Annotated in this window: 51 protein-coding genes (1 of these 51 running past the window's edge); 20 read left to right on the forward strand and 31 right to left on the reverse strand. The window is 67.3% G+C overall.

What is annotated here, in order from left to right; translation table 11 throughout:
• Positions 1-766: 766 nt before the first annotated feature.
• Both WFK98_RS25670 and catB read left to right on the forward strand, forming a co-directional pair.
• The gene (locus tag WFK98_RS25670; protein WP_336802304.1) at positions 767-2,839 is read left to right on the forward strand and encodes a M23 family metallopeptidase; all 2,073 of its coding nucleotides are present in this window, start codon (positions 767-769) and stop codon (positions 2,837-2,839) included.
• Between the two features lie 224 nt (positions 2,840-3,063).
• On the forward strand, positions 3,064-3,693 hold the full coding sequence (gene catB, locus WFK98_RS25675) for a type B chloramphenicol O-acetyltransferase (RefSeq protein WP_336802305.1): 630 nt from the start codon (positions 3,064-3,066) through the stop codon (positions 3,691-3,693).
• Positions 3,694-3,810: 117 nt separating this feature from the next.
• Here the strand turns inward: catB and clpB are convergent, their stop codons facing one another.
• The 6 genes from clpB to WFK98_RS25705 all read right to left on the reverse strand — a co-directional run bounded on the left by clpB (position 3,811) and on the right by WFK98_RS25705 (position 13,982).
• Positions 3,811-6,411, reverse strand: coding sequence for an ATP-dependent chaperone ClpB (gene clpB, locus WFK98_RS25680; protein WP_336802306.1), 2,601 nt, complete (start codon positions 6,409-6,411; stop codon positions 3,811-3,813).
• A gap of 326 nt (positions 6,412-6,737) precedes the next feature.
• Positions 6,738-7,907: a DUF4167 domain-containing protein gene (locus WFK98_RS25685; protein ID WP_336802307.1), complete on the reverse strand. Its 1,170-nt coding sequence runs from the start codon at positions 7,905-7,907 to the stop codon at positions 6,738-6,740.
• Between the two features lie 412 nt (positions 7,908-8,319).
• Positions 8,320-9,225 carry a peptide chain release factor N(5)-glutamine methyltransferase gene (prmC, locus tag WFK98_RS25690; protein WP_336802308.1) on the reverse strand — a complete coding sequence of 302 codons (906 nt, stop codon included), beginning with the start codon at positions 9,223-9,225 and terminating at the stop codon, positions 8,320-8,322.
• Positions 9,222-10,292 (reverse strand): peptide chain release factor 1, encoded by a 1,071-nt coding sequence (gene prfA / locus WFK98_RS25695; RefSeq protein ID WP_266340547.1) that lies wholly within the window; start codon positions 10,290-10,292, stop codon positions 9,222-9,224. Before prfA ends, prmC begins: the two co-directional genes overlap by 4 nt.
• A 5-nt stretch (positions 10,293-10,297) precedes the next feature.
• Positions 10,298-12,565: a phosphoenolpyruvate--protein phosphotransferase gene (gene ptsP, locus WFK98_RS25700; protein ID WP_266340546.1), complete on the reverse strand. Its 2,268-nt coding sequence runs from the start codon at positions 12,563-12,565 to the stop codon at positions 10,298-10,300.
• A gap of 163 nt (positions 12,566-12,728) precedes the next feature.
• The gene (locus tag WFK98_RS25705; protein ID WP_266340562.1) at positions 12,729-13,982 is read right to left on the reverse strand and encodes an aspartate kinase; all 1,254 of its coding nucleotides are present in this window, start codon (positions 13,980-13,982) and stop codon (positions 12,729-12,731) included.
• Positions 13,983-14,223: 241 nt separating this feature from the next.
• Between WFK98_RS25705 and ubiG the strand changes: the two genes are divergently transcribed.
• The gene (ubiG, locus tag WFK98_RS25710; RefSeq protein WP_336802309.1) at positions 14,224-14,988 is read left to right on the forward strand and encodes a bifunctional 2-polyprenyl-6-hydroxyphenol methylase/3-demethylubiquinol 3-O-methyltransferase UbiG; all 765 of its coding nucleotides are present in this window, start codon (positions 14,224-14,226) and stop codon (positions 14,986-14,988) included.
• Between the two features lie 93 nt (positions 14,989-15,081).
• Here the strand turns inward: ubiG and WFK98_RS25715 are convergent, their stop codons facing one another.
• The 4 genes from WFK98_RS25715 to WFK98_RS25730 are packed head-to-tail and all read right to left on the reverse strand — an operon-like array spanning position 15,082 to position 17,480.
• On the reverse strand, positions 15,082-15,528 hold the full coding sequence (locus tag WFK98_RS25715) for a DUF1178 family protein (protein WP_266340544.1): 447 nt from the start codon (positions 15,526-15,528) through the stop codon (positions 15,082-15,084).
• A 16-nt stretch (positions 15,529-15,544) separates the two neighbouring features.
• Positions 15,545-16,396, reverse strand: coding sequence for a carbon-nitrogen hydrolase family protein (locus WFK98_RS25720; RefSeq protein WP_266340543.1), 852 nt, complete (start codon positions 16,394-16,396; stop codon positions 15,545-15,547).
• Positions 16,397-16,435: 39 nt separating this feature from the next.
• The gene (gene grxC / locus WFK98_RS25725; protein WP_266340542.1) at positions 16,436-16,693 is read right to left on the reverse strand and encodes a glutaredoxin 3; all 258 of its coding nucleotides are present in this window, start codon (positions 16,691-16,693) and stop codon (positions 16,436-16,438) included.
• Positions 16,694-16,730: 37 nt separating this feature from the next.
• Positions 16,731-17,480: a ComF family protein gene (locus tag WFK98_RS25730; protein ID WP_336802310.1), complete on the reverse strand. Its 750-nt coding sequence runs from the start codon at positions 17,478-17,480 to the stop codon at positions 16,731-16,733.
• Between the two features lie 122 nt (positions 17,481-17,602).
• Between WFK98_RS25730 and WFK98_RS25735 the strand changes: the two genes are divergently transcribed.
• Complete coding sequence (locus WFK98_RS25735; RefSeq protein ID WP_336802311.1) at positions 17,603-18,466, forward strand: methyltransferase domain-containing protein; 864 nt, start codon at positions 17,603-17,605, stop codon at positions 18,464-18,466.
• 7 nt (positions 18,467-18,473) lie between these two features.
• On the opposite strand, the gene WFK98_RS25740 is transcribed toward WFK98_RS25735, so the two are convergent.
• The 5 genes from WFK98_RS25740 to WFK98_RS25760 all read right to left on the reverse strand — a co-directional run bounded on the left by WFK98_RS25740 (position 18,474) and on the right by WFK98_RS25760 (position 22,242).
• Positions 18,474-18,653, reverse strand: a complete 180-nt coding sequence (locus WFK98_RS25740) for a Flp family type IVb pilin (RefSeq protein WP_266340539.1) — start codon at positions 18,651-18,653, stop codon at positions 18,474-18,476.
• A 94-nt stretch (positions 18,654-18,747) separates the two neighbouring features.
• Positions 18,748-19,152: an 8-oxo-dGTP diphosphatase MutT gene (gene mutT, locus WFK98_RS25745; RefSeq protein ID WP_266340538.1), complete on the reverse strand. Its 405-nt coding sequence runs from the start codon at positions 19,150-19,152 to the stop codon at positions 18,748-18,750.
• A gap of 17 nt (positions 19,153-19,169) precedes the next feature.
• On the reverse strand, positions 19,170-19,922 hold the full coding sequence (locus WFK98_RS25750) for a GNAT family N-acetyltransferase (protein WP_336802312.1): 753 nt from the start codon (positions 19,920-19,922) through the stop codon (positions 19,170-19,172).
• Position 19,923: 1 nt separating this feature from the next.
• Positions 19,924-21,156 (reverse strand): bifunctional glutamate N-acetyltransferase/amino-acid acetyltransferase ArgJ, encoded by a 1,233-nt coding sequence (gene argJ, locus WFK98_RS25755; protein WP_336802313.1) that lies wholly within the window; start codon positions 21,154-21,156, stop codon positions 19,924-19,926.
• Positions 21,157-21,324: 168 nt separating this feature from the next.
• Complete coding sequence (locus WFK98_RS25760) at positions 21,325-22,242, reverse strand: peptidylprolyl isomerase (RefSeq protein WP_266340535.1); 918 nt, start codon at positions 22,240-22,242, stop codon at positions 21,325-21,327.
• Positions 22,243-22,538: 296 nt separating this feature from the next.
• Here WFK98_RS25760 and secA point away from each other — a divergent pair, with 296 nt between their 5' ends.
• Positions 22,539-25,265 carry a preprotein translocase subunit SecA gene (gene secA, locus WFK98_RS25765; protein WP_266340534.1) on the forward strand — a complete coding sequence of 909 codons (2,727 nt, stop codon included), beginning with the start codon at positions 22,539-22,541 and terminating at the stop codon, positions 25,263-25,265.
• Between the two features lie 410 nt (positions 25,266-25,675).
• Here secA and WFK98_RS25770 read toward each other — a convergent pair whose 3' ends face one another.
• The 3 genes from WFK98_RS25770 to WFK98_RS25780 form a co-directional block, all read right to left on the reverse strand.
• Complete coding sequence (locus WFK98_RS25770) at positions 25,676-26,398, reverse strand: Crp/Fnr family transcriptional regulator (protein ID WP_336802314.1); 723 nt, start codon at positions 26,396-26,398, stop codon at positions 25,676-25,678.
• Positions 26,399-26,515: 117 nt separating this feature from the next.
• Positions 26,516-27,640 carry a 3-dehydroquinate synthase gene (aroB, locus tag WFK98_RS25775; RefSeq protein ID WP_336802366.1) on the reverse strand — a complete coding sequence of 375 codons (1,125 nt, stop codon included), beginning with the start codon at positions 27,638-27,640 and terminating at the stop codon, positions 26,516-26,518.
• A 10-nt stretch (positions 27,641-27,650) separates the two neighbouring features.
• Entirely contained in the window at positions 27,651-28,256 is a 606-nt protein-coding gene (locus WFK98_RS25780) for a shikimate kinase (RefSeq protein WP_266340531.1), read from the reverse strand.
• Positions 28,257-28,488: 232 nt separating this feature from the next.
• Here WFK98_RS25780 and WFK98_RS25785 point away from each other — a divergent pair, with 232 nt between their 5' ends.
• The 4 genes from WFK98_RS25785 (at position 28,489) to WFK98_RS25800 (ending at position 31,974) form a co-directional block, all read left to right on the forward strand.
• Complete coding sequence (locus tag WFK98_RS25785) at positions 28,489-28,638, forward strand: hypothetical protein (protein WP_266340530.1); 150 nt, start codon at positions 28,489-28,491, stop codon at positions 28,636-28,638.
• Positions 28,638-29,597 (forward strand): site-specific tyrosine recombinase XerD, encoded by a 960-nt coding sequence (gene xerD, locus WFK98_RS25790; RefSeq protein ID WP_266340529.1) that lies wholly within the window; start codon positions 28,638-28,640, stop codon positions 29,595-29,597. Before WFK98_RS25785 ends, xerD begins: the two co-directional genes overlap by 1 nt.
• 124 nt (positions 29,598-29,721) lie before the next feature.
• A complete protein-coding gene (locus WFK98_RS25795) occupies positions 29,722-30,675 on the forward strand; it encodes an acetyl-CoA carboxylase carboxyltransferase subunit alpha (RefSeq protein ID WP_266340528.1) in 954 nt (317 codons plus the stop codon).
• Positions 30,676-30,822: 147 nt separating this feature from the next.
• Positions 30,823-31,974 (forward strand): murein L,D-transpeptidase family protein, encoded by a 1,152-nt coding sequence (locus tag WFK98_RS25800; RefSeq protein ID WP_336802315.1) that lies wholly within the window; start codon positions 30,823-30,825, stop codon positions 31,972-31,974.
• Between the two features lie 735 nt (positions 31,975-32,709).
• Here the strand turns inward: WFK98_RS25800 and WFK98_RS25805 are convergent.
• Complete coding sequence (locus WFK98_RS25805; RefSeq protein WP_266340526.1) at positions 32,710-32,973, reverse strand: BolA family protein; 264 nt, start codon at positions 32,971-32,973, stop codon at positions 32,710-32,712.
• A gap of 69 nt (positions 32,974-33,042) precedes the next feature.
• Here WFK98_RS25805 and WFK98_RS25810 point away from each other — a divergent pair, with 69 nt between their 5' ends.
• From WFK98_RS25810 to WFK98_RS25830, 5 genes are all read left to right on the forward strand, one after another.
• Positions 33,043-33,666, forward strand: a complete 624-nt coding sequence (locus tag WFK98_RS25810) for a J domain-containing protein (protein WP_266340525.1) — start codon at positions 33,043-33,045, stop codon at positions 33,664-33,666.
• Positions 33,667-33,765: 99 nt separating this feature from the next.
• Positions 33,766-34,752 (forward strand): cobaltochelatase subunit CobS, encoded by a 987-nt coding sequence (cobS, locus tag WFK98_RS25815; protein ID WP_266340524.1) that lies wholly within the window; start codon positions 33,766-33,768, stop codon positions 34,750-34,752.
• Positions 34,753-34,953: 201 nt separating this feature from the next.
• The gene (cobT, locus tag WFK98_RS25820; RefSeq protein WP_266340523.1) at positions 34,954-36,858 is read left to right on the forward strand and encodes a cobaltochelatase subunit CobT; all 1,905 of its coding nucleotides are present in this window, start codon (positions 34,954-34,956) and stop codon (positions 36,856-36,858) included.
• Positions 36,855-37,889 carry an esterase-like activity of phytase family protein gene (locus WFK98_RS25825; RefSeq protein ID WP_336802316.1) on the forward strand — a complete coding sequence of 345 codons (1,035 nt, stop codon included), beginning with the start codon at positions 36,855-36,857 and terminating at the stop codon, positions 37,887-37,889. The genes cobT and WFK98_RS25825 overlap by 4 nt, the downstream gene beginning before the upstream one ends.
• Before the next feature lie 204 nt (positions 37,890-38,093).
• On the forward strand, positions 38,094-38,807 hold the full coding sequence (locus tag WFK98_RS25830; RefSeq protein WP_336802317.1) for a DNA helicase: 714 nt from the start codon (positions 38,094-38,096) through the stop codon (positions 38,805-38,807).
• 63 nt (positions 38,808-38,870) lie between these two features.
• On the opposite strand, the gene WFK98_RS25835 is transcribed toward WFK98_RS25830, so the two are convergent.
• Together WFK98_RS25835 and rpmB are read right to left on the reverse strand one after the other, a co-directional pair.
• Positions 38,871-39,512, reverse strand: coding sequence for a queuosine precursor transporter (locus WFK98_RS25835; RefSeq protein ID WP_420909660.1), 642 nt, complete (start codon positions 39,510-39,512; stop codon positions 38,871-38,873).
• A gap of 4 nt (positions 39,513-39,516) precedes the next feature.
• Positions 39,517-39,819: a 50S ribosomal protein L28 gene (rpmB, locus tag WFK98_RS25840; protein ID WP_266340519.1), complete on the reverse strand. Its 303-nt coding sequence runs from the start codon at positions 39,817-39,819 to the stop codon at positions 39,517-39,519.
• A 255-nt stretch (positions 39,820-40,074) separates the two neighbouring features.
• Here rpmB and WFK98_RS25845 point away from each other — a divergent pair, with 255 nt between their 5' ends.
• From WFK98_RS25845 to WFK98_RS25870, 6 genes are all read left to right on the forward strand, one after another.
• Complete coding sequence (locus WFK98_RS25845; RefSeq protein WP_336802318.1) at positions 40,075-40,932, forward strand: DUF3108 domain-containing protein; 858 nt, start codon at positions 40,075-40,077, stop codon at positions 40,930-40,932.
• An 836-nt stretch (positions 40,933-41,768) separates the two neighbouring features.
• On the forward strand, positions 41,769-44,945 hold the full coding sequence (locus WFK98_RS25850) for a helicase-related protein (RefSeq protein ID WP_442907480.1): 3,177 nt from the start codon (positions 41,769-41,771) through the stop codon (positions 44,943-44,945).
• Between the two features lie 18 nt (positions 44,946-44,963).
• A complete protein-coding gene (locus tag WFK98_RS25855; RefSeq protein WP_336802320.1) occupies positions 44,964-45,368 on the forward strand; it encodes an RNA-binding S4 domain-containing protein in 405 nt (134 codons plus the stop codon).
• 119 nt (positions 45,369-45,487) lie between these two features.
• Positions 45,488-45,826: a ferredoxin FdxA gene (gene fdxA, locus WFK98_RS25860; protein ID WP_266340514.1), complete on the forward strand. Its 339-nt coding sequence runs from the start codon at positions 45,488-45,490 to the stop codon at positions 45,824-45,826.
• 465 nt (positions 45,827-46,291) lie between these two features.
• Positions 46,292-46,885: a CarD family transcriptional regulator gene (locus WFK98_RS25865; protein ID WP_266340513.1), complete on the forward strand. Its 594-nt coding sequence runs from the start codon at positions 46,292-46,294 to the stop codon at positions 46,883-46,885.
• A 233-nt stretch (positions 46,886-47,118) separates the two neighbouring features.
• Positions 47,119-47,985, forward strand: a complete 867-nt coding sequence (locus tag WFK98_RS25870) for an RNA polymerase factor sigma-32 (RefSeq protein ID WP_266340512.1) — start codon at positions 47,119-47,121, stop codon at positions 47,983-47,985.
• A 380-nt stretch (positions 47,986-48,365) separates the two neighbouring features.
• Here the strand turns inward: WFK98_RS25870 and WFK98_RS25875 are convergent, their stop codons facing one another.
• From WFK98_RS25875 to WFK98_RS25920, 10 genes are all read right to left on the reverse strand, one after another.
• Positions 48,366-48,872 (reverse strand): heme-degrading domain-containing protein, encoded by a 507-nt coding sequence (locus tag WFK98_RS25875; protein WP_266340511.1) that lies wholly within the window; start codon positions 48,870-48,872, stop codon positions 48,366-48,368.
• A 24-nt stretch (positions 48,873-48,896) separates the two neighbouring features.
• Positions 48,897-49,613 (reverse strand): ABC transporter ATP-binding protein, encoded by a 717-nt coding sequence (locus tag WFK98_RS25880; RefSeq protein WP_266340510.1) that lies wholly within the window; start codon positions 49,611-49,613, stop codon positions 48,897-48,899.
• Positions 49,610-50,452 (reverse strand): ABC transporter ATP-binding protein, encoded by an 843-nt coding sequence (locus WFK98_RS25885; protein ID WP_336802321.1) that lies wholly within the window; start codon positions 50,450-50,452, stop codon positions 49,610-49,612. Before WFK98_RS25885 ends, WFK98_RS25880 begins: the two co-directional genes overlap by 4 nt.
• Entirely contained in the window at positions 50,445-51,311 is an 867-nt protein-coding gene (locus WFK98_RS25890) for an ABC transporter permease (protein ID WP_336802322.1), read from the reverse strand. Before WFK98_RS25890 ends, WFK98_RS25885 begins: the two co-directional genes overlap by 8 nt.
• On the reverse strand, positions 51,308-52,387 hold the full coding sequence (locus tag WFK98_RS25895) for an ABC transporter permease (protein ID WP_336802323.1): 1,080 nt from the start codon (positions 52,385-52,387) through the stop codon (positions 51,308-51,310). The genes WFK98_RS25890 and WFK98_RS25895 overlap by 4 nt, the downstream gene beginning before the upstream one ends.
• A complete protein-coding gene (locus tag WFK98_RS25900; protein ID WP_266340506.1) occupies positions 52,388-53,986 on the reverse strand; it encodes an ABC transporter substrate-binding protein in 1,599 nt (532 codons plus the stop codon).
• 147 nt (positions 53,987-54,133) lie between these two features.
• Positions 54,134-54,640 (reverse strand): nucleoside deaminase, encoded by a 507-nt coding sequence (locus WFK98_RS25905; protein ID WP_266340505.1) that lies wholly within the window; start codon positions 54,638-54,640, stop codon positions 54,134-54,136.
• Between the two features lie 62 nt (positions 54,641-54,702).
• Positions 54,703-55,116 (reverse strand): OsmC family protein, encoded by a 414-nt coding sequence (locus tag WFK98_RS25910; RefSeq protein ID WP_266340504.1) that lies wholly within the window; start codon positions 55,114-55,116, stop codon positions 54,703-54,705.
• Between the two features lie 48 nt (positions 55,117-55,164).
• Positions 55,165-55,344: a hypothetical protein gene (locus WFK98_RS25915; protein ID WP_336802324.1), complete on the reverse strand. Its 180-nt coding sequence runs from the start codon at positions 55,342-55,344 to the stop codon at positions 55,165-55,167.
• A gap of 596 nt (positions 55,345-55,940) precedes the next feature.
• A protein-coding gene (locus WFK98_RS25920) for an SIS domain-containing protein (RefSeq protein ID WP_336802325.1) crosses the window boundary here: on the reverse strand, positions 55,941-56,678 show its 3' portion. The gene runs 48 nt beyond the window's last position; the window shows 738 of its 786 coding nt (coding positions 49-786); its start codon lies off the right edge, out of view; the stop codon is at positions 55,941-55,943.

Consider the following 56,678-nt stretch of genomic DNA (forward strand, 5'->3'; position numbering starts at 1 on the left):
AACCGGAGGCAGCTATCTAGTCGCCTTCCGACAACCAGTCAACTACCAAATTAACAAAACTCGAAGACGAGTTTTCCGTTCGCCGGCAGCGGTGCCGCCCGCGTTCTTGAGGTGATGTATAGGGAGACGGCCGGCCGGCGTCAACGATTATTTCGAACAATTTTGGCCGGGATCGCTGCCCTGGATCCCGTCATGTGGATAAGCCGGCTTCCACCGGACCGGAAACCGCAGGATCCCGCCGCATTAGCCAAACCATTGAAAATTCTTAATATTCGTTAGCCGTCGCCCGTGCCACCGCCGTCCGCATCCCTGCCTCTTTCAGCGCCAGTGCCCCGCCCGGAAACTGAGCCGGCGTCCCCCGGTCAGCTCTGAACGATGAGCTGCCCCCTCCTCAGCCTCCCTCCCCCACGCCTCAGCCATATTGATGACATGAAGAGGGTCGATTTCAGGTCACCGCTCCTGGATGCGCCGCTTCGGTTCAAGCCGGCTTCTATCACGCACGGGCGCGCGAGTGTTTGGCGGCTGCCGCGGAAACAACGGCCCTGCGGCCTGCGATCCCTAGGGATGTCGGACCACTTCGTTGACTTGAGACAGAGCGGACGGCAAATTCCTCCGTCACGCGAGGCAGGCTCCAGGATCATATGACAGGCAGTCGCAAAGCTGCCGACGACGGGGAGAAGACGAAACCGTGAAGGCATCGACGCGCGGCGGCGCGCCAGCAAGAGGGACGAACGGCGCGCGGATCGACCTAGGCCGCGAGCCGCCTTTGACGGTTGGCGACACGCGCGAGGGCGTCCCGCAGCGCCGGAGCGTCAGCATCCGCTGGCTGACCGGCACGGTCCTCACCGGCTTTACCTCGACCATCCTGATGGGCGGCGCATTGATGGCCGCCCTGGACGGCCGCCACCAACTCGCCTTCCCGCCGGAGGCCGGCCGCACCCTGCGCGCCTCGGAAGCGGGCGGCGACGTGCCGCTCACCAATGGCGCCAAGGGCGACCGAATGCGGACCGCGCGCGAGCCCGCCACCGATCGCCAAATCGTGCAGGTCTCGACCGTCACCAAGCAGGGCGATCGCGATCTCATCAAGCTCAAGCCCTTCGCGCGTATCGCGACGCCGATCGCCACCGCCATCACCGCGCTCAGCGACGGCGTACCGGCTTATGATCCGGTCAAGATCGTCGCCGGCGCGGCCGGCGCCCGCGACAAGGGCAGCGACAAGAACGACACCCCGCCGCCGGCGGCGACCGAGAAGCTCGGCGTCATCGACGACGAAGGCGCTTCGGGTGACGGCGGTGACGACGGCATCATCATAGACGGCGCCGCCAGCGACGCGGCCGACGACACCAGCAATGGCACCGGCGCTGACGTGGTGGCCGTGGGCGCCGAGCAGGAGCAGATCTACGGCGCCAATGTCGAGGGCGAGGTCTCGATCAAGGTCAGCGACTTCCCGGTCAACGAGGCGCCGCAGGCCGAGGAGCCGAGCTTCAGCCCGGAAGAGGCCGAGCAGGTCGCCCGCGCGTCAACCCAGACCACCGTGTCGAACGGCGTCCAGATCGCTGCCATGCCCTATGTCGATCCGGACCGCTTCTCCTTCGACGAAAGCGGAACGGATCCCTTCTCGGCCCTTGGCGTGCGGATCGTTCCGGAGAACGTCTCCTTCGTCTCCAAGTCCGGTCCGGCCATCCCTTCCGACGAACGCGTCGCGGTGGTGGAGAAGAAGGAAACCGTCGGCGACATCCTCGCCGAGAACGGCATCGCAGAGGACGAGTCGAAGAACATCGTCTCCGCCATGTCCAACCTGATGGACCTTTCGGACCTGCAGGCGGGCCAGAAGGTCCGGATTCTCTTCTCCTCGGAAGGTGAGTCGCCGAAGCCGATGCGCGTCTCCATCTATGACGAGGGCTCGCACCAGGCGACGGTGGCGCGGCGCGACGACGATACCTTCGTACGCGCCGACGAGCCCGAGAGCTCGACCGACGAATTCGAGATGGCCGAGCCGGCGCCCGCCGATGACGGCCCGATGCCGCGTCTCTACCAGGCCGTCTACGAGACGGCGCTGGAGCAGAAGATCCCGGGCCCGCTGATCACCGAACTCATTCACATCTTCTCCTATGACGTCGACTTCCAGTCGCGCGTTTCGCCGGGCGACTCGCTCGAGGTGTTCCATTCGCTGCCCGACGCCGGCAGCGACGACGAGGAGATCCTCTACGCGGCGATCACGCTGGACGGCGCGACGAAGCGCTACTACCGCTACCGCTCGCCGGATGACGGCGTCGTCGACTATTTCGACGAGGAAGGTCGCAGCGCCAAGAAGTTCCTCGTCCGCAAGCCGATGAATGGCGGCGTGCTGCGCTCCAATTTCGGCTACCGCAAGCACCCGATCCTCGGTTACACGCGTCTGCATCCGGGCGTCGACTGGGCAGCGCCGCGCGGCACGCCGATCCTCGCGGCCGGCAACGGCGTCGTCGAGAAGGCCGGCTGGAGCTCGGGCTATGGCAACTTCACGCTGATCCGGCACACCAACGGCTATGAATCGGCCTATGGCCACCAGTCGGCGATCGCCAAGGGCATCCGGCCGGGCGCCAAGGTTCGGCAGGGCCAGGTCATCGGCTATGTCGGCTCGACAGGGCTCTCGACCGGCCCGCACCTGCACTATGAAGTGCGCATCAACAACAAGCCGGTCGATCCCCTGCGCGTGCGCCTGCCTCGCGGGCGCGTGCTGCAGGGCGACATGCTGGTCGCCTTCAAGCAGGAAAAGGCGCGCATCGACACGCTGATCGGGATGCCGGCCAGTTCAAAGGTCGCCGCCATCAACACCGACGAGGACGCCACCAACTAGGCCCTTTCCAAAGGGGAAAGCGGTCCTGGCACAATCTAGAACGGGAGGCCTTCGCGGAAGGCTCGATGTTACCGGAAAGCGACAGAAAGACAGCTGCGGCAAGGCCGCCGCGCCAGGCGGCGCGGCGGCCGGCCTTTGCTTTCATCCGCCTCGTCTGAGGCGATCCTCGCTTCCGGGGTGCCCGCCGCGACACGGTTCGCGCACGCACCGGCATGGACAAGACCATGAACTATTTCGAGAGCCCGTTCCTGGGCAAGCCGCTGACCGAACAGGTCACCAATCCCAACATCGTCGTCGGCCGCTACAGCTACTATTCCGGCTACTATCACGGCCACTCCTTTGACGACTGCGCCCGCTACCTGATGCCCGATCGCAGCGATGTCGACCGCCTCGTCATCGGCAGCTTCTGCTCGATCGGCTCCGGCGCCTCCTTCATGATGGCCGGCAACCAGGGCCACCGGAACGACTGGGTGACGACGTTTCCGTTCTTCTTCGTGCCCGAGGAGCCTGCCTTCGCCGGCGCGATCAACGCCTACGAGCCGGCCGGCGATACGGTGATCGGCCATGACGTCTGGATCGGCGCCGAGGCGATGATCATGCCCGGCATCCGCATCGGCCATGGCGCGGTGATCGGCAGCCGGTCGCTGGTGACGAGGGATGTCGAGCCCTACACCATCGTCGGCGGCAACCCGGCCCGGCCGATCCGCAAGCGTTTTGCGGACGAGGCGATCGCGATGCTGATGGAAATGGCCTGGTGGGACTGGGAGATCGAGCGGATCCGGGACGCCATGCCCCTGCTCTGCTCGGGCGACGTCGCGGCGCTCCATCGCCACTGGCTGGATCGCGCGGGCTGAGCCGGCGGGACCGCCAAAGGCGTCATCAAGAAAGCAAAAAGCCGCGCTGCATCGCTGCAGCGCGGCCTTTTGGATGGGAGGGCATGCCGCTTGCGGCATGCCCGACATCACGGCGGCTCAGGCAGCCTGCGAAGCGGTCTCGCCGCGCGGCAGGAACAGCAGCCTGTCGGTGCCGGCCGTGATCTTGATCAGCGAGCCGTCGGCGATCTCCCCGGCCAGGACCTTGTCGGCGAGCGGATCCTGCACATAGCGCTGGATCACCCGCTTCAGCGGACGCGCACCATAGGCCGGGTCGTAGCCCTTCTCGGCCAGCCAGCTCCGCGCCGTATCGTCCAGCTCCAGCGTCACCTTGCGCTCCTCGAGCAGCTTGGCAAGGCGGCCGAGCTGGATTTCGACGATCCGGCCCATCTCTGCCTTCTTCAGGCGATGGAACAGGATGATGTCGTCGAGACGATTCAGGAACTCGGGCCGGAAATGCCCGCGCACCACCGCCATGACCTGCTCGCGCACGCCATCGACATCCTCGTCGTCGCGCAGATACGCGAGATAGTCGGAACCGAGGTTCGAGGTCATGATGATGATCGTGTTCTTGAAATCGACCGTGCGACCCTGACCATCGGTCAGGCGGCCATCATCAAGAACCTGCAGCAGCACGTTGAAGACGTCGGGATGCGCCTTCTCGACCTCGTCGAACAGCACGACCTGGTAAGGCCGACGCCGCACCGCCTCGGTCAGCGCACCACCCTCCTCATAGCCGACATAGCCGGGAGGCGCGCCGATCAGCCGGGCCACGGAGTGCTTCTCCATGAATTCCGACATGTCGATGCGGACCATCGCCGTCTCGTCGTCGAACAGGAACGAGGCGACCGCCTTGGTCAGCTCCGTCTTGCCGACGCCGGTCGGGCCGAGGAAGAGGAACGAGCCGATCGGGCGGTTCGGATCCTGCAAGCCGGCGCGCGCCCGACGAACCGCCGTCGCGACCGAATGCACCGCCTCCGCCTGGCCGACGACGCGACGCGCCAGTTCGTCTTCCATGCGGAGCAGCTTCTCGCGCTCGCCCTGCAGCATCTTGTCGACCGGAATGCCGGTCCAGCGCGATACGATCTGCGCGATGTGGTCAGGCGTCACCGCCTCCTCCATCATCGTGCTCGTCTGCGCCTTCTCGGCCTCGACCAACTGACGCTCCAGCGTCGGGATCGTGCCATAGGCCAGCTCGCCCGCCTTGGCGAGATCGCCGGTGCGCTGCGCCTTGTCGAGGTCGCTGCGCGCCTGATCCAGCTGTTCCTTCAGCTTCTGCGCCGCGTTCAGCTTCTGCTTCTCGGCCTGCCAGCGCTGGGTGAAGGCGGACGATTCCTCCTCGAGGTCCGTCAGTTCCTTCTCCAGCCGCTCGAGCCGGTCCTTCGAAGCCTGGTCGGTCTCCTTCTTCAGCGCCTCGCGCTCAATCTTGAGCTGGATGATGCGGCGATCGAGTTCGTCGAGCGCCTCCGGCTTGGAATCAACCTGCATGCGCAGCCGCGCCGACGCCTCGTCGACCAGGTCGATCGCCTTGTCGGGCAGGAAGCGGTCGGTGATGTAGCGGTTCGACAGCGTCGCGGCGGCTACCAGGGCGGAGTCGGTGATCCGCACGCCATGGTGCAGCTCATACTTCTCCTTGATGCCGCGCAGGATCGAGACCGTGTCCTCGACCGTCGGCTCGCCGACGAAGATCGGCTGGAACCGCCGGGCGAGCGCCGGGTCCTTCTCGACATGCTTGCGGTATTCGTCGAGCGTGGTGGCGCCGACGCAATGCAGTTCGCCACGCGCCAGCGCCGGCTTCAGCAGGTTGGACGCGTCCATCGCGCCGTCCGCCTTGCCCGCACCGACGAGCGTGTGCATCTCGTCGATGAACAGGATGATGCCGCCATTGGCCGCCGTGACCTCGGAGAGCACGGCCTTCAGCCGCTCCTCGAACTCACCGCGATATTTGGCGCCGGCGATCAGCGCGCCCATGTCGAGCGCCAAAAGGCGCTTGTCCTTCAGGCTCTCCGGCACGTCGCCATTGACAATCCGGAGCGCCAGCCCTTCCGCGATCGCGGTCTTGCCGACGCCCGGTTCGCCGATCAGCACCGGGTTGTTCTTGGTACGGCGCGACAGAACCTGGATGGCGCGGCGGATCTCATCGTCCCGGCCGATGACCGGATCGAGCTTGCCGTCGCGCGCAACCTGGGTGAGATCGCGGGCATATTTCTTCAGCGCGTCATACTGGCCCTCGGCGCCGGCGGTGTCGGCGGTTCGGCCCTGGCGCAGCGCCTCGATGGCGCGGTTCAGGCCAACCGGCGTCACGCCGGCATCCTTGAGGATGCCAGAGGTCTTCGCGTCCTTCTCCAGCGCCAGGGCAAGGAGAAGACGCTCGACGGTAACGAAGCTGTCGCCCGCCTTCTTGGCGAGGTCGGATGCCTGCTGGAATACCTTGGCAAGCGGCGGGGCCAGATAAAGCTGGCCGGCTCCACCGCCGGAAACCTTCGGCATGGCCTCCAGCGCGCGTTCGGTCGCCGCCAGCGCCTGGCGGGAATTGCCGCCGGAGCTGTCGATGAGACCGCCGGCGAGGCCTTCCTCGTCGTCGAGCAGAACTTTCAGAAGATGTTCGGGCGTGAACTGCTGATTGCCACGCGTCATAGCGAGCGTCTGCGCCGACTGGATGAAGCCCTGCGCGCGCTCGGAATAATTGTCAAAATTCATAACTATGCCTCCTGACCCGGTCCCAACGCCTCGAAAGCACGAATGGGCCGCTCTGAAATATGGACCTCAGTCCAGCGACAGCCAAGCTTGGGCCTGCCGCCTGATCCGAATATGGTGTGGCCATCCTGCAACAGGAAGGGGCAGCGCCCACAATTTTGGCGCGCACGTCGCAGATCCAGCGGGCGCGCAGAAATATCGGGAAAAACCCATTCCAAATAGCGGGTTAGGCGCAGCCGGGCCAAGTCATGCGGCGTCCGGCCCGCCAACAAAAAACGCCCGGGCGCTGGCGCCCGGGCGTTTCAGGATCTCGTGAGAGGGGGCGTCGCTTACTCGTCGCTACCCGGCTCTCCGGCCAGCGCCGGCTCGGAGCCGGCCTCGCCCTCGGACGCGCGGGCTCGGGTGCGGGTGGTGCGACGGCGGCGCGGACGGAACTCTTCCTCGTCGGCCGAGGCGGAAGCCTCGGTACCGAGATCGAGGGTCGGCGCCGCCTCGGCGGCGGCAGCACGCTCGGCCTTGGCCGCGCTGCTGCGAGAGGCCCGCGCGCGCGGCGCGGCAACCGCTTCGGCCGGAGTCGCGGCGACCGGCTCGGCCTTCACTGCCTCGACGGGCGCGACCTCAACCGCGACCGGTTCCGGCTTGGGTGTCTCGGCCTTGGGAGCCTCGACCGGAGCCGCTGCGGCGACTTCAACGACCGGCTGGGCGCGCGGCACGTCGACGACCGGCTGGGGCGCCGGTTCGCCTGTCACGAAGCGGGGAAGCTGCGAACGCTCGTTGCGGTCACCGCGATCCGGACGGTCGCCGCGATCCCGACGCTCGCCGCGCGGCTGGCGATCGCCGCGATCCGGGCGGTCGGCGCGGATCTCGTTGCGGTCGGAACGATCGCCGCGGTCGCCGCGATCCTGCCGGTCCGAACGAGAACGCTCGAAGCGCTCCTGGCGATCACCGCGTTCCTGGCGGTCTCCACGCTCCTGACGGTCGCCGCGCTCCTGGCGCTCGGAACCTTCACGCGGCTCGCCGCCATTCGATCCGGAACCGTTGACGTAGGGCTGCGGGTCGTTCAGGCCAACATTGCCGTCCTGGTCGCGCTGCTGGGGCTGCTGGCGCTCATGATGATGAGCCTGGCCAAACCGCTCGCTGAAGCGGTCGTCTTCCTCGTCGAGACCCTCGTCGTCCGCGTCGGCGCGATAGGCCGGCTGCGGCTGCTGGGAATTCTGCGGGTTCTGGGCCTGCGCGGCGGCGATGACGCGGAAATAGTGCTCCGCGTGCTGCAGATAGCTCTCCGCCATCACGCGATCGCCCGACGACTGCGCGTCGCGCGCCAGCGTCACGTATTTTTCCGCTATGTGAAGGGCAGTGCCGCGGATCTTCACGTCCGGGCCGTTGCTCTCATACGAGCGGGTCAGCGGGTTGGGGCCCTTACGGTTATTGTTGTTGCCGTTGTTGTTACGCCCGCGCATCCGCTTGTTGTTATTGTTGTTCTGCTGTCCTTGTCTCATGAATTTTCTCTTCCGTGACCAACAAGGTCAAACAATCTCATCGACCGAATCCAAACGCCGGCCGGACAAAATCCGTCGATCGGCCGCCTCGGGCTGAAGCCCGAAACGCCGGGACCGGCGAAAGCGATCGTCACTCTTCCGCGGATCAAGGCAGCCGAGGGACCCTTGGGGCCCTTGGGCAACCTGGCCACCGCCGAGGCGGGGCGTCCTGGGAAATCGTGTCGTACCGAACAGAGATGACGCTCGAGGCACCGGAGCCCGGTCGATCTCCCCCGATCCGACCCCTACGGCCATCTGGTGGCCCTTGCCGCGCCGCTCCCGCGCGACGCTTGCGCTTCGACGTTCGGGAGACGCATCAATCTATCTGCGGCGGCTCGAAAACTAGCCGTTCCGCGCCCACTTTCCAAGCGGATTATTCAAATCCGCCCGGCTTGCTTCCCGTCGGCAACCAATTGGAACGGTGGATTTCCACCACGCGATCATGCCCCGCGAGATCGGCATGTACCACCGCCGCGAAGCCGGCCTGCTCCGCGAGCGCCGACAGCGACTGTGCCTGGTCGAATCCGATTTCGAAGAAAGTCGCACCGCCCGGCCGCATCATCCGGTCCAGATCCGCGACGATCGCTCTGTAAGCATCGAGGCCGTCATCACCTCCATCCAGCGCCAGCAACGGATCGTGGTCCCTGACCTCGCGATCCAGCGTCTGGATGACTTCGCTCCTGATATAGGGCGGATTTGAGACGATTACATCGGCCGGCGCGGAACTTTCGCCCCAGGAGCCGCGAATGAACAGGCTTCGATCGCCGACGCCGAGCCGCTCCGCATTGGCGCGCGCGGTCCGCGCCGCGGCTTCGGAAAGATCGACGCCAAGGCCGATCGCCTGTGGCAATTCGCTCAGAAGCGCGATCAGGATGGCGCCGGTGCCGGTGCCGATATCGACGATGCGAAACGGCCTGTCGCGACCCTGTGTCCGGTCGATCCAGGCCAGCGCCGCCTCGACCAGTGTCTCCGTGTCGGGACGCGGCACCAGGGTCGCGTCGGCGAGCTGAAAGGTGAGGCCCCAGAATTCCTTTTCGCCGAGGATGCGGGCGACCGGCTCGCCGGCGAGCCGGCGTTCGATCGCTGCCTCGATGGCGTCGATCTCTGCGTCGGAGAGCGCGCGATCGTCCATCAGGACGAGCCGATCCGGCGCCACGCCGAGGGCTCCCGCGACCAGAAGCCGGGCGTCGAGCGCCGGCGTCGCGTCCATTCCGAGTTCCGCCAGCCGCCTCGCCGCGGCGCGGCGCACGGCGCCGAGCGTGGCGGCCGGCCCAGTCATGTGTCGAGCGCGGCCAGCAAGCCTGCCTGATGCTCGGTGATCAGCGGCTCGATGATTTCGTCGAGCGCCTCGCCGGTCATCACCGCCTCGAGCTTGTAGAGGGTGAGGTTGATGCGGTGGTCGGTCACCCGGCCCTGCGGGAAATTATAGGTGCGGATGCGCTCGGAGCGGTCGCCCGAGCCGACCTGGCCCTTGCGGTCGGCGGCGCGCTCCGACGAGAGACGCTCGCGCTCCATGTCGAACAAGCGGGCGCGCAGGATCTGCGTCGCCTGGGCGCGGTTCTGGTGCTGCGACCGGCCCGCGACGACGATCACGGTCCCAGTCGGCAGATGGGTGATGCGGACGGCCGTGTCGGTCGTGTTGGCATGCTGGCCGCCGGCCGACGAGGCACGGGTGGTGTCGATCTTGATATCCTCGGGGCGGATGTCGATGTCGACGTCCTCCGCCTCCGGCAGCACGGCGACGGTCGCCGCCGAGGTGTGAATGCGGCCGCTCGCCTCCGTCGCCGGGACGCGCTGCACGCGATGCGCGCCGGATTCGAACTTCAGCCGCGCAAACACGCCCTTGCCGGTGACGTCGGCAATGATTTCCTTGTAGCCGCCCGCTTCGCCCTCGCTCTCCGAGAGAACCTGGATTCGCCAGCCATGGAGCTGGGCATAGCGCTGATACATCCGGAAGAGGTCGCCGGCGAACAGCGCGGCCTCGTCGCCGCCGGTGCCGGCGCGGATTTCGAGGATGGCGCTCTTCTCGTCGGCGGCGTCGCGCGGCAGCAGTAGGACGCGAATTTCCTGCGTCAGCGCCTCGACCTGCGCCTCGAGCGCGCCGCGCTCCTCCTCCGCCAGCGCCGCCATCTCGGGATCGCCGGCGAGATCGTCCAGAGCCTCGCGCTCGGCGACGGCAGCCTTCATCCGGTTCACCGCCTCGACGATATCCTGCAGTTCGGCGCGCTCCTTGGACAATTGCACCAAGGTCGCCCCGTCGCTGGTCGCGGCGAGCTTCTGGTCGATGACCTCGGCGCGGGCGACGAGGTGATTGATCTTTTCCCAGGGAAGACCGGGCGGCAGCAAGGAGGTCAGATCGGTATGCCTTCAGCTTCGGCGAAGGCGACGAGCGCCGCGCGGACGCCGTCCTCGCCATTATCCAGGGCCAGTAGAGGATCGAGCACGGCCTTGAGCCGGCCGATGTCGAGCGCGAGCAGCATCGCCTTCACCGGGCCGATCGCGGCGGCCGACATCGACAAAGACCGGAAGCCGATGCCCGCCAGCGCCATCGCGGCGAGCGGTCGGCTGGCGATCTCGCCGCAGAGCGTCACCGGCGTCTCGTGCCGGTCAGCCCCCTCGACGATCATCCGCAAGGTGCGCAGGAAATGGCGCGACAGCGGGTCGAACCGGCTGGCTACGCGGGGGTTTCCGCGGTCGCTCGCGGTCATGTACTGCAGCAGGTCGTTGGAGCCGACAGAGACGAAATCAACCGCCTGCATCAGCGAATCGAGCTGGAACAGCAGCGCCGGCACCTCGACCATCGAGCCGAGCAGGATGCGCGAGGGCTCGCCATGGCCATGCCGGCGCAATTGCGCGACCTCGCGGTCGAGCAGCGCCCGTGCCCGGTGAATCTCGCCCACCTCGGTGACCATCGGCAACATGACGCGCAACTCGCGGCCGGCAGCCGCGTGCAACAGCGCGCGCAACTGCATGCGCAGAAGGCCGGGGCGGTCGAGGCCGAGGCGGATCGCGCGCCAGCCGAGCGCCGGATTTTCCTCCGGCTGCATGCGCATATAGGGCAGCACCTTGTCGCCGCCGATATCGAGCGTACGGAAGGTCACCGGCCGGTTGCCGCTGGACTGGAGCACGGCGGCGTAAAGCGCCGTCTGCTCGTCCATGCGCGGCATGGTCGAGGCGACCATGAACTGCAGCTCGGTGCGGAACAGGCCGATGCCCTCCGCGCCCGCTTCGGCCAGATGCGGCAGGTCGACCAGCAGGCCGGCATTCATGTTGAGCGAAACGCGGTGGCCGTCCTGGGTCACGGCCGGCTTGTTGCGCAGCAGGCGATACTGGGCCTGGCGCTTGGCGCGGAACTTGACCTTCTCGCCATAGGCGGCCTCGACATCGGCCGGCGGCCGCACATGGGCCTCGCCAGTATCGGCGTCGAGGATGATCGGATCGCCGTTCTCGACCAGCGAGACGATATTGGCGGCGCGACCGATGGTGGCGATGCCGAGCGCCCGCGCGACGATCGTCACGTGGCTAGTCGCCCCGCCTTCCTCGAGCACCAGGCCGCGCACGCGGTTGCGGTCATAGTCGAGCAGCTCGGCGGCGCCCATGTTGCGCGCGACGATGACGCTGTCCTTGGGCAGGCTGGCGCCGTCCGGGCCGTGCGACTTGCCCATCAGCTCGCGCAGGAGCCGGTTGGCGAGATCGTCGAAATCGTGCAGTCGCTCGCGCAGGTACGGGTCGGTCTGGCGCTGCAGGCGGGCGCGCGTGTCGCTCTGCACCTTCTCGACCGCCGCCTCGGCCGAAAGGCCGTTCTGGATCGCCTCATCCATGCGGCGGACCCAGCCGCGGTCATAGGCGAACATGCGGTAGGCTTCGAGAATGTCGCGGTGCTCGCCGGCCAGCGCGATATCGTCGCGCGAGAGCATGTCGTCGACCGACAGGCGCAGATTGGCGATCGCCTGCTCGAGGCGACGGCTTTCCTTGTCGGTGTCCTCGGCGATCAGCTGGGTGACGACGACGCGCGGCTCGTGCAGCACGACATGGCCGAGCGCGATGCCGTCCGAAAGCGGGGTTCCCTTGAGCGAAAGCGGGCGCTTGACGTCGAGCGACGTGCCAGGCCGGGCGAGACCCTGCAGCTCGCCGACGGCGATCATCTCCGCCAGCACCATCGCCGTCGTCTGCAGCGCCTCGACTTCCTCGTCGTAATAGGTGCGGTGCGCGCGGTTCTGCACGACGAGGACGCCGAGCGTCCGGCCGGCGCGCAGGATCGGCACGCCGAGGAAGGCGTTGTAGATCTCCTCGCCGGTTTCCGGGAGATAGGCGAAGGACGGGTGACTCTGGGCGTCTTGCAGATTGAGCGGACGCGCCTCGGAGGCGATCAGGCCAACGAGGCCCTGGCCGACGCGCAGGCCGGCATGGTGCACCGCCGAGCGGTTCAGGCCCTCGGTCGCATAGAGTTCGAGCACGTCATCGGCGCGCAACACATAGACCGAGCACACCTCGGCGACCATGTTGGCCGCGATCTGGGCAACGATCTTGTCGAGCCGGTCTTGCGCGCTGATCGGCTCCGCCATGATTTCGCGCAGGCGACGGAGCAGGACGCGCGGCCCGGCGAGTGACCCCCGCATGGTCCGCCTTCCGCAATTCGAGAGCTTTGACGGGCTTCGACCATCGAAATCCGTCTCGGGAAGCCGGCCGATTCGGCCGGTTCCCCGCATGCTTCCTGCCTAGTCGTGGCACGAGTTGGGCAGAAGGTAAAATGCTGTTTCGTCGGGTCGGAAAGCCTGTTGATCAGGCGGCGTCCAGCCCATAGAGCGTGTGCAGCGTGCGCACCGCCAGCTCGGTGTAGGGCGCATCGATCAGGATCGAAATCTTGATCTCCGACGTCGTGATGGCGCGGATATTGATGCCCTTGGAGGCGAGCGCCTTGAAGGCCGAGGCGGCGACGCCCGCATGGCTGCGCATGCCGATGCCGATCACCGACACCTTGGTCAGATCGCGCGAGCCCTGGACGCTGGCATAGCCGATCGATTCGCGCGCCTCGGCCAGCACCTTCCAGGCCCGGTCGAAATCGGTGTTCGGCACGGTGAAGGTCATGTCGGTGGTCGTGCCGTCTTCCGAGACGTTCTGCACGATCATGTCGACATTGATGTTGGCTTCGGCCAGCGGCACGAACACCGCGGCGGCGACGCCGGGTTTGTCGGCGACTTCACGCAGCGAGATCTGAGCCTCGTCCTTGGCGTAGGCGATGCCGGTGACTACCTGCTTTTCCACGATCTCGTCCTCGTCGCAAATGAGGGTGCCTGGGGGATTGTTGGGATCGCCGAGCGCCGGATCTTCCGGATCGACGAAGCTGGACCGCACGAAGGTCCGCACGCCATGCACCATAGCCAGTTCAACCGAGCGCACCTGCAGCACCTTGGCCCCGAGCGACGCCATCTCCAGCATTTCTTCATGCGAGACGCGATCGAGGCGCTTGGCCTTCGGCACCATGCGGGGGTCGGTCGTGTAGACGCCGTCGACATCCGTATAGATGTCGCAGCGGTCCGCCTTGATCGCGGCGGCGATCGCGACGGCGCTGGTGTCGGAACCGCCACGGCCGAGCGTCGCGATGCGGTTGTCCGGGCCGAGGCCCTGGAAACCGGCGATCACGGCGACCTGGCCCTGCTCCAGCCGCTCGATCAGCCGCGCGCCGTCGATGTCGACGATACGGGCGGCGCCATGCGCGGCGTCGGTGCGGATCGGGATCTGCCAGCCCTGCCAGGAGCGGGCGTTGACGCCCATCTCCTGCAGCGCGATCGCGAGGAGCCCGGATGTCACCTGCTCACCCGAGGCGACGACGGCGTCATATTCGCGCGCGTCATGCAGCGGCGCGGCGGCGCGCGTCCAGTTGACGAGTTCGTTGGTCTTGCCGGACATGGCCGAAACCACGACGGCGACCTCGAACCCCGCATCGACCTCGCGTTTGACGTGACGAGCCACATTGCGGATGCGATCGATATCGGCGACGGAGGTACCGCCGAACTTCATCACCAGCCGGGCCATCAGCAACCTTTGGAAGCAGTTTCCGCGGAAGATGCGGAAGAGATTGAAGGAGTTCCGGCTAACAACAACCGGACGGGCGCCTTCATAGCGACTTCGGCCAGAAGCCGCAACGGCGTCGGCGCGGCCCGCGGAGGAAGCCACCGCAAACGCCGATTCCGGCCGCGACAAGTCGACCCCGGCTGCCGTCCGCCTTGACTTCGGCCCCGCCGCCGACGACGTTCGCCCCCAGAAGGAGCCGCCCATGTCAGCCGCCGCACAGACTTCCGCCGCCGCCCCGGGCACCACGGTCGATCAGGACGAGATCGCGCATTTCTCCGCGATAGCCAGCGAGTGGTGGGCGCCGAACGGCAAGTTCGCGCCGCTGCACCGGCTCAACCCGATCCGCATCGGCTTCATCAAGGACGAGGCGGCGAAACTGTTCGGCCGCGACAGCCGGGATCCGAAGGCGCTGAACGGCCTGCGCGTGCTCGATATCGGCTGCGGCGGCGGTCTGCTGTCCGAGCCGATGGCGCGCCTCGGCGCCACCGTCGTCGGCGCCGACGCATCGGAAACCAATATCGGCGTCGCCTCGCTGCATGCGAGCGAGGCCGGTCTCGACATCGACTATCGCGCGACCACCGCCGAGGCGCTCAGCGCCGCCGGCGAACAGTTCGACATCGTGCTGGCGATGGAGATCGTCGAGCACGTCGCCGACCTGCCGCTCTTCATCCGCGAGACATCGGCGATGGTGAAGCCGGGCGGGCTGATGGTGCTTTCCACCATCAATAGGACGCCGAAGGCATGGGCGCTGGCGATCTTCGGCGCCGAATGTGTGTTGCGCTGGCTGCCGCGCGGTACGCACACTTACGAAAAGCTGGTGCGCCCCTCGGAGCTGGCGAAGGCGCTCAGCGAGAACGGCCTCGACCTCTCGGCCGAGACGGGCGTCGTCTACAATCCGCTCCGGGACCGCTGGAGCCCTTCGTCCGACATGGACGTCAACTACATGATTTCCGGCGTCCGCCGCTGAGCCGCTTCCCCGACCCGAAAACAAGAACGGCTCCGGTGCATCACCGGAGCCGTTTTCACTTGCGCGAAGAAATGGGGCCTTGATCCGGGCGACCTAGTTGCCGTCTTCCGGCAGGACCGGGAGCGGCAGGAAATCGATCCCCTCCTCGGCCAGGGAGCGCGCCTCTTCCGGCGAGGCCTCGCCATAGATGCCGCGCGCCTCGACCTCCTGATAATGGATCTTGCGCGCTTCCTCGGCGAACTTGCCGCCGACATAGTCGGCGTTCTCGGTGACATGGTCGCGCAGCTTGCGCATCATCTCGACCATGGCGGCCTGGCGCGGGTCGGGCGCGGCGACCTTCATGGCCGCGCTTTCGGCCGCTGCCTCGCGCTTGCGCGCCGTCGAAACCGACGGCGCCATCAATGCCTTCACGACATCGCTCGTCCCGCATTCCGGGCAGGTCACGGCACGCGCCTTGGCGGCCTTGTCATAGGCAGCCGCATCACGGAACCAGCTTTCGAAATCGTGCCCGGCGGTGCAGACGAGATTGTATCGGATCATGGAGCCTATATGGGGATCAGCTCACGAAGGTGCCAACCTGCGGCATCTCCGGCAGCGAAAAATCGCGTGCATTGACCAGGGCGGGGATCGCCTGCCGCGCCGAAACCGAGAAGGCGGGGTCGATCTCGGCGATGATGAAGCCCGGCTGATCATCGGCCTCCGCAAGGATCTTGCCCCATGGGTCAACGATCATGCTGTGGCCATAGGTATCGCGGCCGTCCTCGTGATGGCCGGCCTGCGCCGCCGCGATGACATAGGAGCCGGTCTCGATGGCGCGCGAACGCAGCAGGACATGCCAATGCGCCTCGCCGGTCTTCTTGGTGAAGGCGGCGGGCACGGCGAGCACGGCGGCGCCGGCCTTGGCCAGCGTCCGGTGCAGGGCCGGGAAACGGACGTCGTAGCAGATCGTCATGCCGACCTTGGTCCAGGGCAGGTCGGCAACGACGGCGGTGTCGCCGGCGCGATAGGTCGCGGATTCGCGATAGCTCTCGCCGCCCGACAGGTCGACGTCGAACATGTGGATCTTGTCATAGCGCCCGATGATGGCGCCGTTTGGCGCGATCAGGAACGAGCGATTGGCGATGTGGTCGTCAGGGAGCTTGATCGCCATCGAGCCGATATGAAGATGGATGCCCAACTCGCGCGCGATCTCGCGGAAACGCTGCAGCGACGGGTCGATTTCTTCCGGCCCGATCGCGGCGAGAAGCGCCGCCTTGTCGCGGTCGAGGATCGTCGTCATCTCGGGCGTCAGCACATATCCGGCGCCGGCCGCTGCCGCCGCCCGGATCAGAGCCTCGGCGTCGTCAACATTCGCCGCCACCGATCGTCCACTTCGCATCTGGACGCAAGCCGCCTTGAAGCTCGTCATCGGCTTTCTCCTTGATTGAATGAATGAAAGTGGCGACCGTCAGGACGCCAGAAGCAGGTCCAGGCGGCCTTGGCCGTCGAGGTCATGCAGGTCGTCGCAGCCGCCGACATGGGTGTCGCCGATGAAGATCTGCGGGAAGGTGGCACGCCCGCTGGCGCGCGCGATCATTTCCTGGCGCAGGTCCGGTTTCCCGGTCGCGTCGAATTCCACGTAGGCGACGCCTTTCTTTTCCAGAAGGCGCTTGGCAGCCGAACAATATCCGCAGGCTTGCCGGGTGTAGATGATCACTTCGGCCATGTTCAATCCTGATGATGGGGCGCCGCCTATATAGGCTTCAGCCGGGCCCTTCGACAACCCGTGCGAAGACGACGACGTCGACGGCGGCCGCTCCGCCGCGAAGAAGCGCCCGCGTCACGGCCTTGGCCGTCGCCCCTGTCGTGTAGACGTCGTCGACGAGGAGAACCCGCCGTCCGGCGAGCTTTTGCCGCGCTTCAGGCGACACGCGAAAGGCACCCTGGACATTGGCGGCGCGTTCCGAAACCCTTAATCCGACCTGCCGGCGCGTCGGCTTGATGCGGTCGACAAGATCGGGGACATGCGGCTTTTCCAGCCGCCGCGCGACCTCGGCCGCGATCATGGCCGACTGGTTGAATCGCCGTTGCCAGAGCCGGCGCGGATGCAGCGGCACCGGCGCGACGAGCTCTGCCCCGACTCCGAGATCGTCAGCCGCCCTTGCCATCATGGCGGCCATGGAGCGAGCAAGCTCGGTATGGTCATGATACTTCAGGCCCTGGACGATGCGGCCGGAGAATTCGTCATAGATCGCGACGGCCCGCAGGCGATCGAAGGGCGGCGGATCTGCGATCGCCTCGGCCGACAGTGCGTCGGGACCGATGTCGTAGCCGAAGGGGATCGCGAGCCGCTGGCAGAACGGCCGCTCGATCAGCCGCAGCCGGCCCCAGCAGCCGGCGCAGAGCGCCCCGGCGCTGGCGACGGGCCGGCCGCAGGCGAGACAGCCCGGCGGCAGCGCGAGATCCAGCGCGAACCGCCCGGCAGTCGCAAGACCTGCCCGAAGCGAGGCCAACCATGCCGATTTGTCGACCGCAGCGCCCTCTCGCATGACGCAACGTAATGCAGAACGGCTTTGACCGGAAGGGCGGCGAGTCCCATAACCGCCGCGACCACACCCATCAGGAAGGCTGCTCCATGGCCGGCGCCCCCATTCTCTTCGATCGAAGCCTGCTCGCGCTGCACCGCGCCCGCGCCGAACGGCTCGCCATCCCCGGCAGCGATTTCCTGCTCGCGCGCACGATCGACGATTTGATGGACCGCCTGTCGACCGTGAACCGCCACTTCGAGCAGGCGGCCGACATCGGCGATCTGTCGCCGGCGCTCGCCGCGGCGCTCGCGGCGCACGGCCAGGGCGGCACGGTCCGGCGCGTCCGGCCGGACGAAAACGAGGCGCTGCCGCTGGAGCCGGGATCGGTCGATCTCGCCGTCAGCGCGCTTTCCTTCCAGTGGATCAACGACCTGCCGGGCCTGCTCGCCCAGATCAAGCGCGCGCTGAAGCCGGACGGGCTGCTGCTGGCGACGCTGGTGGGCGGCGACACGCTGCAAGAGCTGCGCGCCGTGCTGACCGAGGCGGAGAGCGACATCCGAGGCGGCGCCGCCCCACGCGTCGCCCCGTTCGCCGATGTCCGCGACATCGGCGCGCTGCTGCAGCGGGCCGGCTTCGCCCTTCCGGTGGCCGACACCGACCGGTTCACCGTGCGCTATGACAGCATGTTCCATCTGATGCGCGACCTGCGCGCCATGGGGGCGACCAATGCGCTGACGGCGCGCGATCCGCGCCCGCTCACCCGCGCGATCCTCGCCCGGGCCGCCACGCTCTATGCCGAACGCTATGCGGACGCCGACGGCCGCGTTCGCGCGACGTTCGAGCTGATCGCCCTTTCCGGCTGGGCGCCGCATGAAAGCCAGCAGAAGCCGCTGAAGCCCGGCTCGGCCAAGATGCGCCTCGCCGATGCGCTCGAGGCGGCGCGGAAGGAACGCGAGGGATCGTCGGACTGAGGAAGCGTCAGGATTCGGCGGCGAGCGCGACGGCGCGCTCATAGAGCGAGACGATGCCGCCGCCGGTGAAGGTCACGGCGACCAGCGCCAGCACGATGACGCCGATGATCAGCCCGTACTCGATGGCGACCGCCCCGCGACGGGCGCGCAGCAGGCGAAACAGGGAAGGACCAGAGGCCGCACGCATCGACTACGCCTTGCCGTCGGGACGGCAGGGCCCTGCCCCCCGTCCTCACGGTGCCGCGACGCGCGGCACCTTCAGGCGGGAGCCTCGCGCAAACTCATAAAAGCTCGATTAACGGCGCGATCAGCGGCTCGTCGGCCGGTGGCATCGGATAGTCACGCAACTGCTTGGCGCGCACCCACTTGATCGCCTGCCCCTCGAGGCTGCGCGGGAAGCCCGTCCAGCGCCGGCAGACATAGAGCGGCATCAGGAGGTGGAAGTCGTCATAGGTGTGGCTGGCGAAGGTAAGCGGCGCCAGGCAGGCCGTCTTGGTCTCGACGCCGAGTTCCTCACGCAGCTCGCGGATCAGCGCGTCTTCCGGCGTCTCGCCGGCATCGACCTTGCCGCCGGGAAACTCCCAGAGGCCGGCAAGAGCTTTTCCCTCCGGCCGCTGCGCGATCAGGATGCGGTTGTCGGCATCGACCAGCGCGCAGGCGACGACGAGAAGCAGGCGGCGTGTCATCAGAACCTCGCGGGAGATCAGGCCGGACGGCGATAGTGATAGCGATACTGCTCGACGAAGCCGAGGCCTTCATAGAGGGCGATCGCAGCGGCATTCTCGGATGTCACCTGGATCGCGGCCGCGGTCGCGCCATTCTCCAGCGTCCAGCCGAGGGCGGCCCGCATGACCGAGGCGCCATAGCCCTGACGCCGCCTCGCCCGGTCGGTGACGACATTCAGGAACACGCCGATGCCGCAGGCGTTGACGGCGAGCGCGGCGGCCGCCGGCGTGCCGTCCGGCGCATAGCAGACGATGCCGCGCGCTTCCGGCGCGACCAGGCCGAGCAGGATCTTCAGCGTCTCGACCTCCTTGGCGGAGGCCTGGCTCAGCACGGACTGGGCGCGATACCAGCGGGGATCCATCGGGTTGAAGTAGCGTATATCGCCGGTCGGCTCGAAGGCGGCGCCATGCAGGTCCATCGCCAGCACGCGGCTTTCCTCGAACTCCGTCCAGCCGGCGTGGTCGAGCGCGTCCAGCACCCGTGCGCCGGCAAGCGGCGTCACGCGGAACACCGGCTCGATGCCATGGCGGGTCGACAGCGCCGCGAGATAGGCGATCCGGCGCTCGGCCTCGTCCTCATCCTCCGGGTCGAGGCTCTGGAACGAGTTCGAACGCTTCGAATAGCCATGCGCGAAGCGCCAGATCCAGGCGCCGTCATGCACATTGCCGACGGCCGGCCAGGCGGAAAGACAAGCAGCCTCGATGCCGAGGATAGACGGCAGCGTGGCCACGTCAGCTCCGATAATCGCCATTGATCGCGACATATTCCTTGGTCAGGTCGCAGGTCCACACGGTGGCCCTGCCCTCGCCGAGGCCGATCTCGGCCGTCACGACGATTTCCTTGTTCTTCATGTAGGCGGAGGCGACGGCCTCTGAATAGGCCGGGTCGCGCTCGCCCTCGAAGGCGACGCGAGTTTCGCCGAAGGAGATCGACAGGCGGTCGCGGTCGGCCGGCTCGCCGGCCTTGCCGACGGCCATGACGACGCGACCCCAATTGGCGTCCTCCCCGGCCGCCGCCGTCTTGACCAGCGGCGAATTGGCGATCGACAGCGCGATGCGCTTGGCGGAGGCGTCGGAGACGGCGCCCTCGACGCGGACCTCGATCAGCTTGCGGGCGCCCTCGCCGTCGCGCGCCACCTGGATGGCGAGGTCGAGCAGCACCTCGTCGAGCGCCCTGGCGAAATCGGCGAGGCGCGGGTCGGCGGCGTCGGTGATCACCTCCGCCCCGGCGGCCTTGCCGGTGGCGAAGAGGAGCAGCGTGTCGGAGGTGGAGGTGTCGCTGTCGACGGTGACGGAATTGAAGCTGCCCACGACGCCCTTCGAAAGCAGCGCCTGCAGCACGGGGGCGGCGATGGCGGCGTCGGTGGCGACGAAGGAGAGCATGGTCGCCATGTCGGGGGCGATCATGCCGGCGCCCTTGGCGATGCCGTTGATCGTGACCGTCGCGGCGCCGAGCTTGACCTTGCGGGTAGAGCCCTTCGGGAAGGTGTCGGTGGTCATGATGGCGCGCGCGGCGTCGACCCAGGGGCCGTCGGCGGCGCGGGCGGCGGCGTCCGGCAGGACCGCGGCAAATTTCTGCGCGTCGAGCGGCTCGCCGATCACGCCGGTCGAGGCGAGGAAGACCTCGTCCGGCCGGCAGCCGGCGACCCTGGCGGCCAGCTCGCCCTGCAGACCGGTGGTCTCGCGGCCCTTCTTGCCGGTGAAGGCGTTGGCGTTGCCGGAATTGACCAGCAGCGCCCGGGCGGTGCCACCCTTCAGCGAGTCCCGGCACCAGTCGACCGGCGCCGACGGGCATTTCGACGTGGTGAACACGCCGGCGACGGTGGTGCCTTCCGCGAACAGCGCCAGGAAGACGTCGAGGCGGTTCTTGTACTTGATACCAGCCTCAGCGGTCGCGAAGCGGACGCCCTCGATCGGCGGCATGTCGGGAAAGGGGACGGCGAGCGGGGAGACGGCAGTGGACATGATGCCTCGGCGGTTTCGGGCAAAGGAGGCCCTCCCTGTGCCCGAACCGCCTGTCACGCGCAAGCCGTTTCGGAGCGTCGGGAGGGAACGGCGGCCATCCTCAAATGCAAAAGGGCCGGAACGATGTCCGGCCCTTCCGTTAGCAATCCGTTAACCCTACGGCAGAGTTTACTGCGCCGGCTGCGCGTCCGGGGCGGCCTTCAGAGCCGGGTCGACGATATCGACCTTGCTGTCCTTGCGCAGGCCCGCGACCGTGTCGACGAAGGTGTCGCGCAGCACGAGCTGGCGAACCTGGTCCTTGACCTGATCATAGGTCGGCAGCGGCTGCTTGCGCTTCTCGACCGACTTGATGATGTGGAAGCCGTACTGCGTCTTGACCGGCTTCTCGGTGTACTTGCCGGGCTCGAGCGCGAACGCCGCGTCCTCGAACTCCTTGATCATCTTGCCCTTGGTGAAGAAGCCGAGGTCGCCGCCCATCTTGGCGGAGCCGGGGTCCTTCGACTTCTCGGCCGCGAGCTTGGCGAAGTCGCCGCCCTTGTCGAGCTCCTTGATGATCGCCTTGGCCTCGTCCTCGGTCTCGACCAGGATGTGCTGGGCGTGGACTTCCTCTTCCGGCACGATCTTGGCGATCTCGGCCTCATAGCGCTTCTTGACCGCCTCGTCGGTCACGGCGAGATCGACCTTGGCGCGGAAGAACTCGTTGCGAAGCGCGCGGGCGCGCAGCAGATCGAGCCGGCGCTGGAACTCCTCCGACTTGTCGAGGCCGTCCTTCTCGGCGGCGCCCGCCATCAGGCGCAGGTCGATCAGCACGTCGAGGATCGCCTTGCGGCGCTGGTCGGGAGCGACCTTCGCCAGTTCCTCGGAGAAGTCCTCGCCGGCCAGCGTCAGGTCGGCTTCGGTGATCGGCTTGCCGTTGACGGTGGCGACGACGGCCTTCGGATCGACCGGAGCGGCGGGCGCGGCGGCCGGCGCCGCAGCCGGCGCGGCGTCCTGGGCCACGGCGGGTGCCGCCAGCGCCATCAGGCCGAGCACGGCCAAAGCAGGCCCGCGCAAGGCCGTAAGGGAAGTTGCGACACGAGACTTCATGGACTTGTCCTGTTCCGTTACGGAGAGAGAAGTGAAGAGCATAGCCAGTTCCTCACGATCACGTGCGTGGATCCGCTGCAATTCCGGCATTTTCCGGGCATGGAACCGCTGGTCGTCCACGTTGACAACCCTTGTGCCCCCTCTTATCTGTCTCGGAACTCGGCGTCCAGAACGCTGTGAGAGGTGACGGCGCGCCTAACGGTTTCCGGCCTTCGTCGCAGCGATCGCGCCGACAACACGAACCCGGCGCCCCTTGCCTTCTTTGAGCGGGCCGGACCCAACATCAAGGATGGCCCATGGTCGGTCTCGGTTCGCTTGCGCGCAAAATTTTCGGCTCGGCCAATGACCGCCGCGTCAAGGGCTATCGGCCCGTCGTCGCGCAGATCAACGCGCTGGAAGCCGAAATGTCGGCGCTCTCCGACGACCAGCTTCGCGCCCGCACCGAACAGTTCAAGCGCGAGATCGCCGGCGGCAAGACCGTCGACGACCTGCTGGTCCCCGCCTTCGCCACCGTCCGCGAGGGCGCCAAGCGCGCGCTCGGCATGCGCCACTTCGACGTGCAGATGATCGGCGGCATGGTGCTGAACGACGGCTCCATCTCGGAAATGAAGACCGGCGAAGGCAAGACGCTGATGGCGACGCTGCCGGTCTACCTGAACGCGCTGACCGGCAAGGGCGTCCACGTCGTCACCGTCAACGACTACCTCGCCTCGCGCGACGCCGAATGGATGGGCCGGCTCTACCGCTTCCTCGGCCTGTCGGTCGGCGTCATCGTGCATGGCCTCGACGACGACCAGCGCCGCGCGGCTTACGCCTGCGACATCACCTACGGCACCAACAACGAGTTCGGCTTCGATTATCTGCGCGATAACATGAAGTACGAGCTCGGCCAGATGGTGCAGCGCCCGCATCACTACGCGATCGTCGACGAAGTCGACTCGATCCTGATCGACGAGGCGCGCACGCCGCTGATCATCTCCGGCCCGCTCGACGACCGCTCGGAGCTCTACAACACGATCGACACCTTCATCCCCTCGCTGGTGCCGGAAGACTACGAGATCGACGAGAAGCAGCGCACCGCCAACTTCACCGAGGCCGGCAACGAGAAGCTCGAGCAGCTTTTGACCCAGGCCGGGCTGCTGAAGGGCGAGTCGCTCTATGACGTCGAGAACGTCACCGTCGTCCATCACATCAACCAGGCGCTGCGCGCGCACCGCCTGTTCCAGCGCGACAAGGACTATATCGTCAAGGACGACGAGGTCGTCATCATCGACGAGTTCACCGGCCGCATGATGCCGGGCCGCCGCTATTCGGAAGGCCTGCACCAGGCGCTGGAAGCGAAGGAAAAGGTCAAGATCCAGCCGGAAAACCAGACGCTGGCCTCGATCACCTTCCAGAACTATTTCCGCATGTACGAGAAGCTGGCCGGCATGACCGGCACGGCGCAGACGGAAGCGGCCGAATTCGCCGACATCTACGGCCTCGAGGTCGTCGAGATCCCGACCAACGTGCCCGTCCAGCGCATCGACGATGACGACGAGGTCTATCGGACGGCGGGCGAGAAGTACAAGGCGATCATCCGCGTCATCAAGGATTGCGCCGAGCGCGGCCAGCCGGTCCTCGTCGGCACGACCTCGATCGAAAAGTCGGAACTGCTGTCGGAGCTCCTGAAGAAGGAGAAGGTCCCGCACCAGGTGCTGAACGCCCGCTATCACGAACAGGAAGCCTATATCGTCGCCCAGGCCGGCGTGCCCGGCGCCGTCACGATCGCCACCAACATGGCCGGCCGCGGCACCGACATCAAACTCGGCGGCAACCTCGAAATGCGCATGGAGCGCGAACTGGGCGAAATCCAGGACGAAGCCGAGCGCAATCGCCGCATCGAGGAGATCAAGGCCGAAATCGAGGTTCTGAAAGCCAAGGCGATCGCCGCCGGCGGCCTCTACGTCATCGGCACCGAACGGCATGAAAGCCGCCGCATCGACAACCAGCTGCGCGGCCGTTCCGGCCGCCAGGGCGACCCCGGCCATTCGCACTTCTTCCTGTCGCTGCAGGACGACCTGATGCGCATCTTCGGCTCGGAGCGCATGGACGGCATGCTGCAGAAGCTCGGCCTCAAGGAGGACGAGGCGATCGTCCATCCCTGGATCAACCGGGCGCTGGAAAAGGCGCAGCAGAAGGTCGAGGCGCGCAACTTCGACATCCGCAAGAACCTGCTCAAATACGACGACGTCATGAACGACCAGCGCAAGGTCATCTTCGACCAGCGCGTCGAGCTCATGGCCGAGGAAGACGTCGCCTCCACCGTCGACGACATGCGCAACGAGGTGATCGCCGGCCTCGTCGCCAAGCACATCCCGGAAAAGGCCTATCCCGAGCAGTGGGACGCCAAGGGACTGCACGAGGCGCTGCAGACGGCGGTCAATCTCGACCTGCCGATCGAGGCCTGGGCGGCCGAGGAAGGCATTGCCGACGCCGAAGTGCTGGAGCGCGTGCAGAAGGCCGGTGACGAAGCCGCCGCCGCCCGCACCGAGCGCTTCTCGCCGACCGTCATGCGCCAGGTCGAAAAGGCCGTGCTGCTGCAGACGCTCGACCATCTGTGGCGCGAGCACCTGGTCACTCTCGACCATCTGCGCCAGGTCATCGGCTTCCGCGGCTACGCCCAGCGCGACCCGCTGAACGAGTACAAGACCGAGGCCTTCGAGCTGTTCGAGGGCATGCTGCAGAGCCTGCGCGAGGCGGTCACGGCGCAGATGATGCGCGTCGAGATCATGCAGTCGCCGCCGCTGGCGCCCGATGATCTGGACATGGACAATCTGCAGGCGATGCATCTCGACCCGCTCTCGGGCGAGAACGAGTTCGACGACCGGCCGCTGCTGGAAAGCGCGGACGCGGCCGCCGGCTTCGCCGCGCTCGGCGTCGATCCGAACGACCCGTCGACCTGGAGCCGCCTGCAGCGCAACGCCCCCTGCCCCTGCGGCTCGGGCAAGAAGTTTAAGCACTGCCACGGCAAGCTCGCCTGAGGCGGCCCACAGGTCCTGAATGAAAAAGCCCGGCACGGCGACGTGCCGGGCTTTTTGCTGGCCGAATTCCGCCTGCTGGCGCGAACCTCCGCCCACGCTCTGCCGTCATCCCAGCCCCCGCGCCGGGATCCATTCAGCCGCGACATCGGGAGCCGAAATGACCCATGCCTCGGCGGCATGGATTCCTGCTTTCGCAGGAATGATGGCGAGGATGGGGTGACGGCGAACCACAAGTGCGAGCAAGACCCTCACCCTACCCTCTCCCGCAAGCGGGCGAGGGCTTTCTGCCGGCGACCGTCATCGACGTGGAGCCATAGCTGTCAAAGGCGCAGGCGAGCCCCCTCTCCCGCTCGCGGGAGAGGGTCGGGGTGAGGGTTTTCCCGACATCGCCGCCCTGGTCGCTTCGAAAACTACGCCGGCTGGGGCGTCTTCGTCGCGCGGCGCTGGTTGGCGACGACGAGTTTGCGGGCGAGCGCGTTGCCGATGACCTGGTGGACGGCGGCCGAGAGTCGCGCATCCTCGGCGCAGGCGCGGGCGAGCTTTTCGCGGTCGAGCGCGATCACTGTCAGCCGCTCGGAGGCGCGAACCGTCGCCGTCGCCGCGATGCCGGTCAGGAAGGAGATCTCACCGACGAACTCGCCCGGATGGATGCGGGCGACCTCGGCGTCATCGACCATGACGACGGCATGGCCGGCCGTGACGAGATAGAACCAGTCGACCGGCTCCCCTTCGGTCGTGAGCGGCGCGCCGGGCGCGAGGTCGTAGACCTCGCCGAGGCGGATCAGCTCTTCGATCTGGGTGTCGTCCAGGCTGTTGGCCGCGTCGATCACCACCTCGTCGGCGCCGGCGCCGAGAAGATGGCCGCCGGTCGCCTTGCCGAGCCGACGGCGCGCCTGCATCAGCGAGACGAGGCGATAGGCGTTGATCAGGATGAAGACGATGTTCCAGCCGATGCCGGTATAGAGCGCGCCGCCCGCCATGGCGAAATAGACGATCTGGAACGCCAGCGAGACGATCAGCAGGATGCGCAGCCAGAAGATGTTCGTCAGGAACATCGAGACCGCGAACAGCAGATAGCCGATATGGGCCGGCAGGTCGTACCAGCCGCCGAACGTTTCGAGAATGTCAAACACGACCCGTCTCCGCGCGAAGGGGCCGACGGATCGGCATCCGCCGGCATGGCTCGCATCCGCAGTCTAGAACATCGCGGCCAAAAGTAAGCCCCCGTTTCCGGGGGCTGCGATGGCGCCTCAGCCCGCCAGCTTGTCGTTCAGGAAGGCCTCGACGGCGGCCGGGGGCACGTCCTTGGCGATGAAGGCCTTGCCGACGCCATGGGTCAGGATGAAGGTCAGCGTGCCGCGCGACACCTTCTTGTCCTGGGCGATCCGCTTCATCAGATCCTGCGCATCGGGCAACCCGCCCGGCACGTCGGAAAGCCGGGTCGGGAGGCCGACCGCCTTCAGATGCGCCTCGACGCGGATGCCGTCATCCGGCGAGCAGAGATTCATGCGGGCGGAGAATTCGTGCGCCAGCACCATGCCGATCGCGACGCCCTCGCCATGCACGAGGCGCTGCGAATAGCCGGTGGCCGATTCCAGCGCATGTCCGAAGGTGTGGCCGAGATTGAGCAGCGCCCGCTCGCCCGTCTCGTGCTCGTCGGCCGCGACCACCTTGGCCTTGGCCCGGCAACTCGTCGCCACCGCGTGCTCGCGCTCCGGCCCGCCGGAAAGGATGCCCTGCCAGTTCTGCTCCAGCCAGGCGAAGAAGGCGGGGTCGTCGATCAGGCCGTATTTGGCGACCTCGGCATAACCGGCGCGGAATTCGCGCGGGGAGAGCGTGTCGAGGATGCCGGTGTCGGCGATGACGAGATCGGGCTGGTGGAAGCTGCCGACGAGGTTCTTGCCCTCGGCGGTATTGATGCCGGTCTTGCCGCCGACGGAGCTGTCGACCTGGGCGAGCAGCGAGGTCGGGATCTGGACGAAGCGCATGCCGCGCCGGGTGATCGCCGCCGCGAAGCCGGTAAGGTCGCCAACGACGCCGCCACCGAAGGCGACGACGATGTCGCCGCGCTCCAGCCGCGCGGCCAAAATGGCGCGGACGACGGTTTCGAGCGTCGCGAAGTTCTTCGAGCCTTCGCCGGGAGCGACCACGATCGGCACGCTGTCGATGCCGGCGGCCTGGAGCGACGCGGTCAGGCCGGCGAGATGCAGCCCGCCAACCGTCTCGTCGGTCACGATCGCGGCCCGCACCCTGGGCAGGCGTTCGGCGATCGCGCGGCCGGCTTCGGCGATCAGGCCGCGGCCGATCAGGATGTCATAGGCGCGGTCGCCGAGCGCAACGCGGACCGAGGTGGTGACCGAGGCTTCGGCGGAAATCATCGTGCAGTCAGCTTTCTTGCGCAGGGGTCTCCGCCGCCAGGAAGGCGAGCAGAGCTTCGATGGTTTCGTCGGCGACGATTTCATGCGTCACGTCGCGCGACAGGATGTGGACGTTCGCCTCGGAATAGACGGGGTCGCGCTCGGCCATCAGGCGGCGCATCGTGCCCTCGGGATCGGGGTTCTGCAGCAGCGGCCGGTTGGCCCGCTTGCGCACCCGCGCCATCAGCACGTCGAGCTCGGCGCGCAGCCAGATCGAAACCGCGCCCTCGAGGATCGCAGCGCGGGTCTCGTCGTTCATGAAGGCGCCGCCGCCGGTGGCGAGCACCTTCGGATTGCCGTCGAGCAGGCGACGGATCACCCGCCGCTCGCCGTCGCGAAAATAGGCCTCGCCATGCTGGGCGAAGATTTCGGGAATGGTCGCGTCGGCCGCCTTCTCGATCTCGGCGTCGGCGTCGACGAAGGGCAGGTGCAGCTTGGCGGCGATGCGCTTGCCGACCGAGGTCTTGCCGGCGCCCATCAGGCCGACCAGAACGATGGCGCGCGGGCCCAGAAGGCGGACCAGCGTCGCCTCCGGCGCGGTGCTCTCATGTTCTGGAACGATGCTCTCGATCATGGTTCCGCAGCTCCTCGTCCAGCCTCTGCCGAGGTAGAACCGGACCCGGGCGACGCTGTCAAGCATTCCGGCCGCCGGCAATGGGGAGAGAGGCCGAAGAGGCGCCGGAATCGACCGGGACGACGTGACGGAAGGCCATTTCGGCGCGGCTGCGGCCGTCGCCCGCCCTTGCCAGACCCACCCCGCCATGACCATAACCTCTTAACGTCGTCCCGAGGTCCGTGGCCGGTTCATGCCGACACTGTCGCGCTTCATCATCGCCTGCATCCTGCTTGCGCTCGCCGGCTACGCTGCCGTGTTCGCGCTCGCAACCTTCGTGCAGCCGACGCCGCGCGAGATCACCGTGCGGGTCCCGACCGACAGGCTGCTGCAGGAACAATGATGACGGCGAAGTCGAAAGGCGGGCGCTCGCTCGCCGGAATGCACCATCTCGAGGCCTTCCTGGAGATGATGAGCGCCGAGCGCGGCGCCTCGCCGCATACGCTCAGCTCCTATCGCCGCGATCTCGAGGATTATGCCGATTTCCTCGTCGGCCACGGGCTCGACTTCGAGCGCGCGGCGCTCGCCGACGTGCGCGCCTATCTGGTCGATCTCGAGGTGCGCGGCTTCGCCGCCTCTTCCGCCGCGCGCCGGCTCTCGGCGCTGCGCCAGTTGCACCGCTTCCTGTTCGCCGAGGGCGTGCGCGGCGACGACCCGTCCGGCATCGTCGAGGGCCCGAAGCGCAAGGTGCCGATCCCGAAGGTGCTGTCGGAGGCCGAGGTCGACCGGCTGCTGGAGACGGCGGAAGGCGCCGTGTCGCTGGCGAAGACGCCGGCCGCGCAGCTGCGCGCCGCCCGCCTCGCCGCCCTGCTGGAGACGCTCTATGCCTCGGGCATGCGCGTCTCCGAGCTGGTGGCGCTGCCCGCCTCGGCGGCGCGCGCCGACCTCAGGGCGCTGATGGTGCGCGGCAAGGGCAACAAGGAGCGCATGGTGCCGCTGACGGCCCGCGCCCGGGAGGCGATCTCCCGCTACGTGGCGCTGCGCGCCGAGCACGAGGGCAAGGCGCCGAGCGGCCAGTGGCTGTTTCCTTCCTTCGGCGAAAGCGGCACGCTGACCCGCCAGGCCTTCGCCCGCGACCTGAAGGAGCTCGCCGCCGCCGCCGGCATCGCCTCGGCCCGCGTGTCGCCGCATGTCCTGCGCCACGCCTTCGCCAGCCACCTGCTGCAGAACGGCGCCGATTTGCGGATCGTCCAGCAATTATTGGGGCATGCGGATATTTCAACCACGCAGATCTATACCCATGTGCTGGAGGAGCGGCTTCGGGCGCTCGTCGCCGAGCATCACCCGCTGGCGAAGTCGTAACTTCCTCGTGCGCCGCGCGCGTCAGCTTGACACCGCCGGGGCTAACGGCCAGTGTGCGGCCACTTTCAGGGAGGTCTGTCCGGCCGCCCGCATATAGCCATGTTTGTACGGCTTGAAGGTCTGGATGCGAACCTTTCTTGAATTCGAAAAACCCGTCGCCGATCTCCAGGGCAAGGTGCAGGAACTCCGCGCCATGGCCGAGAAGGGCGATGCCGTCGCTGTCGGCGACGAGATCTCGCGGCTCGAGGCGAAGGCCGGCCAGGCCCTCGCCGAGATCTACGCGAAGCTGACGCCCTGGCAGAAGACCCAGGTGGCGCGCCATCCCGACCGGCCGCATTTCGTCGAATACGCCAAGCGGCTGATCACCGACTTCACGCCGCTCGCCGGCGACCGCAAGTTCGCCGAGGACCAGGCGATCATCGCGGGCTTCGGCCGCTTCCGCGGCCGCCCGGTCGCCGTCATGGGCCAGGAAAAGGGCCACGACACCGAGACGCGGCTGCGCCACAATTTCGGCATGGCCCGGCCCGAGGGCTATCGCAAGGCCGTGCGCATCATGGAACTGGCCGAGCGCTTCTCGCTGCCGGTGATCGCGCTGGTCGACACCGCCGGCGCCTATCCCGGCATCGACGCCGAGGAACGCGGTCAGGCCGAGGCGATCGCGCGCTCGACCGAGGCTGCGCTCGGCCTCGGCACGCCGAACGTCTCCCTGATCATCGGCGAAGGCGGCTCCGGCGGCGCGATCGCGATCGCCACCGCGAATCGCGTGCTGATGATGGAGCACTCGATCTACAGCGTAATCTCGCCGGAAGGCGCCGCCTCGATCCTCTGGCGCGACGGCAGCCGCGCTCAGGACGCGGCAACCAACATGAAGATCACCGCGCAGGACCTGTTCCGCTTCGGCGTCATCGACGAGGTGGTCGCAGAGCCGATGGGCGGCGCGCATCGCGATCCCGAAGCGGCGATCGACGCCGCCGGCAACGCGATCGAGCACGCGCTGGCCTCGTTCGAGGGCCAGTCGGAAGCGGACATCAAGCGCCAGCGTCGCGAGAAGTTCCTTGCGATCGGCCGGTCGCTTTGACACGATTCTGCCCGTCTTCACGTCTAACGAGTAGCTGATTCGGTCCGCGCGTCCCCTTCGGGAAGGATCCTGGGGAAGGCGCGCGGTCGTGCAGAGACGGGACGGGGTCGCATCGCCTGAGGGCAGCGGAGCCCCGCAGGGGTGTTCATGCCAGGTTCCGCGTTTTTCTCCCGCCTTCGCAAGGCCGCGCTGCTCATCGCGGTGGGCCTGGCGCTTGCCGCCTGCCAGGACGGCACTCCCAAGCATCTGAAGCCGCTCCCCGCCAAGCTGAAGGCGAAGATGGAGCAGCTGAACATGGACCCGAAGGCGCCGGTCTATATCCGCTCCTTCAAGGAAACGTCCGAGTTCGAGGTCTGGAAGCAGCGCCGCGACGGCACCTATGGCCTGTTGAAGACCTACGAAATCTGCAAATGGTCCGGCAAGCTCGGCCCGAAGGTCAAGGAGGGCGACCGCCAGGCGCCGGAAGGGTTCTACACGGTCAAGCCCGGCCAGATGAACCCGAACTCCAAATATTACCTGTCGTTCAACATCGGCTTCCCCAACGCCTATGACGACGCCTGGGGCCGCACCGGCAACAGCCTGATGGTGCATGGCGCCTGCTCGTCGGCCGGCTGCTACTCGATGACGGACGAATCCGCCGGCGAGATCTACTGGCTCGCCCGCGACGCCTTCATCGGCGGCCAGCGCGCCTTCGAGGTCCACCTCTATCCGTTCCGCATGACGGCCGAGAACATGGCCCGCCATCGCAACGACCCGAACATGCCGTTCTGGCGGATGCTGAAGGAAGGCAACGACCATTTCGAGGTGACGCGCAAGCCGCCCGTCGTCGGCGTATGCGACAAGCGCTACGTGTTCGACGTCGATACCGGTGGCGCTGCCTTGAACGCCTCGGCCGCCTGCCCCGCCAGCATGCGCGTGCCGGAATGGCTCGACGCCGCGGTGAAGCAGAAGCAGGCGAAGGACCAGCAGATCTTCCTCGCAACCGCCGCCAAGCTCGACGGCCAGGATCAGGTCGCCGCCTCGAAGGCCGCGGCCGACGCCGCCGCCCGCCAGGCTTCCGCCGACGCCGAGGCGGTCGCCTCGGCTCCGGCTGCCTACACCCCGGTCGCCGACCCGGCTGCCACGGCCGCCAATGCAGCCTCGATGGCGATCGACGGCGTCCCGGCGCCCGAAATGCCGCTGCCGGTGCCCTCCCCGATCCGGATGACGGCCGACCCGGCCGCCGATGCCTATGGCCCGGCCCCGGTCGAGAAGAAGCCGAGCTTCTGGGACAAGTTCAAGAAGCGCCAGCCGTCGTAAGGCTGGCGGTTGTCGCCCGCCCAAGCGCGGCAAGGCAGGTCTCTTCCATCGGGGCGAGCCTGATCCCCTCACCTCTCCCATGGGGAGAGGTCGGAGCGCAGCTCCGGGTGAGGGGCTGCGATCCCTCAGGTGAGGCTTGAACCCCTCACCCGCCGGCCTGCGGCCGTCGACCTCTCCCCATGGGAGAGGTGAATGCCGTCCTTTCCACCCACCCTCACCGCTCGCCCCACCCTCATCGTCATTCCTGCGAAAGCAGGAATCCATGCCGCCGAGGCATCCGGCGTTTTAGTTCCCGGCTTCACGGCTGGATGGATCCCGGCTCGGAGGCCGGGATGACGTCGGAGCGCGGGATGGGGCCGGCGCAAAAGGACGGCGGCCGGCCCACGAAATGGGCCACTGCCGTCCGTCTCGCCGAAGCGCTTGCCTCTCGCCGCACGGGTTCCTGCCTCTCGCCGCCCTCGCCGTACGGGCTCCTGCCTCGCCCCACCCTCGCCGTCATTCCTGCGAAAGCAGGAATCCAGGCCGCCGAGGCGTTGGGCGTCTCGGTTCCCGGCTTCGCGGCTGGATGGATCCCGGGTCTTCGCCCGGGATGACGGCGGAGCGTGGGACGGGGCCGGCGCAAAAAGACGGCGGCCGGCCAACAACCTCAGCCGCCCTGCGGCCAGCGAACGGCGGGCCAGCAACCGGCGGACCTATGGCGGCGGCTACCAGCCGGCGAAGGTGGACAACGGAAGGCTAGTCCGGCGCCTTGGCCTGGATGGCGAGGGCGTGGACGCCGGCGGCGAGCTCGTCGGCGAGGATGGCGTTGATGGTCCGGTGGATATCGACGCGGCTCTTGCCGCGGAACGCCTCGGCCGTGATCCTCACGCGAAAATGCGTTTCGCCTTCCTCGCGGTGCCCGGCATGGCCCTTGTGCAAATGCGACTCGTCGATCACATCTAGGCTCTGCGGCGACAGGGCGCTTGCCAGCGCCGACATAATCCGCTCTTTCGTGTTCATTGAGAAACCTCCGTCACTCCGGCGAAACATCGCCTTGTCCGTCGACGGGGTGGCTACCATAATCGCATGATGAAGCTCGATTCAAAATTGTTCGACGGGATCCGGATCAAACCGGCGTCCGGAAAGACGGCTGCAAGACCGGCCGCGCAGCGCTGCGCCTGGGCGGGCTGCGAAGCCGAAGGCACGCACAAGGCGCCGAAGGGGCGGAACCGCGAAGGCCAGTTCCACCATTTCTGCATCGACCACGTGCGCCTCTACAACAAGAGCTACAACTACTTCTCCGGCATGGGCGACGACGACATCGCCGCCTACCAGAAGGATTCGCTGACCGGCCATCGCCCGACCTGGACGATGGGCGTCAACAGCGCCGGCGAGCAGCGCGAGCGCGTCCGCAGCCATGCCACCCGCGACTGGAGCGGCGGCGTGCAGGACCCGTTCGACATGTTCGACGGCACCGCCGGCCGCGCCCGCGAGCCGGAGAAGCCGAAGCGCCACATCAAGACGCTGGAGCGCAAGTCCTTCGATACGCTGGAGCTGAACGGCACCGAGACCAGCGTCGAGATCAAGTCGCGCTACAAGTCGCTGGTGAAGATCTACCACCCCGACGCCAATGGCGGCGACCGCAGCTACGAGGACAAGCTGGCGGAAATCATTCAGGCATATAACTTTCTCAAGGCGGCCGGCTTCTGCTAGAAGAAGCGCACCCACCGCCCGCGCCCGCGGGAGACTTTGAGTTTGGCCCTCCCGCCTTGAACCCGACCGCAAGCGTCCGCTGGATGCGACGGAGCAGACATGACTGAGACGACGACTGATCGCACCGCCCTGCCCGATACGACGATTTCCGTCCGGGACGTCTTCGGCATCGATTCCGACATGCAGGTGCCCGCCTATTCGGAGCCGAATGAGCACGTGCCGGACGCCGATCCGGACTACCTGTTCGACCGCACCACCACGCTCGCCATCCTGGCCGGCTTCGCCCGCAACCGCCGCGTCATGGTCACCGGCTATCACGGCACCGGCAAGTCGACCCATATCGAGCAGGTGGCGGCGCGCCTCAACTGGCCGGCGGTCCGCGTCAATCTCGACAGCCACATCAGCCGTATCGACCTGATCGGCAAGGACGCCATCGTCATCAAGGACGGCCTGCAGGTCACGGAATTCCGCGACGGCATCCTGCCCTGGGCCTACCAGCACAACATCGCGCTCGTCTTCGACGAATATGACGCCGGCCGCCCGGACGTGATGTTCGTGATCCAGCGCGTGCTCGAATCCTCCGGCCGCCTGACGCTGCTCGACCAGAACCGCGTCATCCGCCCGCACCCCGCCTTCCGCCTGTTCGCCACCGCCAACACGGTCGGCCTCGGCGACACCTCCGGCCTCTATCACGGCACGCAGCAGATCAACCAGGCGCAGATGGACCGCTGGTCCATCGTCACCACGCTGAACTACCTGCCGCACGACAACGAGGTCGGCATCGTCGTCTCGAAGGCGAAGCACTTCGCCGATCCGAAGGGCCGCGCCATCGTCGGCCGCATGGTCCGCCTCGCCGACATGACCCGCTCGGCCTTCATCAACGGCGACCTGTCGACCGTCATGAGCCCGCGCACGGTCATCACCTGGGCCGAGAACGCCGAAATCTTCGGCGACATCGGCTTCGCGTTCCGCGTCACCTTCCTGAACAAGTGCGATGAGCTCGAGCGTTCGCTGGTGGCGGAATTCTACCAGCGCGCCTTTGGCGAAGAGCTGGTCGAGTCGGCCGCGAACGTGGTTCTGAGCTGAGGCGAGCCCCTGGCCCGCGCCGATAGCGCGGGTGAAGGACAGGCGGGGCTCGCACATTCGTGCCGGCCCCCTCGCCCGTTCGGTCCATAGCCCTCGGCCCGGATCTGCGCGTAAGATCAGCGCGGTCCGGCGCCGTTACCGGCACCCGAGACCCCCACTCCCCTCCCTCGCGAAAGGCGGGCGAGGGAGAAGGAAGCGAAGATGAGCGGCAGCAACAGCGACCCGAGACAGAAGCCCGGCGAGGCGGCGACCGAGCCGTTCAAGCGCGCGGTCGCCGGCTGCGTGCGCGCCATTTCCGGCAAGCCGGAGCTGGAAGTCTCGTTCTCCAACGACCGGCCGATCCTGACGGGCCTGCGCGCCCGCCTGCCGGAGCCGGCCCGCAAGCCCACCGCCGCCGAGATCGCCGTCACGCGCGGCCTCGGCGATTCCATGGCGCTGCGGCTCGCCTGCCATGACGAGGCGATCCACCGCGCCGTGGCGCCCGAGGGCAAGAACGCCCGCGCCATCTTCGACGCGGTCGAGCAGGCGCGCGTCGAGGCGATCGGCGCGCGGCGGATGGAGGGCGTCGCCGGCAACCTCGCCGCCATGCTCGAGGACCGCTATCACCGCGGCAATTTCCACGAGATCACCGAGCAGTCGGAAGCGCCGCTGGAAGACGCGGTCTCCCTGCTCGTGCGCGAGAAGCTGACCGGGCAGAAGCCGCCCCATTCGGCCGAGAAGATCGTCGACCTCTGGCGCGACTGGATCGAGGAGAAGGCCGGCGCCAATCTCGACCGCCTCTCCACCGCGCTCGGCGACCAGAAGCAGTTCGCCTCCGCCGTGCGCTCGCTGCTCGCCTCGCTCGACATGGCCGAGGAACTCGGCAAGGGCGAGAACGACGACAACGAGGACCAGGGCGACGACGCCTCCGAGGATTCGGGCTCCGAGAAGGACGACGCGTCCGACCAGGCCGATCAGGCCGACAGCGACGCCGCCGAAGAAGCCGAGACGACGGGCGACGAGGCCGAGGCCGGCGAGACCGAGACGACCGAAGCCGGCGCCGAGGACGATTCCGACGGCGAGGACGTCGAGGACGCGCGCGACGCGGGCGAGGCGAAGCGGCAGGACAGCCCCTTCTCCAACGCCTGGCCGACCGTCGACTACAAGGCTTTCACCACCCGCTTCGACGAGACGATCAAGGCCGAGGATCTCTGCGATCCGGCCGAGCTCGACCGGCTGCGCGGCTTCCTCGACAAGCAGCTCGCCAACCTGCAGGGCGCGGTCGGCCGCCTGGCGAACCGCCTGCAGCGCCGGCTGATGGCGCAGCAGAACCGCTCCTGGGATTTTGATCGCGAGGAGGGAATGCTGGATCCGGCGCGGCTGCACCGCGTCGTCACCGACCCCATGCAGCCGCTCTCGTTCAAGATCGAGAAGGACACGAACTTCCGCGACACAGTGGTGACGCTGCTGCTCGACAATTCCGGCTCGATGCGCGGACGGCCGATCACGGTCGCCGCCACCTGCGCCGACATCCTGGCGCGGACGCTGGAGCGCTGCGGCGTCAAGGTCGAGATCCTCGGCTTCACGACGCGCGCCTGGAAGGGCGGCCAGTCGCGCGAGGCGTGGCTGCAGGCAGGCAAGCCCGCGGCGCCGGGCCGCCTCAACGATCTGCGCCACATCATCTACAAGGCGGCCGACGCCCCATGGCGGCGCGCGCGGCGCAATCTCGGCCTGATGATGCGCGAAGGCCTGCTGAAGGAGAACATCGACGGCGAGGCGCTCGACTGGGCGCATCAGCGCCTGCTGGCGCGGCCGGAGCAGCGCAAGATCCTGATGATGATCTCGGACGGCGCGCCGGTCGACGATTCGACCCTGTCGGTCAACACCGGCAACTATCTCGAACGCCACCTGCGCTTCGTCATCGACGAGATCGAGAACCGTTCGCCGGTCGAGCTGATCGCCATCGGCATCGGCCATGACGTGACGCGCTACTACCGCCGCGCCGTCACCATCGTCGACGCCGAGGAACTGGCCGGCGCGATGACCGAGAAGCTGGCCGAGCTCTTCGACGAGCACCAGACGCCGGTGCGCCGCGCCGCGCCGAGACGGCGGACCGGAACGCGATGAAGAAGGCGCTGGCGGCCGTCTGTGCGATGATCCTGGCCGGATCGGCCGGCATCGCACTGGCCGCCGGCTTCGTGCCGGAGCCGGTCCGCACGGCGCGGATCGACTATTTCCTGATCGGCCGCAGCCAGACCCGGTTCGGCGAGTTCGAATTCGCCGGCGGGCTGACGCTGAACTCGACCAACCGCGCCTTCGGCGGCCTCTCCGGCATCGATTTCAGGCCCGACGGCAAGAGCTTCGTGGCGATCTCCGACAATGGCTACTGGTTCCGCGGCACGCTGGAGCGCGAGGAAGGCCGGCTGGTCGGCATCCGCGACGCCGAATGGGCGCCGATGCTGAACGGCAAGGGCAACCCGCTCGGCGCCAAGCGCAACGCCGACGCGGAAGGCTTGCGGCTGACGACGATCGACGGCCGGGAAGCGGCCTATGTCTCGTTCGAGCAGACCAACGAACTGCGGCTTTACCGCGCCAATCCGGACCTGTCTCTGGCGAGGCCCGAGCCGGTGAAGCTGCCACGCTCGGCAACCGGGCTGGTCAAGAATCGCGGCCTCGAGACGGTGGCGCTGGCGCCCGCAGAGGGACCGCTGGCGGGTTCGCCCGTGCTGGTCTCGGAGCGCTCGCTCGACAGGAAGGGCAATCATCGCTCCTGGATCGTGCGCGGCCCGCTCGCCGGCGCCTTCAGCGTCGTCCGCAGCGACGATTTCGACGTCACCGACGGCGCCTTCCTGCCGAATGGCGACCTGCTGCTGCTGGAGCGGCGGGTCATCATGCCCTTCGGCGTCGGCATGCGGCTGCGCCGAATCGCCGGCGACAGCATCCGCCCCGGCGCGCTCGTCGACGGCCCGGTGGTGATGCAGGCCGACATGCTGAACCAGATCGACAACATGGAAAGCCTCGCCGTCACCACCGACGAGCAGGGCCGCGCCCGCATCACGCTGGTGTCGGACGACAATCTCAGCATCCTGCAGCGGACGCTGATCCTCGAATTCATCTGGCAGGGCCCGGGCGGTTCGGCGGGCACCGCCGTCAACTGACCCGTTTTTCCCGGCGACCAACGGCGCCCGGTTTCCGGCCGGCGCGGCATCGGCTATGCTCCGATTCCGGCGCGGCCCGCGCCTCCCCCCTCCATCGGGACAGCATCTTTCATGCAGGGCGCCCGAGATCCCCGTCGAACCGACTGTTCGAGCGCGCGCATAAGGAGGGGTTGCGATTCCGGCTCGCAATAGGAGGTTTGCGCCATGCGATTTTCCGCGCCCATCCACCAGCTGAAGCGAAACGCCAGGCTGCTCTCCCGCCGGGAGGGCATTCCGCTGCACGCGGCGCTCGACCGGATTGCCGCCGGCGAGGGCTTCGACGCCTGGAGCCTGCTCGCGGCAAGGGCCGCCGCGCGCTCGCCGGCGGCGAGGCTGTTCGCCCGGCTCGTGCCCGGCGACCTCGTCCTGGTCGGCGCCCGCCCGCGCCAGGGCAAGACGCTGATGAGCCTCGCGCTCGCCGCCGAGGCGGTGAAGGCGGGCCATCCCGGCCGGCTCTTCACGCTCGAATATACCGACGCCGAGATTGCCGACCGGCTGCGGGCGATCGGTGCCGAGGCGATGCTCGCCGATGGTCGCTTCGCCTTCGACGCGTCCGACGCCATCCATGCCGGCTACATCATGGCGGAACTCTCCACCGCGCCGCGCGGCACGCTCGCCGTCATCGACTATCTGCAACTGCTCGACCAGCGGCGCGACAATCCCGACCTGATGACGCAGGTCCGGGCGCTGCGGTCGTTTGCCCGCGAGCGCGGGCTGATCCTGGTCTTCATCGCCCAGATCGACCGCGCCTATGACCCGGCGGAGAAGCCGTTTCCGGACCTCGATGACGTCCGCCTGCCCAATCCGCTCGATCTCGCGCTGTTCGACAAGACCTGCTTCCTGAACCAGGGCGAAATCCGCTTCCAGGCCGCGAACTGAGCCCAAAAAAGAAAAGCCCCGCAAATTGCGGGGCTCTTCATTTCTCGAAAGGGAGGCGACGGCTCAGGCCGGGCTGCGCTGCGGCTCGGGGAAGGCGAGCACGAAGCGCATCAGCGCGCGATAGGGCGCGAGCAGCAGCAGCGCCGCGCAGAGCTTCACCGTCAGGTCGCCCAGCGCCCAAGACATCCAGCGCGCCCCGGCGATCGACAGCACGCCGAGCAGCGGCGCCGATTCGAGCGCGAAGGCGTCGTTGGGGCCGAGGAAAGCCGCAAGCGGGGCAAAGGCGAGCGTGAAGAAGATCGCAGTGTCGATCACCGAGCCGACGACCGAGGCCGCCAGCGGCGCCCGCCACCAGGCCTGCCGACGCAGCCGCGCGAACAGGCTGATGTCGAGCAGCTGGCCCACCAGATAGGCCGTGCCCGAGGCGATCGCGAGACGCGGCGTCGCCAGCTTGAACGAGACGATGACGGCGCAGACGAAGCCGACCAGCACCACCAGCCGCGCGACGCGCGGGCCGTAGCGGCGATTGGTCAGGTCGCTGACGAAGAAGGCGAACGGATAGGTGAACGCCCCCCAGGTCAGGAGATCCGCGAGCTGGAGTCGGCCAACCGTCGCCTCGACCGGGTACTGGACGAGGATATTCGACAGAACGACAACGGCCGCCATGAAGGCGGCCGCTAGGATGTGACCCGGCTTGATCATCAAAGCCTCAGGCGGCGGCAGCGCCGTCGAGTTCGAGCTTCTTGGCGATGGCGCGCTTCAGCGTCAGGGCGCGATCGGACAGCTCCGAAGCGCTGGCCTTGGCGAGGAAGGCGTCGAGACCGCCACGGTGCTCGACCGAGCGCAGGCCGTGAGCCGAAACGCGCAGCTTGAAGCTGCGGCCGAGCGCGTCGCTGATCAGCGTCACGTTGACGAGGTTCGGCAGATAGCGGCGACGGGCCTTGTTGTTGGCATGGCTGACGGTGTTGCCGGTCATAACGGCCTTGCCGGTCAACTCGCAGACACGGGACATAACAAAAATCCTTCTATTCCGCCGCAACGCGCCGGTCTCGGCCTCGATCGCAGCAGGGGTATCGGAAAGTGGGCCTTCTCATAGTGGCCGAAGCTTCGCCCGTCAAGCATTCAGCGCGGGATGACTAGTGACGAAGACGGGGCAAATCACCTAGAATCGCACGATGTGATTTGGGGGCATCATCACGACCACGAAGCTGGAGCCGATCCCGGGACGGGAATCGGCCTTGGCCGCTCCTTCGACGGAACCCTTTTCATGCGACCGCTCCGCATCCTCCGCGCCCTTGTCCTGCCGGCCCTCCTCGGCGCCGCGCCCACGACTTCGGTCGCGCCGATCGCCCAGGCCGCGCCTGCCGGCCCGCAATCCGGCAAGGTCGACGCCAGCTATACCATCCTGCTCGGCGGCATCACCATCGGTCGTTTCGCCCTCGACACGGTTTTCGACGGCAAGGGCTACACCATCACGGTGCGCGGCACGACCAGCGGCGTCACCCGCTTCGTCTCCGACGGCAAGGGCTTCCTGAAGAGCAGCGGCAGCATCGTCGGCTCGCGCGTCCTGCCGGCCGCCTACCTGCTCGACACCAGCGAGAACGGCCAGCGCAACAGCAGCGTCTCGATGCAGATGAACGCCGGCAACATCGTCCAGGTCGCCGCCCTGCCGCCGCTCGCCAAGAAGGCCGACCGCGTGCCGCTCTTGCCACAGCACAAGCGCAACATCTTCGATCCCCTGAGCGCGATGATCGTGCCGCTGCCCAAGGGCAACATGACGGCCGCCTGCAACCGCACGGTTCCCGTCTTCGACGGCTGGCAGCGCTTCGACGTCAAGCTCTATTACAAGGGCACGGCCGAGGTCGACGGCCTGAACGGCTCCTACAAGGGCTCGGTCGTCGTCTGCGGCGCGCGCTACGTCCCCGTCGCCGGCCACCGGCCGACGCGCGAGGCGATCGAATACATGGAAAACAACAAAGCGCTCGAGGTCTGGCTGGCGCCGGTCGAGGCGCTCGGCGTGATGATGCCCTACCGGATGCAGATCGGGACCGAGGTCGGCATGCTGACGATCCACGCCTCCCGCTTCGTCGGCGAGGCCGAGAGCCAGCGCGCCTCGGTGGAGTGAGACTCCGGGCTACGGTCCGCCAGCCTCCAACTGCAAGCAAGCCCCTCACCCCACCCTCTCCCGCGAGCGGGCGAGGGCTTTGCCGCCGGCGGACGGGTTAGAGGCCGCATCTCCCTGGACAACGGACAGAATGATGCCGGCGTCCGACCGGCTCCGCCCGCCCCCTCGCCCGCTCGCGGGAGAGGGCTGGGGTGAGGGCCTTTCTTCCTCACATACGCAAGGACGTGCCATCGCGCTGTCGCAATGCCGCGATAGACGCCGTTTGTCCGACCGGGCGCGAATGCCGCCTGTCTCGAATTGCGACACGGTCCGGGCCATCCGTTAATCCCGACAGGGCCGAGATACACCATCGGGCGGAACGGCCCTTGCCGCCAATCGGGCGCGCGCCCCGCCGATGGGGTCTGAACGGCAACCGCCCACCAGCGCTAGTCGGCACGAATCGGGAACCGCGATTCGCCAGCGATTCGTCCATGCTCCGTTCCGGATTCGATCGAATTCTTAAACGGCACCGCGTGGAATGGGTTGAAATCATTCACCTTTCGCTAACCATGCCGGCATGGCGCCAAGGGTGAAAGCGTTAACGCCGAAAGGGCCGCTCCGGTCCGCGCGACGGCGGCTGCGGCACTATTTCGTGGCGCTTCCGGATGGCCGGCACATATATGGTGGTGAACAGAACGCGATTTCCGGCGAGTCAGCGATTCGGACATCGTTTGTTCCAGAAAGGTTCCAAAGTTTAATCGGGACCGTCTGCGGCAAGAATTCGAGTCTGTTTTGTGTGCCGATAAGATACAGAACAGGCTCGGAAGCGTTGATCTGGAAGTGAGACTGCCCGCGATATGAATGAACGGACAAGACCACCAGGCGCCGGAGCGGGCGGGCGCAACGTCACTGCCGTCCTGGGTCCGACAAACACCGGCAAGACGCATCTGGCGATCGAGCGAATGCTGGCGCATTCCTCGGGGATCATCGGCCTGCCGCTGCGCCTGCTCGCGCGCGAGGTCTATGGCCGCATCGCCGCCCGCATCGGCACGGAATCGGTGGCGCTGATCACCGGCGAGGAAAAGATCGTCCCGCCCAATCCGCGTTTTCGCGTCTGCACGGTGGAGGCGCTGCCCTCGCACACGGACGTTTCCTTCGTGGCGATCGACGAGATCCAGCTCGCCGCCGATCTCGACCGCGGCCATGTCTTCACCGACCGGCTGCTCAATCTGCGCGGGCGCGACGAGACGCTGCTTCTCGGCGCCGCCACCATGCGAGGCATCCTGGAAAAGCTGCTGCCCGGCATCGAGGTGATCACCCGGCCGCGCATGTCGATGCTGACCTATGCCGGCTCGAAGAAGATCACCCGCCTGCCACGCCGCTCGGCCGTCGTCGCCTTCTCGGCCGACGAGGTCTATGCGGTGGCGGAGCTGATTCGGCGCCAGCGCGGCGGCGCCGCCGTCGTGCTGGGATCGCTCTCGCCGCGCACGCGAAACGCCCAGGTCGAGCTTTATCAGTCGGGCGATGTCGATTTTCTCGTCGCCACCGACGCGATCGGCATGGGCCTCAATCTCGATGTCGACCATGTCGCCTTCGCGCAGGAGCGCAAGTTTGACGGGTTCCAGTATCGCCGGCTGACGGCGGCCGAGCTCGGCCAGATCGCCGGCCGCGCCGGCCGCCACACCCGCGACGGCAGCTTCGGGGTCACCGGCCAGGTCGATCCCTTCGAGGACGAGCTGATCGAGGCGCTCGAGAGCCACCACTTCATGCCGGTCCGGACGCTGCAATGGCGCAATCGTGCGCTCGATTTCCGTTCGATCGACGCGCTGCGCGCCAGCCTGGACCGGCCGCCGGGCATGGAAGGCCTGTCGAAGGCGCCGCCTTCCGAAGACGTGACGGTGCTCGAAATCCTCGCCCGCGATCCCGGCATCCGGGCGCTGGCCGACCGGCGCGAACGGCTCGAACTGCTGTGGGATATTTGCCAGACGCCCGATTATCGACGCATTGCACCGGCTAATCATGCCGAGCTGGTCGGCGATATCTTCACCTTCGTCGCGCGCGAAGGGGCGGTGCCGGATGACTGGTTTAAGCGTCAGGTCGCCTTTGCAGATCGCACAGATGGCGATATCGATACGCTCGCCAACCGCATTGCGCACATTCGGACATGGACCTTTGCGGCAAACCGGCCTAACTGGCTTAAGGATCCTCGCCATTGGCAGGAGCGCACCCGCGCGATAGAGGATCGTCTTTCCGATGCGCTCCACGAAAGGCTCACCCAGCGTTTCGTGGATCGGCGCACCAGTGTACTGATGAAGCGGCTTAGAGAAAACGCCATGCTTGAAGCAGAAATCACGACCTCCGGCGATGTGCTGGTCGAGGGACAGCATGTCGGAAGCCTGCAGGGTTTCCGCTTCACGCCAGATCCCCAGGCCGACGGACCGGACGCCAAGGCGATCGGCGCCGTGGCGCAGAAGGCGCTTGCCGGCGAGATCGAGCGCCGCGCCGAGAAGATCGGCAATGCGCCCAATCCCGAATTCCTGCTGTCGACCGACGGCACGCTGCGCTGGCTCGGCGCGCCGGTGGCCCGCATCGTCGCGACCGACGATGCGCTGCGCCCGCGCCTGATCCTGCTCGCCGATGAGGGCCTGACCGGCCCGGCGCGCGAGCGCGTGCAGGACCGCGTCGACATCTGGCTGAAGAGCCACATCGAGACGCTGCTGAAGCCGCTGTTCGAGCTGCTCGCCGGCGTCGAGCTTTCGGGTCCGGCCCGCGGCATCGCCTTCCGCCTCGTCGAGGGCCAGGGCGTGCTGGAGCGCTCCGAGCTCGCGGAGGAGATCAAGGCGCTCGACCAGGAGGCCCGCTCGGGCCTGCGCAAGCTCGGCGTCCGCTTCGGCGCCTACCACATCTACGTCCCGGCGCTGCTGAAGCCCGCCCCGAGCGCGCTGAACGCCATGCTCTGGGCGCTGAAGAACCAGGGCCTCGACGCCCCGGGCCTGATCGAGCTGCCGCAGCTTTCGGCCACCGGCCGCACCACGGTGCCGGTCGATCCGAGCTTCGCCCGCCCGCTCTACCGTGTCGTCGGCTATCGCATCGCCGGCAATCGCGCCGTCCGCATCGACATCCTCGAGCGGCTCGCGGACATCATCCGCCCGCTGATCGCCTGGAAGCCGACCTCCGACAATCTCGTGCCGCCCGAGGGCGCCGTCGACGGCAACGGCTTCACCGTCACCGTGGCGATGACCTCGCTGCTCGGCTGCTCGGGCGAGGACTTCGCCGGCGTGCTGAAGTCGCTCGGCTACCGCCTCGACCGCCGTCCGGCGCCGCCGAAGGCCGCGCCCGTGGCGGAAGAAGCGGCCCCGGCCGTGACCGTCGTTTCGGAAGAGACGGTGGAGACCACCGAGACCGTCACCGAGGAGGCGCCGGCCGCCGAGACGGAGACGACGACCGAGGAAACCGTCGAGACCACCGTCACCGAGGCGGGGACGGAGACCACGACCGAAGCCGAAACCGCCGAAGAGGCGACGGAGGCCGACGCGACCCCGGTCGTCGAGGCGCCGTCGCTCGAAACGGGCGACGCCGAGCCGGCCGTCCCGGCCGAGCCGGAGATGATCGATGTCTGGCGTCCCGGCCGCTTCGACCGCCGGCCGCAGCAGCGCGACCATCGCCGCGACCGTCGTCCGCAGCATGGCGCCTCGGCGGAAGCCGGCGCCGGCGAGGCGAAGCCGGAAGGCCGCGACGGCGGCCGTGGCCGCCAGCAGGACGGCGAACGCGACGGACGCCGCCAGGGCGGCCGCCCGCAGCAGCAGCGCGGTCCGCGTCCGGAGCGGGGCGACCGCAACGACCATCGCGGCAATGATCATCGCGGCAAGGGTGGCGAGCACCGTGGCAAGGGCGGCGACAACCGTCAGGGCCAGAATGCGCCGCAGCCCCGCCGCGAGGAGCCACGCCGCGAGCGCCCGATCGACCCGAACTCGCCCTTCGCGGCGCTGGCGGCGTTGAAGGCCGACCTCGAAGCCAAGAAGCGCGGCGGCTGAGGCAGGCGCGGAGCGGCGATGAGCGAGGAGACCGGACGCCAGCGCATCGACAAATGGCTCTGGTTCGCCCGCTTCGCGAAGAGCCGCTCGATCGCCCAGAAGCTGGTCCTGGCCGGCAAGGTCCGGGTCAATCGCGACAAGATCGACGCGCCGAGCCGCCTCGTGCGGCCCGGCGACGTCCTCACCCTGTCTCTGGAGCGGCAGGTGCGGGTGGTGAAGATCCTCGACCCCGGCATGCGCCGCGGTCCCGCCCCGGAGGCGCAGCGCCTCTACGAGGACCTGACGCCGCCGGCGATCCTGACCGAACCGGTGGTGCGGAACGGCCCGAGGCCGACAAAGCGTGATCGCCGGGTGCTCGACGCGTTCCATTCCGCCGTCTCGGACGACGATGGCGAGAATTTTCCAAGCGACGACGAAGATTGAGGAAATTCATTCGACTTTGGAGCGGCGCTGCGGCATCCGCGATCCTTGCGCCGTCCAACTAAAGCGTTTACCCAGACGACGCCGGCGAGCTTGGAGCGTGCTCGCCCGAGGAGACGATCTTGCCCTATGTCGTGACTGACAACTGCATCCGCTGCAAGTACACGGATTGCGTCGAAGTGTGTCCGGTGGACTGCTTCTACGAGGGCGAGAACATGCTCGTCATCCACCCGGATGAATGCATCGACTGCGGCGTCTGCGAACCGGAATGCCCGGCCGAGGCGATCAAGCCGGATACCGAGCCGGGCCTCGAGAAGTGGCTGAAGCTCAACGCCGAATATGCCGAGAAGTGGCCGAACATCACCGTGCGCAAGGACCCGCTCCCGGAAGCGGCCGAGTTCGACGGCGTCGCCAACAAGCTCGACACCCAGTTCTCCGCCGAACCCGGCGAAGGCGACTGATCCGGGCCAGCCTTTCGGCCGCCCTCCGACCGACGCGGAACCCGATGATCGGCCTGCCCCAGCGGCGCCCCGGCGCGCCCTGACGGCAGTGCTTTGATTTTTGGGTATTTTGTGATATATATACAAATACAGTCGGTAACCACTTACGGCGTCACCGCACCGTTTTGGTGTTTTGTTCGTGAACAACCCTCAACATTGAAGCGATAAGTCGTCCAGCCGCGACATTAAGGCGCGCTGGCGATGGATCGTCGTCGATGTTGATTGCGCGCGCACAGAACCCATATGGGGCGAGCGTTTTCCTGATCGGCTGACAGTGGATGAGCGACCCCGGCCGGGTCGCCCCCGGAACGTCTTGTTCCGGGACCGGTCGGGTTTGCCTTAGCCACGGATGAGACGGGTTTCGTCCGAATCCGGCCCTTGGCTTGGCGAGCCGGGCCCCGCCAATTTAACGGAGTTGATACGCGTATGGCCACCCTGAAGAAGACCACTCAGCGCTCCGATTTCAAGACCGGCGAACACATCGTCTATCCGGCGCATGGCGTCGGCGAGATCGTCGGCATCGAAGAGCAGGAAGTGGCCGGCATCAAGCTTGAGCTCTTCGTCATTGCCTTCGAGAAGGACAAGATGAAGCTGCGCGTCCCGGTCGCGAAGGCGGGATCGGTCGGCATGCGCAAGCTCTCGGACGCACCGACCGTCAAGAAGGCGCTCGAGACCATCCGTGGCCGCGCCCGCGTCAAGCGCACCATGTGGAGCCGTCGCGCCCAGGAATACGAGGCGAAGATCAACTCCGGCGACCTGATCCAGATCTCCGAAGTCGTCCGCGACCTCTATCGCTCGGACACCCAGCCGGAGCAGTCCTACAGCGAGCGCCAGCTCTATGAGGCGGCCCTCGACCGCATGTCGCGCGAGATCGCGGCCGTGAACGAGATCTCCGAGACCGAAGCGGTCCGCCAGATCGAGCAGAACCTTGCCAAGAGCCCCAAGCGCGGCGGCAAGGTCGACGAAGAGACCACGGCCGAGATCGACGGCGACGACGAGAAGCACGACGAGGCCGCATAAGTCCCGCCGTCCTGGAATTCGACAAAAACGCCCGGCTTGCCGGGCGTTTTTTTATGCGTCTCTTCAGGGACCGCCGGATCGACTGCAGCCCGGCGACCGCGACGCTCTGTCGCCATCACATCGTTCTTACGGTTGCATCACACCAATGTGCGTCGCCTTTTCGGAACCGCGGCGTAGGCTTGGTCTTGTCAGTAGCGGGGCGCACGAAACCTTCCAGGACAGGAGCAGGTCGCATGGGCACATCGGCGATCTCTGGGCGTCAATTCGTCAAGGCGGCGATGCAGGCGCCCTATCTCGAGCGGGATGAGGAAAAAGATCTCGCCATGCGTTGGCGCGACGTGAAGGATCAGGCGGCGCTGCACCGGCTCGCCGCGTCGCATATGCGGCTGGTCATCGCCATCGCTTCACGCTTCCGCCATTTCGGCCTGCCGATGAGCGACCTGATCCAGGAGGGCCATGTCGGCCTGCTGGAAGCGGCCGCCCGGTTCGAGCCCGATCGCGACGTCCGCTTCTCGACCTATGCGACCTGGTGGATCCGCGCCTCGATCCAGGACTACATCCTGCGCAACTGGTCGATCGTGCGCGGCGGCACCAGCTCGACCCAGAAGGCGCTCTTCTTCAACCTGCGCCGTCTCCGGGCCAAGCTCTCGCAGGGCGCGGTGCCGATCCCCAACCAGCAGATCTACCAGCAGATCGCCATCGCCGTCGGCGTCTCGACCAATGACGTGGCGCTGATGGATGCGCGGCTCTCGAGCGCCGATACCTCGCTCAACGCCCCCGCCTACGACACCGAGGCCGCCAGCTCCGACCGGCAGGACTTCCTCGTCGACGAGACGCCCCTGCCCGACCAGATGGTCGGCGACGTCATCGACAGCGAGCGGCGCGTCACCTGGCTGCACGACGCGATGGCGGTGCTGTCCGACCGCGAGGTGCGGATCCTGCGCGAGAGGCGGCTGCGCGAGGAAGGCGCGACGCTGGAATCGCTCGGCGAGACGCTGGGCATCTCCAAGGAACGCGTCCGCCAGATCGAGAGCCGGGCGATCGAGAAGCTGAAGGCGGCGCTGCTGCGCGACCACCCCGACCGCGCCAACTTCGTCTGAAGCGGCCCGATCCGATACAGCTTATCCCCTTCCAAAGGACGGGGAAGCTGGCTTGCGTGGGCACAGCGGCAGCCTAGACACCACACATCCGTCATTCCTGCGAAAGAAAGCAGGAATCCATATCGGGGCCGCGCAGGTGCCTCAGGCAGCGCGCCGCTCGTCGTCGGCGCGGCTGCATGGATCCCGGGGCTCCGTCCGGGATGACGGCGAGCGTGGGAGGGTTAGGCTCTCCCTTCACCTCTCCCTGAGGGAGAGGTCGACGCCCGCGGGGCGGCGGGTGAGGGTCTGGGGAACCATCCGGAGAGGACGTAAACCCTCACCCGGGGCTGCGCTCCGACCTCTCCCTCAGGGAGAGGTGAAAGAAGGCGCGAGTACCGGGCCTACGCCGTCCACACCTCGGGGCGGGCCTCGCCGTCGCGGAGCTCCGCCAGCATCTCCTCGATCACCGTCACCACCAGGCGATGGTCCTCCGCCTGCGGCAGGCCGGAGACCGTCGCGGTGCCGACCATGCCGACATGGCGGACGATGATCGGGAAGGCGCCGCCATGCGGCAGATATTTGTGCGGGTCGACCTGCTGCGCGGTGGCGAAATCGACACCCTTCACGCGCGCCTTCTGGCCCATGTAGAACGAGGAATGGCCGTAGCGGCGCACGACCGCCGTCTTGCCGGCTACCCAGAATTCATTGTCGGCGGAAGTGCCGGCCAGCGCGCAGTAGAACAGCCGCTGTTCGCCGCGGGCGATCTCCACGACGATCGAAAGCGCGTCGAGCCGCGCCCGCTCGATGATGCGCTGGCCAAGCGCAATCGCCGTGTCGTTGTCGAAGCGGTCGAACACCAGCCGCTTTTCCTGGTCGAGAAGTTCCTGCAGCAGGGCCTCGTCGCTCATTCGTTCCCCTCCATGTTCCTGAGATCATCGCGCGGCGGCGGCGCCGGCGGCAAGGGCCGGTCGGTCGAACGTGGCGGCGATCCGCCCTTCCGCCATGCGCGCGGCGCGGTCGCACATATGGCCGATCACGTCCGGGTCGTGGCTGACCAGCACGAAAGTCATGCCGAAGCGCGCCTTCAGCGTGACGAGCAGGTTCAGGATTTCCGCCTGCACGGACATATCGAGCGCCGAGGTCGGCTCGTCGAGCAGCAGCAGCTTCGGCCGAAGCAGCAGGGCGCGTGCGATGGCGATGCGCTGGCGTTGGCCGCCGGAAAGCTGATGCGGATATCGCGCCGCGACATCCGGGCCGAACCCGACTTCGGCGAGCGCCTCGGCGACACGCTTGTCGGGATTGTCGAGACCGTTGACGACGAGCGGCTCGCGCAGCGCGCGGCCGATCCTGTGGCGCGGATGCAGCGAGGCGTATGGATCCTGGAACACCATCTGCACCTGCCGGCGCAGCGCCCCGGTGAAGCGCCGGCGCGGCGCCACGGGCGCGCCGAGAAGCGCCATCGAGCCATGCCAGTCACGGTTCAGCCCGGCGATGACGCGCAGCAGCGTGGACTTGCCGCAGCCGGAAGGCCCGAGCAGCCCGAACGTCTCGCCCTCCCCGATCGCGACCGTGATGCCGCGCAGGATATGGCGGCCGACGTCCTGGTCGCGGAAGGTGACGTTGAGATCGCTGATATCGACGAGGCTCATGCGCCGGCCTCCAGGCGGACGCGGTCGAGCGTCGGCAGCAGCGTGCCGAAGGTCTCCGGCGACGGCCGGCAGGCCCAGAGCGTCTTGGTGTAAGGATGCTCGGAATTCGCGAGCTCCGCCGCCGGCAGGCGATCGACGATGTCGCCGCGATACATGACGAGCGCCCGGTCGCAGAAACGCGCCACCTGGTCGAGATCATGGCTGATCAGGATCAGCCCCATCTGCCGTTCGTCGACCAGCCTCAGCATCAGGTCGAGCACCTGGTCGCGCAGGTCGCGGTCGAGCGCCGAGGTCGGCTCGTCGGCGATCAGCAGGCGCGGCTCGGCGATCAGCGTCGCCGCCAGCATGACGCGCTGGCCCATGCCGCCGGAAAGCTGGTGCGGATAGGAATGATAGGCTCGCAGAGGGTCCGGCAGGCCGACGGCCTCCAGCATCGTCAGCGCCCGCTCGCGCCGCTCCGCCTTCGAGGCGCTGGTATGCAGCTTCAGCGGCTCCTCGACCTGGCGGCCGATGCTCATGACCGGATCGAGCGCGAATTTCGGATCCTGCAGCACCAAGCCGATCTTCGAGCCGCGCCAGTGCTTCCACTGCCGGGGCGAGAGCGCCGCGAGATCGGCGCCGTCGAGCGTCAGCCGGTCGGCGGTGACGCGGCCGGGCTTCGCCACCAGTCCGATCAGCGCGCGCGCCGTCATCGACTTGCCGGAGCCGGATTCGCCGACGAGGCCGAGCTTTTCCGCGCCCATGGCAAAGGAGATGCCGTGCACGACCTCGACCGGGCCGCGATCAGAGGGAAAGCGGACGGAAAGCCGCTCGACATTGAGAAGGGTCGGATCATCCATTGCGCGGGTCCATCAGGTCACGGAGCCCATCGCTCAGGAGGTTGAAGGCGAAGCTGGTCAGGAGGATCGCCGCGCCCGGCGTCGCCGCCACCCACCACTGGTCGAAAATCACCTGCGTGCCGTCGGCGACCATCGCGCCCCATTCCGGCGTCGGCGGACGGACGCCGAGGCCGAGGAAGCCGAGGCCGGCCGCGATCAGGATGATGCCGCCAAGGTCGAGCGCCATGCGCACGATGGCGCCGGGGAGCACCAGCGGCAGGACATGGCCGAACAGCAGGCGCGGGCCGGTGATGCCCATCATCTCGGCCGCGGCGAGATAGTCGCTCTTGCGCAGCGCGACGGTCTCGGCGCGGGTCTGGCGCGCATAGGCGGGCCAGGCGGTCAGCGCCAGGGCCAGCGCGCCATTGACGAGGCCGGCGCCGAGCACGGCGACGAAGGCGAGCGCCAGCACCAGCTTCGGGAAGGCCATGGCGATGTCGGTGATGCGCATCAGGATGCGCTCGACGATGCCGCCATAGAAGCCGGCGACGATACCGATGGCGATGCCGATCGGCGTCGTCAGCAGGATGACGATGGCGAGCAGCATCAGGGTCGGGCGGGTGCCGTAGATCAGGCGCGAAAGCAGGTCGCGGCCGAAGCCGTCCGTGCCGAACCAGTGCGCCGCCGAGGGCGGCATCAGTCGGTTGGCGACGTCCTGTGCGATCGGGTCGTAGGGCGCGAGCCACGGCGCGAACAGCGCAACGAGCAGGATCAGCACCACCAGCCCGGCGCCGATGGCGGCCGAGGGCGAGCGGCGGGCGAATTTCGCCAGCGAAAGCCGGTTGGGGGCGACGGCGACCGTGAGCGGAAGATTGGTCATGACAGCCTCGGATCGACGATGCGGGCGAGAATGTCGGTGATCGCGTTGACGATCACGAAGCAGACGCCGATGACGAGCGTGCCGCCGAGCACGGCCGGCATGTCGGAGGCGAAGATCGCCGTCGTCATGTAGCGGCCGAGGCCTGGCCAACCGAACACGGTCTCGGTCAGCACCGCGCCCTCGAGCAGGGTCGCATAGGCGAGCGCGATCACCGTCAGCACGGTTCCGGCGACGGTGGGGAGCAGATGCGTCAACATCAGCCGCACCTCGCCGACGCCCTTGGCGCGGGCGGCGACGGCGTATTCCTTGCCGCGCTCGCCGAGCAGGCTCGCGCGCGTCAGCCGCGAGATCGAGGCGAGCGAATGGATGGCGAGCACGGTCGCCGGCAGCACGAGATGCGAGAGCGTGTCGACGAACGAGCCCTCCTCGCCCCAGAGCGCGGTGTCGATCAGGTAGAAGCCGGTCACCGGCGTGATCGTGTAGGCGTAGATGTCGCTGAGCCGGCCGGGGCCCGCGGCCCAGTGCAGCCGCGCATAGAAGAGCAGCAGGAACAGGAGGCCGAGCCAGAAGATCGGCACCGAATAGCCGATCAGCGAGAAGATGCGGACGAGGCCGTCGATCAGCCCACGCGGCCGGAGCGCCGCGATGACGCCGAGCGCCACGCCGATCAGCGCGCCGAAGAGGATGGCGACGGTGGCGAGCTCCAGCGTCGCCGGGAAGACGCGGAGAATGTCGGTGAAGACGGGCTGGTTGGTCGACCAGGAGGTGCCGAGATTGCCGGTCAGGACATTGCCGACATAGGAAAGGAAGCGCTGCGGCAGCGGATTGTCGAGGCCGAGCGACTGGCGCGCCGCCTGATAGGTCGCCTCGCTCGCCTTGTCGCCGGCGAGATGAAGCGCCGGATCGGCCGGCGAAAGCTCGGCCAGCGCGAAGGTGACGACCATCAGGCCGAGCAGGGTTATCGCCAGGGTCACCAGCCAGTTGGCGAGGCCCGCGAGAAACGAAAGTCCCCGCCGGCCGCGAGGCCGACGGGGAAGAAGCTCAGGGGCCGCGAGGCGGCCGCTGGAATCCGTCAATTACTTCTCGACCCCTGCGAAATAGACCTGATCCGCATTGAGGCCCTGGATGAAGCCCTTGACGTTGTCGCGCAGCACGATCTGGTTGTTCGGCTGCAGGAGGACGACGAAGGGCGACTTCTGCTGAACCTCAAGCTGAATAGCCTTATAGTCCGCCGCGCGCTTCTCCGCATCCTGTTCTTCGACGGCGGCCTGGGTCTTGTCGGAGAGCTCCGGAATCACCCAGCCATTGCGCCAGGCGACCGTCTTGGTGCCGTCGTCGCGATTGAGCGCGAAGGCCGAGGCGTTGGAGTGCGGGTCGAAATAATCCGGGATCCAGAACAGCAGCGCCGCCTCGTGGCCCTGCGAGCGGATCTTCGAATAGAACTGGCTGGCGACGGAGGGCTGGATCTCCAGCTTGATGCCGGCCTCGGCGAAGGTCGCCTGGATCGCCTGGGCGATGTCGGTGTAGGGCGGCTGGTTGATCACGTCGAGCTTGACGGTGATCCCGCCATCGATGCCGCCCGCCTTCAGGATGCCCTTCGCCTTCTCGACGTCGAGATGGAACGGCGTGTCGTCGAGCGAGCCGGCGAAGCCCTTCGGGATGAAGCCCTGATGCACGGCCGACTGGCCCTTCAGCAGGTTCTTGGCGATGCCCTCATAGTCGACGAGGTAGCGCGCGGCTTCCCAGAGCGCCGGGTTCTTCGAATTCGGGTTGTCCTTGCTGGCGACGTTGAAGGCCAGGTAGTCGATCTCGGCCGAGGGGGCCGACAGAACGTTGATGCCGGGCTTGCCGGTCAGCGCCGCGATCTGGTCGGCGCCAAGGTCGCGGGCGATGTCGGCATCGCCCTGCTCGATCAGCAGGCGGCGGGCGGCCGGGTCGGCGACGTTCTTGAAGATGATGCCCTTCAGCTTCGGCGCGCCGGTCGGCGAGGAAGCATTGGCGTCGAGGACGAGCGCCTCATGCGGCTGGTAGGCGCGGATCTTGAACGGGCCGGAGCCGGCCGAGGCCGTGTGCAGCCAGGCATTGCCGAAATCGCCGTCCTTGGCATGCGCCTCGGTTTCCTTCTGGTCGACGATCGAGGCGACCGGGGCGGAGAGGATCGACAGCGCGAAGGACGGGCCGACCTTGGCCGGCCAGGAAACCTTGACGTGGCTGTCATCGACCTTGGTGAGGAAGCCGTCGACATTGTCGGCGGTCCAGCCGAGCTCATTCAGGATGAACACCGGCGACTTGCCGAGTTTTACCGCGCGAGACAGCGAGTAGATGACGTCGTCGGCGCGGACGGGATTGCCGGACGAGAAGGTCGCGCCGTCACGGATCTTGAAGGTGATCGCATTGCCTTCCGGCGCCACAACCCAGCTTTCGGCCAGCACCGGATCGAGCTTGGTCGGCTCGTTCGGATTCGACTGGATCAGCCGCTGATACAGGCTGTTGAAGGACTGCACCGAGGTGAGCTCGAAGCCTTCGGCCGGGTCGAGGCTGACGATGTCGTCGATCGCCTGCGCGACTATCAACAGGTCCTTCGGCGTCGCCGCGATGGCGGACGGCGCCGCGAACAGGCCACCAAGCGCAATCGCGCCGGCAAGCGCCGTCGCGGTCAGGAAGCGGATGGTCATGTGAAATCTCCATAGCAGTCGGGGAGCCCTCCACCGGCCATCCCGCCCGCCGGATGGAACCACTCCGCGCAGGGCTTCGCAACGGTGGCGATTGCGCGGTTTGATCGGATGGTGAAAAAAACGGTCGACAACCGGCGCCGACGCGCGTCAGCCTTCGCCCCAGACGCCGTCATGCAGGGCGGTCGCCTCCTCGACCAGCATCGGTCCGATCACCTCGATCGGCCGCTGGCCGGCGGCGAACACGATCCGGCAGGGCAGATCCAGCGTCGGATTCTCGGGATGGTCGCCGGTAATCGCCTTCATCTCGTGCTCGCCGAGGCCATAGACGACGCGGCCGATGCCCGCCCAATAGGCAGCGCCCGAGCACATCGCGCAGGGTTCGGCCGAGGTGTACATCGTGCAGCCGCGCAGAAAGCCCGGCTCATAGGCCTTCGATGCCCGCGTCATCAGCACGCGCTCGGCATGGCCGGTCATGTCGTGATCCGGCTGGAAGGCGTTTTCCTGCTCCATCAGCACGCTGCCGTCCGGCCCGACCAGGATCGCGCCGAACGGATGCGAGCCGCCCTCCAGCGAGCGCCGCGCCACGGCAAAGGCGAGGCGAAGGAAATGCTCGTGATCGAGCGGCGGCGGCGAGGTCGGGCCTGGCGTGGTCATGTGCTTTGCTCCCAGCGAAAGATGCGCCGAGCTTTGCAAATTCGACGCCAGCCGGACAGAGCCTAGCTGCTCGTGACCGCAGCGCCGGCGCGAAGCGTGTTCGAGACGGTGCAGATCGTTTCCGCCGCCTCGATCAGATGCGCCTTCTTCGCCTCGTCGAGCGGCCCTTCGATGGTCACCGTGGTGACGAAGCGCTCCACGCGCGACGGCTCGTCATGCGCCTTTTCCGGGATGACCTTGGCCGAAACCTGCTCGATCTGGTCGAGCCAGCCTTCCCGCCGCGCCGCGATCTGGACGCTCAACACGATGCAGGCGGAGAGCGACGCGCTCATCAGATCGAGAGGATTGAAACCCTCGGCAGAGGGCCGAGTCACGACCGAGAGATGGCCGCCGGTTTCGCTGGTGACTTCCGGCAGGCCGTCACGGGTCGCCGTGGCAGTGGCGCCAACGGCGCGGGTTCGGATCGTGGCGTTCATGCTTCATCCTCGAAGGGCGGGCCGGACCGCAGCCCGCCCCTTCGAGTGCTACAGCCAGGGCCAATAGGCAAGCGCCCAGACGAAATCCGACGTCGTGTCGGCATCATCGGCCTTGTCCAGTTCACGCGCCTCGGGCGGGCGCTTCGCCAGGCTGGCCTTCGGCTCGGGGGCCTGGAAGAACGAGAAAAAACGGGGAAGGTCGGAAGGAACGTCGTTGGCAAGCGTCATCGGGTTTCTCCCAAAATTGGCGCCGCGAAGAGCGGGCGGCCGGCAGTCTCCGTCGTTCGGCGGCCGGGACGGAACGCCCCGGCCAGCTCCGAGATTTCCCGAATTGCAGGCAGCTGTCAACAAACCCGACTCAATCGATCGTGTAAGATAGGCGCCCCGCGACGGGCAAGCGACTGATCCACATCGTGGATTTCGGTTTGTCCAACGCGGCGAAAAGCAGGCGGGACAGAGGCGGATTCGGGGCGGGACTCAGGGCGGCGAGGCCCTCGCCCTGCCCTCTCCCGCAAGCGGACGAGGGTTCGGCCGGCGGCCGTCGTCGACGTCCAGCCCAGAGGCTCTGGCGGGCCGCCTCTCCCGCGCGCGGGAGAGGGCCGGGGTGAGGGTCTTTCGACCCGACATCCTCCTGCGTCATCCTCGCGCAGGCGAGAATCCCTGCAGTCCGGTTTTCGCCGCGCGAAGACGACGAGCGTGGGAGTCCTGTCGAGGATCGCCTTCGGCAAATGTGGAGCGCCCGACACGGCACTGCCAGCAAAACAAAAACGCCGCGAACCGGGGGGCTCGCGGCGTCGACAACCAGGCTGGATGAAACGGCTGGATCAGCCCTTCATCTTCTCCTGGAAGGTCTTGAGGTGCTTCTGCTGCGCCTCGATCATCTTCTCGCGGTAGATGCCGTAGATGACGTCGGTGTCGTGCAGGGTGACGCCCTCGATGGTCGGCGAGGCGAAGACGGGCAACTCGACGCCCTTCTTCGACAGCGCGTCGGCGGTGCGGGCGATCAGCTCGTGGGTCAGGATCATCGCCAGCACGGTCGAGGAACCCGAGACCGGACGGCTCCAGCCCTCGATCGGGACGATGGCGTCCTCGACCGGCGAGTTGGTGTCGATGACGACGTCGGCGACATCCTTCAGGCGCTTGCCGGAGGAATGCTTAGCCGGCTTGTCGTTCGCCTTCGAGGTGACGGCGACGACGAACAGGCCGCGCGCCTTGGCGTAGAGCGCCGTCTCGATGCCGGCCGAGTTGGTGCCGGAATGCGAGTAGATGATGATCGAATCGCCGGAGTTCAGCGGCTGGTGGTCGAGGAACTTGTCGATGTAGTTCTCGGTGCGCTCCAGCCAGAGCAGTTCGCGCACGCCGCCGGCGCCGAGCACGTTGTGCCACATGACGCGCGGGTCGGTCAGCGGATTGAAGCCGACGAACGAACCGTAGCGCGGGAAGGCTTCCTGCGTCGGCAGGACCGAGTGGCCCGAACCGAACAGGTGGATCAGGCCACCCTGCGCGAGCGACTCCGAGAAGCGCTTGGCCGCTTCGGTCAAGGCGGCGTCGTTGGCGCTGCC

The sequence above is a fragment of the Kaistia sp. MMO-174 genome (assembly GCF_037147815.1).
Taxonomy (GTDB): domain Bacteria; phylum Pseudomonadota; class Alphaproteobacteria; order Rhizobiales; family Kaistiaceae; genus Kaistia; species Kaistia nematophila.

Bases quoted from the DNA above. Each gene is read 5' to 3' on its own strand.
- WFK98_RS25855 (WP_336802320.1), top strand. From the start codon at position 44,964: ATGAGCGAGGAGACCGGACGCCAGCGCATCGACAAATGGCTCTGGTTC.
- clpB (WP_336802306.1), bottom strand. From the start codon at position 6,411: ATGAATTTTGACAATTATTCCGAGCGCGCGCAGGGCTTCATCCAGTCG.
- WFK98_RS25825 (WP_336802316.1), top strand. From the start codon at position 36,855: ATGAAGAAGGCGCTGGCGGCCGTCTGTGCGATGATCCTGGCCGGATCG.
- WFK98_RS25740 (WP_266340539.1), bottom strand. From the start codon at position 18,653: ATGCGTGCGGCCTCTGGTCCTTCCCTGTTTCGCCTGCTGCGCGCCCGT.
- WFK98_RS25795 (WP_266340528.1), top strand. From the start codon at position 29,722: ATGCGAACCTTTCTTGAATTCGAAAAACCCGTCGCCGATCTCCAGGGC.
- cobS (WP_266340524.1), top strand. From the start codon at position 33,766: ATGACTGAGACGACGACTGATCGCACCGCCCTGCCCGATACGACGATT.
- WFK98_RS25830 (WP_336802317.1), top strand. From the start codon at position 38,094: ATGCGATTTTCCGCGCCCATCCACCAGCTGAAGCGAAACGCCAGGCTG.
- WFK98_RS25800 (WP_336802315.1), top strand. From the start codon at position 30,823: ATGCCAGGTTCCGCGTTTTTCTCCCGCCTTCGCAAGGCCGCGCTGCTC.
- WFK98_RS25715 (WP_266340544.1), bottom strand. From the start codon at position 15,528: ATGATCCGATACAATCTCGTCTGCACCGCCGGGCACGATTTCGAAAGC.
- ptsP (WP_266340546.1), bottom strand. From the start codon at position 12,565: ATGCGGGGGTCACTCGCCGGGCCGCGCGTCCTGCTCCGTCGCCTGCGC.
- prmC (WP_336802308.1), bottom strand. From the start codon at position 9,225: ATGACTGGGCCGGCCGCCACGCTCGGCGCCGTGCGCCGCGCCGCGGCG.
- WFK98_RS25890 (WP_336802322.1), bottom strand. From the start codon at position 51,311: ATGACCAATCTTCCGCTCACGGTCGCCGTCGCCCCCAACCGGCTTTCG.
- catB (WP_336802305.1), top strand. From the start codon at position 3,064: ATGAACTATTTCGAGAGCCCGTTCCTGGGCAAGCCGCTGACCGAACAG.
- WFK98_RS25845 (WP_336802318.1), top strand. From the start codon at position 40,075: ATGCGACCGCTCCGCATCCTCCGCGCCCTTGTCCTGCCGGCCCTCCTC.
- rpmB (WP_266340519.1), bottom strand. From the start codon at position 39,819: ATGTCCCGTGTCTGCGAGTTGACCGGCAAGGCCGTTATGACCGGCAAC.
- WFK98_RS25810 (WP_266340525.1), top strand. From the start codon at position 33,043: ATGAAGCTCGATTCAAAATTGTTCGACGGGATCCGGATCAAACCGGCG.
- WFK98_RS25865 (WP_266340513.1), top strand. From the start codon at position 46,292: ATGGCCACCCTGAAGAAGACCACTCAGCGCTCCGATTTCAAGACCGGC.
- WFK98_RS25915 (WP_336802324.1), bottom strand. From the start codon at position 55,344: ATGACGCTTGCCAACGACGTTCCTTCCGACCTTCCCCGTTTTTTCTCG.
- WFK98_RS25870 (WP_266340512.1), top strand. From the start codon at position 47,119: ATGGGCACATCGGCGATCTCTGGGCGTCAATTCGTCAAGGCGGCGATG.
- WFK98_RS25905 (WP_266340505.1), bottom strand. From the start codon at position 54,640: ATGACCACGCCAGGCCCGACCTCGCCGCCGCCGCTCGATCACGAGCAT.
- WFK98_RS25880 (WP_266340510.1), bottom strand. From the start codon at position 49,613: ATGAGCCTCGTCGATATCAGCGATCTCAACGTCACCTTCCGCGACCAG.
- WFK98_RS25900 (WP_266340506.1), bottom strand. From the start codon at position 53,986: ATGACCATCCGCTTCCTGACCGCGACGGCGCTTGCCGGCGCGATTGCG.
- WFK98_RS25785 (WP_266340530.1), top strand. From the start codon at position 28,489: ATGCCGACACTGTCGCGCTTCATCATCGCCTGCATCCTGCTTGCGCTC.
- WFK98_RS25705 (WP_266340562.1), bottom strand. From the start codon at position 13,982: ATGGCCCGGCTGGTGATGAAGTTCGGCGGTACCTCCGTCGCCGATATC.
- grxC (WP_266340542.1), bottom strand. From the start codon at position 16,693: ATGGCCGAAGTGATCATCTACACCCGGCAAGCCTGCGGATATTGTTCG.
- WFK98_RS25760 (WP_266340535.1), bottom strand. From the start codon at position 22,242: ATGAAGTCTCGTGTCGCAACTTCCCTTACGGCCTTGCGCGGGCCTGCT.
- WFK98_RS25805 (WP_266340526.1), bottom strand. From the start codon at position 32,973: ATGAACACGAAAGAGCGGATTATGTCGGCGCTGGCAAGCGCCCTGTCG.
- WFK98_RS25720 (WP_266340543.1), bottom strand. From the start codon at position 16,396: ATGACGAGCTTCAAGGCGGCTTGCGTCCAGATGCGAAGTGGACGATCG.
- WFK98_RS25875 (WP_266340511.1), bottom strand. From the start codon at position 48,872: ATGAGCGACGAGGCCCTGCTGCAGGAACTTCTCGACCAGGAAAAGCGG.
- secA (WP_266340534.1), top strand. From the start codon at position 22,539: ATGGTCGGTCTCGGTTCGCTTGCGCGCAAAATTTTCGGCTCGGCCAAT.
- WFK98_RS25885 (WP_336802321.1), bottom strand. From the start codon at position 50,452: ATGGATGATCCGACCCTTCTCAATGTCGAGCGGCTTTCCGTCCGCTTT.
- cobT (WP_266340523.1), top strand. From the start codon at position 34,954: ATGAGCGGCAGCAACAGCGACCCGAGACAGAAGCCCGGCGAGGCGGCG.
- argJ (WP_336802313.1), bottom strand. From the start codon at position 21,156: ATGTCCACTGCCGTCTCCCCGCTCGCCGTCCCCTTTCCCGACATGCCG.
- mutT (WP_266340538.1), bottom strand. From the start codon at position 19,152: ATGACACGCCGCCTGCTTCTCGTCGTCGCCTGCGCGCTGGTCGATGCC.
- ubiG (WP_336802309.1), top strand. From the start codon at position 14,224: ATGTCAGCCGCCGCACAGACTTCCGCCGCCGCCCCGGGCACCACGGTC.
- WFK98_RS25850 (WP_442907480.1), top strand. From the start codon at position 41,769: ATGAATGAACGGACAAGACCACCAGGCGCCGGAGCGGGCGGGCGCAAC.
- WFK98_RS25910 (WP_266340504.1), bottom strand. From the start codon at position 55,116: ATGAACGCCACGATCCGAACCCGCGCCGTTGGCGCCACTGCCACGGCG.
- xerD (WP_266340529.1), top strand. From the start codon at position 28,638: ATGACGGCGAAGTCGAAAGGCGGGCGCTCGCTCGCCGGAATGCACCAT.
- WFK98_RS25685 (WP_336802307.1), bottom strand. From the start codon at position 7,907: ATGAGACAAGGACAGCAGAACAACAATAACAACAAGCGGATGCGCGGG.
- WFK98_RS25735 (WP_336802311.1), top strand. From the start codon at position 17,603: ATGGCCGGCGCCCCCATTCTCTTCGATCGAAGCCTGCTCGCGCTGCAC.
- WFK98_RS25780 (WP_266340531.1), bottom strand. From the start codon at position 28,256: ATGATCGAGAGCATCGTTCCAGAACATGAGAGCACCGCGCCGGAGGCG.